Genomic DNA, 57221 nt, shown 5'->3' with positions numbered 1-57221 from the left:
CCCCAGGGCACCTGGCCGGCCGCCGCGTCGGCGACCTCCTCGGCTGCCGCGCGTACCAGCGCGGCGATGTCCACACCGGGCGGCGGGGTCGCGCCGAGCAGGTGCTCCAGGGCGTAACCGACGCGCGGCGTCAGCGCCAGCCAGGGCGCGAACACCTCGGGGTACGCGGGCGGCTCGGCCACCGCGGCCAGCGCCGGGTGGGCGGCGATCCGGCGTACGACAGCCGCCCGCAGGATGGCGTAGGCGGCCGCGTCCGTGCTGTCGGCGGTCATCCGGCGATCCCAGCGCAGCAGCCGTTCGCGCAGCGCGGCGGCGGCCGGGCCGAGCCCCGTCGACTCGGCGAGGACCGCCAGCAGCGGCCCGGCGGCGCCCAGGTACGTGTCGGTGTGCACCGTGGCCATCTCGTCGGCCGTCCACGTCGAACGGGCGTCGAGCAGTTCGGCGATGCGGTGCGCCCGGTGCCCTGCGGCGAACTCCACCCCGAACGGCGCCGCCAGCCCGCGTTCGTTGGCCATCACCGCCTGACCGGCCACCTCGGCGCGGGGCATCGGCGCGTGCCAACCCCGCCAGGCGTGCGCGGCGTCCCAGCCGGGGACCACCCGCCGGCTGTTGTCCGGGTGCCGTACCGGCACCGCCCCGGCGACCCGGTGCAGCAGCCCTCCGGCGGTGTCCGCCGCCTGCACCACGTTGACCGGCTCCACCCAGTGCCGCAGCGCGGTGTCCACGTCGGCCACGGTACGGGCGCGCAGCAGCTCCGGCAGCGTCGCGAAGCCGAGGTCACCCCGGACCCGCGGCGGGTAGCGCAGGCTGAGCGCCGTCTCGTCGCCGGGCCCACCGGCGATCACCGGACCACGGTCGGTCTCCACCACCTCGACCTCGACCGGGTCGGCCCCGGCCACCTCGATCGTCTCGACGTGCCGGTGCGCCGGACGCCAGCCGTCCGGGCCGAGCGCCTGCACCCGGGGGCCGTCGCGGCGCAGCCGTTCCGCGTACACGTCCTGGTAGTCGGCCATCGCGTTGGTGATCGCCCAGGCCACCTCGCCGGTGTGACCGAAGTGCGCGATGCCCGGCACGCCCGGCACCGCCAGCCCGATGACGTCGTACTCCGGGCAGGCCAGCCGGATCTGCTGGTAGACGCCGGGATCCTCCAGGAACCGGTGTGGGTCGCCGGCGAGCAGCGCGGCCCCGGTGCCGCTGCGTTCGGTGGCGACCAGCCACCCGTTGCTGCCGGCCACTGCCGGCCCGTCGGTGGCGAACAGGTCGACCGCTTCCGGGCCGAGCCGCTGCGCCACGTGCTCGCGCCAGAGCTTGCCGGGGAACCCGGCGAACAGGATGTGGTGGCCCAGCCAGACCGCGAGCGGTGTCCACGGCTCCCACCGCCCCGGGCGCAGCCCGGTGGCGGCGAACTCCGGCGAGCGGGCCGCCCCGGCGGCGAGACCGGCGTTGACGCCGTCCACGTAGGCGCCCACCCACTCGGCGGTCGCCGGGTCCAGTGCCGCGTGGCAGCGGCGGGCGGTGTCGTCGAGCCGGACCTGCCGGACGAACCGGTCCCAACCGAGCGCGTCGGGGCCGAGGAACGCCGCGCTGGTGCCCCGGGCCCGGTGCCGTTCCACCTCGATCTGCCAGGCCCGGTCGTACGCGGTCACCCGGCCCTGCTCCGTGGCGAGGGCGAGCGGGTCGTCCGCGCGCAGGTGCGGCACCCCCCACGGGTCGCGGAACCGCCGCGTGCTCACGCGGGCTCCGGGGCCAGCATGCTGGCGCGGCGTCGGGCCGCGGGGACGACCAGCGGGGTGCCCGTCTCCGGGTCGTCGATGACCCGGCAGGGCAGCCCGAACACCTCCGCCACCAGGTCGGCGGTGACCACCGACGCCGGATCTCCGGCGGCCACCACGCGTCCGTCGCGCATGGCGATCAGGTGGGTGGCGTAGCGGGCCGCGTGGTTCAGGTCGTGCAGCACCGCGACCAGGGTGCGGCCCTGCTCCTCGTGCAGTCGGGCGCAGAGGTCCAGGATCTCGATCTGGTGGGCGATGTCGAGGTACGTGGTCGGCTCGTCGAGCAGCAGCAGGGGCGTCTGCTGGGCCAGCGCCATGGCGATCCAGACCCGCTGCCGCTGCCCGCCGGAGAGCTCGTCCACCGCCCGGTCGGCGAGGTCGGCGACTCCGGTCGCGGCCATCGACTCGTCGACCACCCGTTCGTCCTCGCGTGACCACTGCCGCAGCAGTCCCTGGTGGGGATAGCGGCCCCGGGCGACCAGTTCGGCGACGCTGATGCCGTCCGGTGCGATCGACGACTGCGGCAGCAGGCCGAGCGTACGGGCCACCGTGCGGGCCGGCAGGTCGTGAATGTTCCGGCCGTCCAGCAGCACCGCACCGGCGCTGGGGCGCAGCATCCGGGACAGTGCGCGCAGCAGCGTCGACTTGCCGCACGCGTTCGGGCCGATGATCACCGTGAAGGATCGGTCGGGCACCGTCACGGTGAGGTTCTCGGCGATGGTGCGCTGGTCGTAGGCGAGGGTCAGCGCGGTGCCGCCGAGCCGGGAATCGCCGGGTCGCATGGGTGCTCCTTCGAGGGCGTCACGATTCTTCACAGCCGGCCCGCCCGGCGTTCCATCGCCAGCAGCCAGACCAGGTAACCGCCGCCGATCACGCCGGTCACCACGCCGACCGGGAGTTGGTGCCCGGCGAACGCGCGTTGGGCCAGTAGGTCGGCCCCGGCCAGCAGCGCTACGCCGACGGCCATCGACGGCAGCAGGTTCGGGCCCGGTGCCCGGGTCAGGCGCTTCGTCACGTGTGGGGCGACGAGCGCCACGAAGGACACCGGCCCGGCGGCGGCTGCCGCGAACGAGACCAGCAGCACGGCGGCGGCGAGCAGCACCAGGCGCAGCCGGCGGACCGGGACGCCCAGGGCGCTGGCCGCGTCGTCGCCCAACTCCATCATGCGCAGCGCGGGGGCGCAGCCGACGAGCACCACCGGCGCCAACACGACCAGGACGGCGAGCAGCGGCCCGGCGTTGGCCCAGCCCCGCCCGTCCAGACTGCCGGTGAGCCAGAGCACCGCGCGGGCGGCGTCCATCAGGGGTGCCCGGGTCAGCAGGTAGCCGTTGACGCCGGTCAGGATCGCGGCCACCCCGATGCCGACCAGGATGAGCCGGTAGCCGTGCACTCCGCGCCGCCAGGCGAGCGCGTAGATCAGCAGGCCGGTGCCGAGCCCACCGGCGACCGCCGCGCCCGCGAGGGCCAGGCTGCTGCCGCCGAGGACGACCACCACCAGCGCGCCGGTCGACGCGCCCTGGGTGAAGCCCAGGATGTCCGGGCTGCCCAGCGGGTTGCGGACCAGCGACTGGAACACCGTGCCGGCGAGAGCCAGCGCCGCACCGACCAGGAGGGCGGTGACCAGCCGGGGCAAACGCAGCTCGTACACGATGAACTGTTCCGCCACGGTGCCGCCGCCGGTCAGCGTGCGCAGCACGTCCGCCGGCCCCATCGGGTAGTCACCACTGCCCAGGGCCACCAGGCCGAACCCGGCCGCGAGCAACGCCGCGCCGGCGCCGACGCCGAGCGCGCGGGGGCGGAACCGCAGCGACACCCCGAAAGAGGTTCGGACGACCGTCACGGTTGGGCCACCCTTCGGCGGGTGACCAGCCACAGGAAGAGCGGGCCGCCCAGCACGGCGGTCACCATGCCGACCTGGAGTTCCCCGGGCCGACCCAGCACCCGGCCGAGCACGTCGGCGCCGAGCAGCAACGCGGGCGCGAGCACCGCGCAGTACGGCAGCAGCCAGCGCAGGTCCGGGCCGGTCAGGGCGCGGACCAGGTGCGGGACCAGCAGCCCGACGAAGACGATCGGGCCGCACGCGGCGGTCGCCGCACCGCAGAGCAGGGTGACCGCGACGATCACGGCGGCGCGGATCAACGCGGGTCGAGCGCCGAGGGCTCGCGCCGCGTCGTCGCCGAGCGCGAGCGCGTTCAGTGGACGGGCGGCGCCGAGCGCGACCAGCAGCCCGATGAGGATGAACGGCAGCACCCGGGTGACGGTCGCGGGGTCCGCGCTGGCCAGTGAGCCGACCGTCCAGAAGCGCAGCCGCTCCAGCGAGGCGGTGTCCAGCAGCATCACCGCGCTCACGTAGGAGTAGAGGGTGGCGTTGAGCGCAGCCCCGGCCAGCGCGAGTCGGGCCGGGGTGGCGCCCCGTCCGCCGCCGACCGCGTAGACGAGCGCGGTCACCGCCGCCGCGCCGAGCAGCGCGAACCAGACGTACCCGCCGACGGCGGTGACGCCCAGGAACGCGGCGGCGGTGGCGACGGCCGCGGAGGCGCCGGCGTTGATGCCGAGCAGCCCGGGGTCGGCGAGCGGGTTGCGGGTGAGGGCCTGCATGACCGCGCCGGCCACTCCGAGGGCGGCGCCGGCGAGCAGCCCGAGCAGGGTGCGGGGCAGGCGCATCCGGTGCACCACGGCGTACTCGGTGGCGTCGCGGTGCAGCAGCCCGGACCAGACGTCGGTGAGCGGCATGGCCTTCGCGCCGACCGCGATGCTGAGCACCACGATCACCGCGAGCAGTGCCACGGCGGCGACCAGGCCGGCGGCGCGGGTCGCCCGGCGGCCGCGCCGGCTCGGGGGTGCGGCCGTTGCCCCGATCGGCACGGACGGTGCCGGTCGGGTGACGGTGGGTGTGGCGTCCAGTGTGGGCTCCGGGGTGGTGGCGAAACGGCGAACCGCTGTTGACAATGACCGAGGTTAGGCTAACCTAACCCCGCTGCCTGGTCGACCCCGACCAACCTCTGATCGAAAGACACCACCATGCCCGATGCCCTGTCCGCCCGCCGTCTCTCCCGCCGTGGCCTGCTGGCCGCCGGTGGCGCCGCCACGCTGGCCACCCTGCTCGCTGCCTGCGGCAACGGTGACGCCCCGAAGCCCGCTGCCAGCAACGGAGGCGGCCCCTGGTCGTTCACCGATGACCGCGGCACCAAGGTCGAGGCGGCGGCCCGTCCGACCCGGGTGGTGGCCTTCACCGGCGTGGCGGCGGCCCTGATCGATTTCGGTCTCGACAAGCAGCTCGTAGGCGTGTTCGGTGAGACCAAGCGCGCCGATGGCACCGCCGACCCGCAGGCCGGCGACCTGAACATCGAGGGCGTCGAGATCCTCGGCAACGTGTGGGGCGAGTTCAGCCTGGAGAAGTACGCCGCCCTGCGCCCCGAACTGCTGGTCACCCACATGTACGACCCGGACGCGCTCTGGTATGTGCCGGACGAGAGCAAGGCCAAGATCCTCCCGCTGGCCCCCAGTGTGGCGGTCACCACCGCCCGGGTGCCGATGACCAAACCCATCGAGCGGTACGCGGCGCTTGCCGAATCGCTCGGCGCGGACCTGTCCGCGAAGAAGGTCACCGACGCGAAGGCCCGCTTCGAGGCCGCCGCCGAGGCGGTCCGGCAGGCGGTCAAGGCCAACCCCGGGATCAAGGTGATGGCCTGCTCCGGCAGCCCCGACCTCTTCTACGTCTCCAACCCGAAGGTCAGCACCGACCTGATGTACTTCGCCGAGCTGGGCGTCGACATCGTGGTCCCCACCAAGCTCGAAGCCGGCGACTACTTCGAGGCGCTGAGCTGGGAGAGCGCCGGCAAGTTCCCGGCCGACCTGATCCTGCTGGACAACCGCGGCACCGCGCTGCAGGCCAAGGACCTCACCGCCAAGCCCACCTGGCAGCAACTGCCGGCGGTCAAGGCCAACCAGGTGAGCCCGTGGGACGCGGTGCCCCGCTTCTCGTACGCCGGCTCCGCTCCACTGCTGGAGAACCTCGCCACCGCCATCCGGAACGCGAAGAAGGTCAGCTGACGGACACCGCTCCCCGAGGCGCACCGCCGCGCCTGGGGGTCGGTGTGCGGCTGCCCGTCGTCGAGAACGTGGAAGGACATTCCGTGACCGTGCCGACGTACCCCGTCGAGACCACCACGGCGCCGCCGGCGTCAGCCGCGCGGACCCAGTTGCTGCATGGCGGCTCGGTCGAGCAGTACCGCCGGAGCATCGCCGACGGCGTCGACCGGGTCGCCCGTCGGGTGGCCAGCGTGGACCGTCCCGGCACCGGAATCACGCCGGCCGAGCTGGCCCCCCTGGTCGACCGGGTCGACCTGGACCGGCCGCTGGGCGACACCGCCGCCGCACTGGACGAGCTGGAGGACGTCTACCTGCGCGACGCCGTCTGGTTCCACCACCCCCGCTACCTCGCCCACCTCAACTGCCCGGTGGCCATCCCGGCGCTGCTCGGTGAGGCGGTGCTCACCGCCGTGAACTCCTCACTGGACACCTGGGACCAGAGCGCCGGGGCCACCCTCATCGAGCGCCGGCTGATCGACTGGACCGCCGAACGGATCGGTCTCGGCCCTCGCGCCGACGGCGTCTTCACCAGCGGCGGCAGCCAGTCCAACCTCCAGGCGCTGCTGCTGGCCCGGGAGGAGGCGTGTGCCGCCGCCATCGATCCGGCGGCACGCGCCGAGCTGGTGCCCCGGCTGCGCGTGCTCACCTCCGCCGCCGGTCATTTCAGCGTCCAGAAGTCGGCCAAGCTGCTCGGCCTCGCCCCGGACGCGGTGATCGCCGTACCCACCGACGCCCGGCGGCGGATCCGGCCGACCGCCGTCCGCGCGGAGATCGCCCGGTGCCGCCAGGCGGGGCTGGTGGTGATGGCCGTCGTCGGCACCGCCGGCACCACCGACTTCGGCTCGATCGACCCGCTCACCGAACTGGCCGGGATCTGCGCGGAGACCGGCGTCTGGCTGCACGTGGACGCCGCCTACGGCTGCGGTCTGCTCGTCTCGCCGACCCGCCGGCACCTGCTCGACGGCATCGAGCGGGCCGACTCGGTGACCGTCGACTTCCACAAGTCGTTCTTCCAGCCGGTCAGCTCCAGCGCCCTGCTGGTCCGCGACCGGCTGGTGCTGCGGCACGTCACCTACCACGCCGACTACCTCAACCCGGCCCGGATGGTGCAGCAGCGCATCCCCAACCAGGTCGACAAGAGTCTGCAGACCACCCGCCGCTTCGACGCGCTGAAGCTCTGGCTCACCCTGCGGGTGATGGGCCCGGACGCGCTCGGCGCGCTCTTCGACGAGGTCGTCGACCGGGCCGCCGACGCCTGGCACCTGGTCAGCGAGGACCCGCGCTTCGAGGTGGTGACCCGCTCCGAGCTGAGCACTGTGGTGTTCCGTTACCTGCCCACCGGCCCCGGCCGGGAGCTGGCCGACGCCGCCAACCTGCACGCCCGGGAGGCGCTCGCCGCGTCCGGTCTCGCCGTGGTCGCCGGGACCCGGGTGGACGGCCGGCACTTCCTGAAGTTCACCCTGCTCAACCCGGCCACCACCGTCGACGACGTCGGGTATGTGCTCGACCTGATCGCCACCCACGCCGGGCGGTACGTGCACGACCACGTCGCCGCCGACCTGACCTGCCCCGTCGGCTGACGCCGGTGACCACGCACCCGCGCCTGGAGACCTCGATGTCCACCCACGACTTCATCGCCATCGGGTTGGGCCCGTACAACCTGGGCCTGGCCTGCCTCACCGCGCCGATCGACGAGCTCGACGGGGTGTTCCTGGAGGCCCGACCGAGCCTCGCCTGGCACCCCGGCATGCTGCTGGAGTCGGCCCGGTTGCAGACCCCGTTCATCGCCGACCTGGTCAGCCTCGCCGACCCCACGTCGCCGTACTCCTTCCTCAACTACCTCAAGGAGATCGGCCGGCTATACCCGTTCTACATCCGGGAGAGCTTCTACCCGTTGCGCACCGAATACGACGCGTACTGCCGGTGGGCGGCGGCGAAACTGCCGAACCTGCGCTTCGGTCAGACCGTCACCACCGTGGAGTACGACAGCACCGACGAGCGGTACGTGGTGCGGGCCGCCACCGGCACGGGGGAGTCGGTCGAATACCGGGCCCGGCACCTGGTGCTCGGCACCGGCACCCCACCACACCTGCCCCCGGCCGTCGCGGAACTGCCCGGTGACGCCGTGCACAACTCCCACTACCTGGAGCACCGCGCCGCGCTGCGCACCAAGCGCAGCATCACCGTGGTGGGCAGCGGGCAGAGCGCCGCCGAGATCTACCACGATCTGCTCGGCGACATCGACCGGTACGGCTACCAGCTCAACTGGGTGACCCGGTCGCCGCGGTTCTTCCCGCTCGAATACACCAAGCTGACCCTGGAAATGACCTCACCGGACTACGTGGACTACTTCCACGCGCTACCCGAGGCGACCCGCTACCGGCTGGAGTCCGCGCAGAAGGGCCTGTTCAAGGGGATCAACGCCGACCTGATCAACGACATCTTCGACCTGCTCTACGCCCACAGCGTCGACGGGCCGGTGAACACCCGTCTGCTCACCAACACGGAGCTGGTCGGCGCCGACCACCGGGACGGGGAGTACACGCTCAGGTTGCGTCAGGTGGAGCAGGAGCGCGACCTCACACTGCGTACCGAGGGCCTCGTCCTGGCCACCGGCTACCACTACCGGGTGCCGGAGTTCCTCACGCCGGTGCGGGACCGGATCCGCTGGGACGCGCACGGCCGCTTCGACGTGGCCCGCAACTACAGCATCGACCACAGCGGACGGGGCATCTTCCTGCAGAACGCCGGCACCCACACGCACAGCATCACCTCGCCGGACCTGGGCATGGGCGCCTACCGCAACTCCTGGATCATCTCCGAGCTGCTCGGCCGGGAGCATTACCCGATCGAGAAGAGCATCACCTTCCAGGAGTTCGGGGTGTCGTCGTGACCACCGTCTTCACCCGCGTCGACGACCGTCTGGGCGAGTTCGCGCTGCGCCCGCTCGATCCGGACGCCGACGCGGCGCTGCTGCACGGTTGGGTGACCCACCCGAAGGCGGCGTTCTGGCTGATGCAGGACGCCGATGTGGCCCAGGTGAGCGAGGAGTACCGGCGGATCGCCGAGCACCCGCACCACGACGCGTACCTCGGGTTGTGGCGGGGGAGCCCGGCCTTCCTCGCCGAGCGCTACGACCCGGCCCACGTCGAGCTGGTCGGGTTGTACGACCATCAGCCCGGCGACGTGGGAATGCACTTCCTCTGCGCGCCGGTCGACGTTCCCGTGCACGGCTTCACCCGGGCGGTGCTCGGCACCGTCATGGCGTGGCTCTTCGCCGACCCGACGACCCGGCGGGTGGTGGTCGAGCCGGACGTGCGCAACACCGCCGTGCACGCGCTGAACGCCGCCGTCGGCTTCACGGTCGTCGGCCCGATCGCCAAGCCCGAGAAGGACGCGCTGCTCAGCGTCTGCACCCGAGCCCAGTTCCAGGCCGCCGCCGACGGTGCTGCCGCCGACGGTGCTGCCACCGACCGTGCTGCCACCGGCCGTGCTGCCGCCACCCGAACCGAAGGAGCCCCGGCGTGACCACCACCGCCGTCCCCACCCACCCGCCCGTCGCCACCGCCTATTCCGCCTCCGGCGACCCGGTCGGGCACCTCACCCCGCAGCGGTGGGCCCGGGCCAACCGGCTGCTGGTCCGCAAGGCGCTCGCCGAGTTCACCCACGAGCGGCTGCTCACCCCGCACGCCGTGGCCGGCCCCGACGACCGGCAGTGGTACGAGGTCCACAGCGACGACGGCACGGTCACCTACCGGTTCGCGGCGCGGGTGCTCGCCCTGGCGCACTGGCAGATCGACGCGGACAGCATCACCCGACACCGCGACGGCACGTCACTGGCACCGGACGCGGTGGACCTCATCGTCGAACTGCGCGACACCCTCGGGCTCTCCGCACGGGTCCTCCCGGTCTACCTGGAGGAGATCACCTCGACGCTGGCCGGTACGGCGTACAAGCTGGCCCAGGCCGCGCCGAGCGCCGCCGAGCTGGCCGAGGCGGACTTCCAGACCATCGAGACCTCGATGACCGAGGGCCACCCCTGCTTCGTGGCGAACAACGGGAGGCTCGGCTTCGGCGTCGACGAGTACCACCGGTACGCCCCGGAGGCCGCCGCTCCGGTGCGGCTGGAGTGGCTGGCCGCGCACCGCGACCACTCGACCTTCAGCAGCGTCGCCGACCTCGACTACGACACGCTCATCGAGGGCGAGCTGGACGCCGGGACCCGGGCCCGGTTCGCGGCCACGATGGCCGACCTCGGGCTGGACCTCGCCGACTACCACCTGATCCCGGCGCACCCGTGGCAGTGGTGGAACAAGCTGGCCGTCACCTTCGCCGGGGAGTTGGCCGAGCGTCGGCTGGTGCACCTCGGCCCCGGCCCGGACGTGTACCTTGCCCAGCAGTCCATCCGCACCTTCTTCAACGTCAGCGAGCCGGGTCGGCACTACGTCAAGACCGCGCTGTCGGTGCTGAACATGGGCTTCATGCGAGGGCTCTCGGCCGCGTACATGGCGGCCACCCCGGCGATCAACGACTGGCTGGCCGACCTGATCGCCGCCGACGAGGTGCTGACCAGCACCGGCCTGACCGTCATCAGGGAACGGGCCGCGGTGGGTTACCGGCACCGGCAGTACGAGGCGGCGACCGACCGCACCTCCCCGTACCGCAAGATGTTGGCCGCCCTGTGGCGGGAGAGCCCGGTGCCCGACCTGGCGCCGGGGGAGCGGCTGTCCACCATGGCCGCGCTGCTGCACGTCGACGACGAGGGCGGCTCACTGGCGGCCGCGCTGATCGCCCGGTCCGGCCTGGCGCCCGAGGTGTGGCTGCGGCACTACCTGGACGCCTATCTGACCCCGCTGCTGCACAGCTTCTACGCCCACGACCTGGCCTTCATGCCACACGGCGAGAACGTCATCCTGGTCCTCGACGAGCAGGACACCGTCCAGCGGGTGATCTTCAAGGACATCGCCGAGGAGATCGCGGTGATGAGCGACAAGGTCGAGCTGCCGGCGGCGGTGGAGCGGATCCGCGTCGAGGTGCCCGACGACACCAAGCTGCTGGCCATCTTCACCGACGTGGTGGACTGTTTCCTGCGCCACCTCAACGCGGTCCTGGTCGAGGCCGGTGTGCTCGCCGAGGACGACTTCTGGCGTACGGTCGCGGCCTGCGCGGCCGACTACTTCGACCGGGTGCCGCACCTGGCCGAGCGGGTCCGCCACTACGACCTGTTCGCCCCGGAGTTCACGCTGTCCTGCCTCAACCGGCTGCAACTGCGCAACAACCAGCAGATGATCGACCTCGCCGACCCGTCGGCCGCCCTCCAGTTCGTCGGCACCCTCACCAATCCGCTCGCCGCCCACGCCCCGGCCCGGTGACCGCTATCGCGTTTGATCATCCTGTACGTCAACGGGTGCAATAGGCGGATGGGAGTTCTGAGTACCGCCAGCCTGTTCGCCGCCACCCTGACCACCGGCCTGACCGCCGGGCTGTTCGCCGCCTTCGCGTACGCGGTCATGCCCGGCCTGGCCCGCACCGACGACCGGACGTTGGTGCTCGCCATGCGGCGGATCAACGAGTCGATCCTCAACGGGTGGTTCGCGGTGTGCTTCGGCGGCGCGCTGATCTTCACGCTGCTGGCGGCTGCGCTGCACCTGGGGGCCGAGCGTCGGGCGGTGTTGCCGTGGGTCGTCGCCGCGCTGCTGCTGTACCTGGTGGTGCTCGGCGTCACCGCCGTGGTCAACGTGCCGCTCAACAACGTGCTGGCCCGCCCCGGCGACGTCGACGATGGCACCGACCTCGCGGCCCTGCGGGCGCGCTTCGAGGCCACCTGGGTACGCGGCAACGTGGTCCGTGCCGTCGCGTCGACCGGCGCCTTCGGGCTGCTGGCGTGGGCACTGGTGGCCGAGGGTCGGTTGCCCGGCTGAGCCGGGCGGGCGACCGACCGGGCCGGCGTCGGCTCAGTCGGTCGACTCTGCCGTGCCGGCCCGCTCGAAGGCGCGGGCCAGTTGGGCGAGGTCGAAGCCCTCGAAGTGCTGGAGGAACCGGCGGCGCACGGCGGCCAGGTGGCTCGGCCAGGACTCCTCCAGCCGGGCGAAGCCCTCGTCGGTGAGGACGGCGTTCCAGCCGCGCGCGTCCTCCTCGCACCGTTCCCGCCGAACCAGGCCCTGCGTCTCCAGCCGGATGATCGTGCGGGTCATGCCGCTGAGGGAGAGGTGGCAGAGCGCCGCGAGCTCGTTCATGCGCATCCGCCGGTCCGGTGTCTCGGAGAGGTTCATCAGCGCGGTGTACTCGGTGAGTGGTAGTTGACGGTCACCGACCATGTCGGCGTCGATCGCGCGGGGCAGCACGTGCATGACCTGGCCCAAGGCGCGGACCAGGGATTCCTCATCAGGGCCGAGAGGTTGCGGAGTCGATTCGGAGGGGTTGGGCATCCTCATATCATACTTGTTTGACTGAGCAAATGCTTACACTCCGTGTGACCACGCCCATACACCAGATATTTGCTTGACCAATCAATCACCGGTTAGCGTTCCCGTCGTCAGGCAAGGACCTCTGAAAGGCGCCACACATGACCAGGATCGGGATCATCCTCGGCAGCACCCGCCCGGGGCGTAACGGCGAGGCCGTCGCCCGCTGGGTGCTCGAGATCGCCAAGCAGCGCTCCGACGCGGAGTACGAGCTGATCGACCTGCTCGACTACCAGCTGCCGCACCTCGACGAGGCGTACCCGCCCGCGATGGGCCAGTACACCCAGCCGCACACCAAGCGGTGGGCCGAGACGATCGCGTCGTACGACGGGTTCATCATCGTGACCCCCGAGTACAACCACTCGACCTCGGGTGCCCTGAAGAACGCCATCGACTTCCTGTACGCCGAGTGGAACAACAAGGCCGTCGGTTTCGTCAGCTACGGCTCGGTGGGCGGCGCGCGCGCCGTGGAGCACCTGCGGCTGATCTCCGGCGAGCTGCAGATGGCCGACGTGCGCTCGCAGGTCGCGCTGTCGCTCTTCACCGATTTCGAGAACTTCAGCACCTTCAAGCCCGGCCCGTTCCAGCAGGACGCGTTGACCACCACCCTCGACCAGGTGGTCGCCTGGAGCGCCGCGCTCGCTCCGCTGCGCAAGGCCTGAGCGCTTCGCGCCTACCGGAAACGGCCGCAGGGGATCCTGCGGCCGTTTCCGGTACCTTCAGGCCCGCTCTGCGCCGGCGAGCAGGTCCAGCGAGAGCTGCCAGAGTCGGGCCGCCGCCACGGGGTCGATCGCGTGGTCGGCGACCCCGCGCAACGGCGTCTCCGGGCTGTAGCGCACCGCCTGTGCGCAGTCCTCGAAATACCGGCCGCCGATGCCGTCCAGCTGCGGCGAGGCGGCGAGCAGTACGGAGGTCGCCGCCCCCTGCTGCGGAGTCTTGAAGTCGAACGCCGGGAGATTCGCGTAGTCCTCCTCGGTGAGGTGCCGTGCCAGGTTGGTGTGGATCGCACCCGGGTTGGCCGCGTTGACGGTGATGCCGTCGCCGGCCCAGCGCCGGTTCGCCTCGACCGCGAACAGCGCGGTGGCGGTCTTCGACTCGCCGTAGGCGAGCAGACGGTCATAGGGGCGTTCCCGGAAGTTGACGTCCTCGAAGACCATCGGGGCCTGAGCGTGGGCGATGGAACTCAGCGACACCACCCGGGCCCGCCCGGCCCCGGCGAGAGCCGGGTGCAGCCCGGTGGCGAGTGCGAAGTGGCCGAGGTGGTTGGTGGCGAACTGCAACTCCCAACCCTCCGCGGTCCGCATCTCGGGGGTCGCGGACACCCCGGCGTTGTTGACCAGGATGTGCAGCGGCCCATCCCAGGAGGCCACGAAAGCGGCGACCGACCGCCGGTCGGACAGGTCCAACGGCATGACCCGGAGCAGCCCGTTCGCGGTCCCGTTGCCGATCTCCCGGGCGATCCGCTCGCCGGCCCGCACGTCCCGTACCGCGAGGGTCACCTCGGCACCCGCCGTGGCGAGCGCCCGGGTGGTCTCCACGCCGATGCCCGAGGAGGCGCCGGTGACGATGGCACGCTGCCCGCTCAGGTCGACACCGGCCACGACGTCGGCGGCGGTGGACCGGGCGTCGAACGGTGTGGTGGTGCGCGATTCAGCCATGATCGATTCCTTTGGTTGAGTGTCCTCACATCGCGGTACCGATCGTGCGCGGGGGTCTGCGCGGACGGCCAACACGCTCTTCCTGGCGTGGCTACAGTCTGTTCCTGTGGCCACACCTGAGCTGCGACAACTGCGGTATTTCCTGGTCCTCGCGGAGGAGCTGAGCTTCACCCGGGCCGCCGCCCGCCTGATGATCGCCCAGCAGTCGCTGTCGCAGCAGATCACCGCTCTGGAGCGCGTCCTCGGGGTGAAGCTGTTCGACCGCGACAGCCGCGGCACCACCCTCACCGACATCGGCGTCCTGTTCGTGCCCGAGGCGCGCGCCGTGACGGATCGCGCCGAGCAGGCCGTCGCCCTCGTGGGACGGGCCCTGCGGGGCGAGGTCGGCACCCTCCGCCTCGCCTTCCTGACCACCGTCGCCAACCACCTCCTGCCCCCGGTGGTTCGGGCCGTCCGCCACCACCTCCCCGACCTGCACCTGGCCACCGAGTCCACCAGCATCGCGCCTCTGGTCCAGGGCGTCCTCGGCGGGCAGTTCGACGTCGCCTTCACCCGGACCCCGCTCGTTGGCGGCCTGGAGTCCAGGAGACTGACGACCGAACCGGTCTGCGCGGTGCTGCCCGAGGGCCACCCGCTTGCCGGTCGCGCCGAGTTGACGCTCGCCGACCTGGCGAACGAACCGTGGGTCATGACGCCGCGCAGCTCCTGGGAACCCTGGCACCGGGCCTACGAGGACCAGTTCCGGGAAGCGGGTTTCACACCGAACATCGTTCAGGAGGAGGCTGGTGTGCAGAGCCTCCTCGGCCTGGTCGCTGCCGGACTCGGCGTCACCCGGCTCGCCTGCTCGGCGGCGAGTCTCCGCCGCACCGGCGTGGTGTTCGTCCCGCTGGCCGACGCCTACGCGTACACCGAGATGGTGTGGTTGGCGGGCAACACCGCACCCGCGCTGCACCGGTTCCTGGACGTGGTCACGGAGCTCGCGGCGACGACGGACCTCACCAGCACCGGTTGACGGTACCGGGGCCGGCTCAGCGCCTCCCGAGTAGCCTTGGCGCGATGAGCCGATCCGCCGTCTCCGGTCGGGCTCCACTCTGGCGGGATCGCACCTTCGGCACGTACTGGGTCGCCCAGTCGCTCTCGGCGGCCGGCGACTCGTTCGCCTACCTGGCGGTGCCACTGCTGGTGCTCCAGGCGACCGGGTCGGTGGCACAGATGGGCCTGCTCACCGCGGTCGCGGGCGCGGCGTCCGTGGTCGCGGGGATCTTCGGCGGGGTGCTGGTCGACCGGTACGACCGCCGCACCCTGATGATCGTGGCGGATCTGGCCCGCCTGGTGCTCTACGCCCTGGTGCCACTGGCGTGGCTCGCCGGCCCGCAGGTCTGGCTGCTCTTCGTCGTGCTGCCCATCTGCGAGGCGGCCGGCATGCTGTTCCAGGTCGCCGCGGTGACCGCGGTCCGCAACCTGGTCGACCGGGACCGGATCACCGAGGCCAACGGCCGGTTGCAGGCGACGTACGCGGCGGCGGCCGTCCTCGGGCCGCTGCTCGCCGGGGTGGTGGCGGCCCGGTTCGGCCCGGCGACCGCCATCGCCGTCAACGCGGCGAGCTTCGCGCTCTCGGCGGCCGGCCTGTGGTTGATCCGACTGCGCCCCGTCCAGGTGGACGAGAGGGCGACCCGGCAGCGGCCGCTGGCCGAGTTCCTGGCCGGGGCGCGGTTCCTGTGGCGACAGCCCGTGCTGCGGGCGCTGACCGTCCTGCTGTCGGTCTTCATCTTTCTTACCTACGGCTTCGTCGACGTGCTGATCTACCACGTCACGCACGACCTCGACGGCTCCGAGGGCACCGTCGGCACGGTGCTCGGCCTGGCGGCGCTGGGCACGGTCGCCGGTGCGCTGCTGGTGGCCCCGCTGCGTCGCCGTCGCGGCTTCGGTGCCACCTGGATCGGCGCGCACGCGGTCTGCGGTCTCGCGGTGGCGGGTGTCGGCGTCGCCACGACCGTGCCAGCGGTCACCGCGCTGACCGCGGTGTACCTGTGCTGCCTCAGCGTCGGTGGGATCTGTTCGATGTCCCTGCGTCAGGAGATCACCCCCGATCACCTGCTGGGCCGGGTCACGTCGGCGTTCTGGAGCACGCACTACGCCCTCGGTCCGGCCGGCGCTGTCGTGCTGACCTGGGCCGCCGGCCGGCACGGCGCCGCGGTGGTCACGCTCGCGGCCGGCGCGGGGTGCCTGCTGGTCGCGGTCGGTGGCCTCTTCACCCCGATCCGCCGCGCCGGCGCGGAGCCGGCTGCCGGGCAGCCCGGACTACGCCCGGCCCCGGCCGGCGGCACGGTTAGTTGAGACGCTTTGGAGCTGATGTCGTAAACGATTCATGCGGTGGGCACGCCCGGGGCAGTGGGCACGCCCGGGGCGGTGGGCACGCCCGGGGCGGTGGGGAGGCCCGGGGTGGTGGGGAGAATCCAGACGGTGGGGACGCTCCGGACGGTCCGGGCCAGCGGCCGATTCGTTTGCGACATCAGCTCCAAAGGCGCCGACCACCACTGTGGCCTCCCGAGCGAGCGGGGAGCGGGCGCGGTCAGAACTCCTGGTACATCACGTGCAGGCCGATCCGGCCGAGGGCGGGGTGCCGGAACGCGCCCGGCACGGTGCCGACCACCTCGAAGCCCTCCCGCCGATACAACCGCACCGCCGAACCGTTGCTCTCCGCCACCGCGTTGAACTGCATGCCGGCATACCCCTGCCGGCGGGCCCAGGCAAGGGCGTCACGGCACAGCGCGGTGCCCACGCCCCGGCCCCGCGCGCCGGCGGCGACCATGAAGCTCGCGGTTGACACGTGCGCGCCCGGCCCGGGCCGGTTGGTGCCCATCTTCGCGGTGCCAAGCACCCGCTCGCCGTCGACCGCCACCACGGTCCGCCCCGGCGCCGCCTCGACCCACATGCCGTACGACTGCTCGGCGGTCATGGCCGGGTCGTAGGTGAACGTGTCCTGTGCCCGGATCACCTCCTCGATGATCGGCCACACCTGCGACCAGTCCCGGTCGACGAACTCCCGAATCAGCACCCGGGGAGGTTAGGCCCTGGGTGGCGGCGCGGACAAACCGTTATCCGTCGGACGCCACCCGTGCCGGCCGTCAGTCCGACGCGAGCGCGGCGATCTCCTCGTCCAGCAGGGCCGTCAGTTGGGCGTACCGCCCGGGATGGCTCTGCTCGGTCATCCCGCGGCTGGGCATCTCCACAGTCATCAGCAGGTACAGGTGCAACCGGTAGAAACTGAGCCGGAGGCGTGCCGACGCGTCCAGCACCAGCGGCTGGGGCGCGGCGGCCTGGTAACCGCGCAGCAGCGGGTGCTCCGGTTCGGCCTCGACGCGCCGGAAGAGCCGCGGCGAGACCAGATCCAGCAGCGGATCGCCGTAGAGGAAGCGTTCGCCGTCCACCAGGCCAGAGAGCCGCAACCGGCCGTCCCGGTCGGGCGCGGCCAGCACATTGCCGTCCCAGCAGTCGAAGTGCAGCAGCGCCGGGCGGCGAACCTCGTCCAGCACGTCGGCGTGTCGCCCCACCAGTTCGTGCAGGCGGCCCGGGGTCACCGGCAGTCGGACGCCCCAGTCGGCCGCGTCGGCCAGCAGTTCGTCGAGCATCGCGGTGAACGCCGCCCGCCAGGTCGGCCCGGCGGCCCGGTCGCCGTCGTAGCCGAACCGGTCCCCGGTCACCTGGTGCAACGCGGCGAGGGCCACGCCCAGGTCGTAGCGTGCCGGGCCGTCGTCGACCGCGCCATCGGCCTCGGCCAGGTCGGACAGCGACCGGCCGGGCAACAACTCGGTGACCAACCACTCGCCGTACGCCGGGTCGGTGCCGTGCCACAGCACCGCGGGGACGGGCACCTGCGGCGCCCGCTCCGCGACGAGCCGGAAGTATCGTTCCTCGGCGGCGCAGAGCCCGCGCTCGTAGCGCAGCAGCGGCGTGCCGGCCGACGGGGCCAGCTTCAGCACCACCCGCCGGCCGTCGTCGAGCACCGCCCACCAGACCGTCGCGAACCCACCACCGGCCAGCGGACCGGCGTCGCGGACCCGGATGTGCGGCCCGAACGACGCACCGATCAGGTGTGCCACATCGGCGCTGGCGAGGGACTGTTGGGTCGGGCTGATGGCGGTCACGACGAGGCGTCACCTCGCCGTGCGCGTGGCGCGGAACCCGCGGTGGCGCGGGTGGCCCGTGGGACGGGGCCGGCGGTGTCGCGGCGGACCAACTCGGCGGGGAGCACCTCGACCCGGGGCGTCGGGGCTCCGACGCCGAGCACCAGAGACATGGCCCGGACTCCCATGTGGACCAAGGGTAGCCGCACGGTGGTCAACGCGGGGGTCACGTCCCGGGCGATCGGCATGTCGTCGAACCCCAACACCGAGATCTGCTGCGGCACCGACAGCCCACGGGCGCGCAGGGTGGCGAGCGCGCCGATGGCCATCGAGTCGTTGAGCGCCACGATCGCGGTCAGCTCCGGGTCGGCGTCGAGCAGTCGGGCAGCGGCCTCGGCGCCACCGTCACGGTCGAACTCCGCGTACCGGATGCGCCGTTCGGGCAGCTCGCGGCCCTGCTCGGTGAGGGCCTGCCGGAGGCCGGCCAGTCGGTCGGTGGTGGTGGTCAGGATGCGTGGGCCGGCGATCACGCCGATCGCCCGGTGCCCCAGACCGCACAGCTCCCGCCCGGCGAGGTAGCCACCGGCCCGGTTGTCCGGCATCACCGCGTCGCCGGAGTGCTCGTGCCGGCCGATCACCGCCACCCGCCCGCCGGTGGCCTCGTACGCGGCGAGCTTCTCGTTGAGCTGCCGGGTGAACGCCTCGTCGTGGTAACCCGAGCCGGCCAGGATCAGCGCCGCCACCTGGTGGCCGCGCAGCAACTCCACGTATTCCAACTCGCGGTCCGGGTCCCGGTAACTGTTGCAGATCATCAGCAGCCGGCCCTGGTCGGTGGCGACCCGTTGCAGACCTCGGGTGATCTCGGCGAAGTACGGGTCGGAGACGTCGTGCACGATCACCCCGACCGCACTGCGGTGTGAGCGGGCCAGCAGTTGGGCGTGCGCGTTCGGCACGTACTGCAACTCGGCGACGGCGGCGAGCACCCGCTCGCGCAGTTCGTCGGTTACCGGTTTGCTGCTGCCGTTGATGACGCGGGAAGCGGTGGCGGGCGAGACGCCCGCCCGGCGGGCCACATCGGACAGGGTCGCCATGGCCCGCCCCCTCGATCTGTTGACGGCGTTTCGTCGTGCCGGCTAGCGTCACCGTACCGCAGAGAAAGCCCTTTCCCGCAGGGAGGCCCGGCCGTGTCCGATCGCTTCGCCGCCCCACTGCCCGGTGGGATCGGGGTGTCCCGGCTGCGCGTCTACGACACGGTGGCCCCGGACGGTCTGGTCGGCGGCACTCCGCACGTGCACCTGTGCTGCACCGAGGGGTACGTGGTGACCGACGGCGAGGGCGCGGTGCAGACCCTGACCACGGCCGGGTTCCGGGAGACGCCGCTGCGGCCGGGGGCGGTGGTCTGGTTCGAACCGGGCACCGTGCACCGCCTGGTGAACGGCGGTGGGCTGAGCATCGTGGTGCTCATGCAGAACAGCGGCCTGCCCGAGGCCGGTGACGCGGTGCTGACCTTCCCACCCGAGGTGCTGGCCGACCCGGCCGCGTACGCCGCGGCGGCGGCGTTGCCCGACGGGGGAGCGCCGGGCGCGGATGTGCACGCCGCGTACCGCAGACGGGACCTGGCGGTGACCGGCTTCCAGGCGCTGCGGTCGGGCGGGCCGGCGGCGCTGGTTGCCTTCCACGCCGCCGCGGTGGCGCTGCGCCAGCCGTTGTTGACGCGCTGGCGGCAGCGGTGGGAAATCGGCGCGGGCCGTGCCGCCGCCGACACCGCCGGGCAGCTCGACGCCCTGGAACAGGGGGATCCCGGGTACCTGGGCGACGCTGGCGTGTACACGGTGGACCAGCCGACCGAGCGCGGCCGGCTGGGCATGTGTGGGCTCCTCGACACCTACCCGGCGACCGGCTGACGGCCCGGCATCGGCCGGGCACGGCAATCGACGAATAGATCGAGGAAAGGCCTTGCCCGGCGTGAGGGTGCCGCCTACGCTCCAGGAAAGCGTTTGCCTGATCCGCCGACCGGCCCGCTCCCCGGGGTGCCGTGCCCGGCCCCGAGGAGGTTCCGCGTGACCGAGAACTCTCTGGACACGGCGGGCCGGCAGGCCGCCGCCGACAAGGCGGGCGGTGCGCGGGCAGCCGCTCCCGGGCCTGCGAGCGCCGGTGCGTCGGAAGCCGTCGACGGCTCGGTTTCGTCCACCCTGGAGCCGCAGTCATTCGGTGGCGGCCGTCCACCACGCCCGACGCTCGGCCGGCGGGCGGTGGCCTTCGCCGACTCGCTCTGGCGCCCGGCGCTGGTGCTCGCGGTCTTCTTCGCCGCCTGGTGGTTCGTGGCGGCCCGGGAGTACGTCCCGAACTACCTGGTGCCCACACCCGGTCAGGTCTGGGAGACGATGACCACCCAGTGGTCCGAGCTGGCCCGGCACACAGTGGTCACCCTCTACGAGACGGTGCTCGGGTTCGTGCTGGCCGCCGCGTTGGGCCTGGTCACCGCGGTCGCCATCGCCTACTCCCGCACCCTGGACAAGGCGCTCTACCCGATCGTCCTGTTCGCACAGGTCATCCCGAAGATCGCCATCGCGCCGCTGTTGGTGGTCTGGTTCGGCCTCGGCCTCACCCCGAAGATCATCCTGGCGGTGCTCATCGCGTTCTTCCCGGTGGTCATCTCCGGAGTGGCCGGGCTGCGCTCCACCGACCCGGAGCTGCTCGACCTCTCCGCGACGATGGGCGCGGGGCCGTGGCGCACCTTCCGCAAGATCCGCTTCCCGAACGCGTTGCCGCACCTGATGGCCGGACTGAAGGTGGCCGTCACCCTCGCCGTGGTCGGTGCCGTGGTCGGTGAGTTCGTCGGCGCCAGCGAGGGGCTCGGCTATGTCCTGTTGCTGGCCAACGGCAATCTCGACGCCCCGCTGCTGTTCGCCGACCTGATCCTGATGTCCGCCATCGGCATCGTCCTGTTCGTCCTGGTCGAGATCGCCGAGGCACTGCTCATTCCGTGGCACGCCAGCCGTCGGGCCGGCGTGTCCCTCACCACCTCCTGACCGACCCCATCACGGAGGCACCGATGAAACGCACCGCCACCACCATCCTGGCCACCGCCGCCCTGCTCCTCGCCGCGACCGGCTGCGGTGGGGACGACCCCGCCGGCAGCACCAACGCCGACGGCAGCAAGCAGGTCACCCTCACCCTCAACTGGGTGCCCTACGGCGAGCACGCGCCCTTCTACTACGGCCTGCAGAAGGGCTACTACTCCGCCGAGGGCATCGACCTGAAGATCCTGCCCGGCAACGGCTCGGGCAACACGGTCAAGCAGGTCGCCCAGAAGCAGACCGACTTCGGCTGGGCGGACAGCCCGGTGCTGCTCAAGTCGGTGGCCAGCGGCATGCCGGTGCGCAGCCTCGGCGCGTACCTGGAGAAGGGCCCCTCCTCGGTGGAGTTCTTCACCGAGGAGAACATCAAGACCCCGGCCGACCTCAAGGGCAAGACCGTCGGCGGCACCCCCGGCGACGCCCTCTACGCGACCTTCCCGGCCTGGCTGGAGAAGAACGGCGTCAAGAAGGACGACGTCAAGGTCGTCAACGTCGATGCCGCCGGCAAGATCGCCGCCCTGGCCGAGGGCAAGGTCGACGCCATCATGGGCTTCTTCCACGACCAGGCGCCCACCATCGAGAGCAAGACCGGCAAGAAGGTCGACGTGCTGCTCTTCGCCGACTACGGGATGAACCTGCTCGGCACCGGCCTGATCGCCAACACCCAGACCCTGCAGAAGGACCCGGAGCTGGTTCGCAAGTTCGTCCGGGCCACTCAGAAGTCCTGGGCCGACGCCGCCCGGGACCCGGCCGGCGCGGTGAGCGCGATGACGGCTCTGGCAGAGAACGAGCCGGCGCCCGAGGTGCTCACCAAGCAGCTCACGCTCAACCTGCCGCTGATCGGCGCGGACGGCGCGCCCGGGGTGAACACCGAGGCCCAGTGGACCGAGACCATCGAGCTGATGGCCCGCTACGCCGAGCTGAAGGACCCGGGAGCGCCCAGCGCGTACTGGGACTCCTCGTACGCGGCGCAGGGGTGACCCGGTGACCGCCGCGAAGTCAGCCACCGGCACCGCCATCGGGATGTCCGGGCTGACCGTCCGGTTCACCACCAGACGGACGCAGACCACCGCGTTGGACGACGTGTCGCTGGACATCGAGCCGGGCGAGTTCGTGACGATCGTCGGCCCGTCCGGCTGCGGCAAGTCCACCCTCCTGAAGATCGTCGCGGGGCTGGTCAGGCCGACCAGCGGCGAGGTGTCGCTGCTGGAGCGCCCGGTGCGCGGCCCACAGAAGGAGATCGGCTTCGTCTTCCAGAAGGCCGCCCTGCTGGAGTGGCGCGGCGCCCGAGCCAACATCCTGCTCCAGGCCGAGATGCGCGGCATGGACCGGGCGCAGGCGGCCCGCCGTGCCGACGAGCTGATCGAGATGACCGGCCTGACCGGCTTCGAGAAGGCGTTGCCACACGAGCTGTCCGGCGGTATGCAGCAGCGGGTGGCGCTCTGCCGCGCGCTGCTGCACTCCCCGCCGGTGCTGCTCATGGACGAGCCGTTCGGCGCCCTGGACGCGCTGACCCGGGAGCAGATGAACGCCGAGCTGCATCGGATCTGGCGGGAGACCGGGACCACAGTGGTGCTGGTCACCCACTCCATCGCCGAGGCGGTCTTCCTCGGCACCCGGGTCGTGGTGATGAGCCCCCGGCCCGGCCGGATCATCCGCACCTTCCCGGTCGAGCTGCCGGCGCACCGCGACTACGCGTCTGTGATGTCGGACCCCCGCTTCGACCGGCTCGCCACCGACCTGCGTGGGTTGCTCGGCAGCGCGGCCGCCAACCACTGAGCGCGAATCGGCACGACCAGCACGACGGAAGGAACACCATGACCCGCAGGTCGATCGGCATCATCGTCAATGGCGTGACCGGACGGATGGGCTACCGGCAGCACCTCGTCCGGTCGTTGCTGGCCATCCGGGAATCCGGTGGTGTGGCGTTGGCCGACGGCACCACCATCTGGCCGGAACCGGTCCTGGTCGGGCGCAACGAGACGAAGCTCCGCGAGCTCGCCGAGCGGCACGGGCTGACCGACTGGACCACGGACCTGACCTCGGCGCTGGCCCGCGACGACGTCGAGATCTACTTCGACGCGCAGGTCACCCAGCAACGGGAGAAGGCGATCCGGCGGGCCATCGAGGCCGGCAAGCACATCTACACGGAGAAGCCGCTGGCCGAGGACACCGCGGCAGCCCTCGACCTGGCCCGGGCGGCGGACGCGGCCGGCGTACGGACGGGTGTGGTGCAGGACAAGCTCTTCCTGCCCGGTCTGCGCAAGCTCAAGCGCCTCATCGACGGCGGCTTCTTCGGCAAGATCCTCTCGGTGCGCGGCGAGTTCGGGTACTGGGTCTTCGAGGGCGACTGGCAGCCCGCTCAGCGGCCGTCGTGGAACTACCGGGTCGAGGACGGCGGCGGCATCGTGGTCGACATGTTCCCGCACTGGCACTACCTGCTGGAGGAGCTGTTCGGCCGGGTCACAGCCGTCTCCTGCGTGATCGCCACGCACGTGCCCGAGCGGGTCGACGAGGCCGGTCAGGCGTACCCGGCCACCGCCGACGACGCCGCGTACGCCATCTTCGAACTGGACGGTGGCGTGATCGCGCAGATCAACTCGTCGTGGGCCGTGCGGGTGTACCGCGACGAACTGGTGGAGTTCCAGGTCGACGGCACCGAGGGCAGCGCGATCGCCGGTCTGCGCAACTGCCGGGTGCAGCACCGGGCGGTCACCCCGAAGCCGGTGTGGAACCCGGACCTGCCGGCCACCGAGGACTTCCGCGCCCAGTGGGCCGAGGTGCCGGACAACGAGGAGTTCGACAACGGCTTCAAGGTGCAGTGGGAGGCGTACCTGCGGCACGTCGTGGCCGGCGAGCCGTTCCAGTGGGACTTCCTGGCCGGTGCGCGTGGGGTGCAGCTCGCCGAGTTGGGGCTGCGCGCGGCCCGCGAGGGCGGTCGGGTCGAGGTGCCGGAGCTGCGCTCATGACCGCCGAGGTGGTGCTGCCCGGTGGTCGGCGTCACCGGCTCGCCGGGGGCGGCGGCTTCGCCCGGCCGGACGCGCCGGCGACCAGTCGGATCGCGTACGCCGCCGCGCACGTGGTCGCCGACCCGGGCGCGGAGAACGTGCCGGGTGCCCCGGCGAGGGTGGACTGGGACACCACCCTCGCCTTCCGGCGGCACCTCTGGTCGTACGGGCTGGGGGTCGCCGAGGCGATGGACACCGCCCAGCGGGGGATGGGGCTGGACTATCCGGCGACCCGGGAGCTGATCCGGCGTAGCGCCACCGAGGCCCGCGCGGTGGGCGGGCGGATCGTCGCCGGGGTCAACACCGACCAACTGCCGGTCGGTCCGGCCACCCTGGCAGCGGTCACCGCCGCGTACGCCGAGCAGCTCGACGACGTGCGCGCGGCCGGTGCCCGGCCGGTGCTGATGTGCAGCCGGCACCTGGCCGCCGCCGCGCGTGGCCCGGAGGACTACCTACGGGTGTACGACGAGCTGCTGGGCGCCGCCGACGAGCCGGTGGTGCTGCACTGGCTGGGCCCGATGTTCGACCCGGCGTTGACCGGCTACTGGGGTGCGGTCGACCTCGACCTGGCCGCCGACACCGTCATCGAGCTGATCAAGGCCCACCAGTCCAGGGTGGACGGCATCAAGGTGTCACTGCTGGACGCCGACCGGGAGATCGCGTTGCGCCGCCGCCTGCCGGCCGGGGTGCGCCTCTACACCGGTGACGACTTCCACTACCCGGAACTGATCCGGGGCGACGAGGTGGGTCACTCCGACGCGCTGCTCGGGGTGTTCGCGGCGATCGCGCCGGCCGCCGCCGCCGCGCTCGCCGCCCTGGACCGGGGGGACCTGACGGCGTACGACGAGATCTTCGCGCCCACCGTGCCGCTGGCCCGGCACCTGTTCGCGGCGCCGACCTGGCACTACAAGACGGGGATCGTGTTCCTGGCCTGGTTGGCCGGGCACCAGGACCACTTCACCATGGTCGGCGGTGCGCAGTCCGGCCGGTCTCCGGCGCACCTGGCCACCCTGCTCACCCTGGCCGACGCGGCCGGGCTGCTGCCCGACGCCGACCTGGCCGCCTCCCGCGCCCGGGCCTTCTTCACAGTGGCGGGGGTAAACCAGTGAGCGCGAGGAGTGAGCCGGTTTTGCGAGCCCCGCAGTCGCGAGCGGAGACCAGCCCAGTGAGCCTGACCCGCTTCTCGTTCAATCAGGCCACCGCGCAACGGTGGGCGTTGCCGGAGGTGGTGGCCGGGTGCGTGGCGGCTGGCGTACCGGGCATCGGCCTGTGGCGGGAGCCGGTGGCCGAGTACGGATTGGCCCGTTCGGCGAAACTGGTCCGCGAGGCTGGCCTGGCCGTCACGTCGCTGTGCCGGGGCGGGTTCTTCTCTGCCGACGACTGGCGGGCGGAGAATCTGCGGGCCATCGACGAGGCCGCCGCCCTCGGGGCCCCGGAGCTGGTCCTGGTGTCGGGTGGGTTGCCGGCCGGTAGCCGGGACATCGACGGCGCCCGGCGTCGGGTCGCCGATGCGATCGGCGAGCTGGCTCCACACGCCGAGGCCGCCGGGGTGCGGCTGGCCATCGAACCGCTGCACCCGATGTTCGCCGCCGACCGGTGCGTGATCGCCACCCTGGGTCAGGCGCTGGACATCGCCGAGCGGTTCGACCCGGCGGTGGTCGGCGTGGTCGTGGACGCGTACCACGTCTGGTGGGACGACACGGTGTACGCGCAGATCGCACGGGCGGGCGAGTGGATCGCGGCGTTCCAGGTCTGCGACTGGGTGACCCCGCTGCCCGAGGGGGTGCTGCTCGGCCGGGCGCTGCCCGGCGACGGCTGCATCGAGCTGCGCCGGCTGCGCGAGGCGGTCGACGCGGCCGGTTACGTCGGCCCGATCGAGGTGGAGGTCTTCTCCGCCGAGGTGTGGGCGCGTCCGGGCGCGGAGGTGCTCGACGCGGCGATCGCCGGCTACCTGCGCCACGTTGTCTGACCGGCTCCCCGACGGCACGCCGGGCGGCGTGCGTCCATCCACGGTGGGCGAACCGGCCAGCGGTCGGCGCTGGCCGGCGGCGGTCGGCGCGTGGTTGGGCATCGGCACCGCCCCCGCCACGCTGGTGCTCGGCGCGGCGATGGCCGCCCGGCACGGCGGCGCGGTGCCGGTGGCCGGGCTGCTGGTCGGCGGGGTGGTGATGGCGGTCCTGCTTTGGGGGCAGGGTCGCATCGGTCTGCGCCGGCCGCTCGGCGACGGCGGAACGTTGACCGCGGTCCTGCCCGCGTACCTGGGGGACACCTCGCGGCTGCTGCTGGCGGCGGTGCTGGCCCTGTCGATGGTCGGTTGGAACGGGTTCAACGTCGGGCTCGGTGGGGCGTCGCTGGCCGCGCTGACCCACCTGCCGGGCTGGGCCGGGCCGGTGTTGCTGGAGGTGGCGGTCCTCGCCGTCTCCTGGGCGCCGGCCCGGCTCGGCAACCGGGTCGCGGTGGTCACCACGCTCAGCGCGGTGGTGTTGGTCGGCTGGTGCCTGACGGTGCTGCCACCGCCCGGTGCGCCGGTCCGCCTGGCCGGCGGTGGGCTCGCCGACGCCGCCGCGCTGATCGGGTACGCGGCCGTTTTCGCGCTGCGCGCGCCGGACTTCAGCGTCGGCCTTGCCCGGCGGCGGGACCTCGCCTGGTGCGTGGGGTTGTTGGTCGGGCCGGCGCTGCTCGGGGTGCTCGCCGGTGCCGGCCTGTGGCTGCGAACCGGCTCGGCCGACGTGGTCGCGTTGCTCGCCGCCGGTTCGGGGCTGGCCGCGTACGCGAATCTGTTCGTCGCGGTGGCGGTCTTCGCGGCGGCGCTGACCACCACGTACTCCGGTTCGCTGGCGTTGCGTGGCCTGGCTCCCCGGATGCCGGCGCGGGCCGCGATGCTGGCCGTCGCGGTGCTCGGCGGGGTGTTGGCGGTGGCGCGGTTCGACCGCCTGGTGCTGCCGTGGTTGACCCTGCTGGCCGCCGCGCTGCCGGTGCTGGTGGTGCCGATGGCCGTGGAAGCCGCGGCCCGCCGTCGCGGTCGTGTCCCGCGTACCGTGCCCGCCTGGTGCTGGGTGCCGCCGGCGCTGCTCGCGGTGGCCTGCACGCTCGCCGGGGTGGGCGTCGCGCCGTTGCTGGGGCTGGCCCTCGCCGGGGCGTGCACTGTGCTGTGGCGGCATCGCAGAAAGTTGATCTAGTCGCGGCCGGCGGATCGTGATCTTATACGCACCAGCGATCCGTAACACTCTCCGAATCCTCGATTAACCGTCGGCGGCTTAGGTGGGGGAGCGCTCCCAGGTGCGGGTCGCGATCGGATAAATGCTCCATAAAGGAACCATTGAAAGGAGCCTCGTGGCTACCAGCACGAGCAGAGACAGGGTGCGAAGACTAGCGATACCGACGCTGGTCTTCGCCCTGATCGCCGGCACCACCGGCATCGCGGGACCGGCGTCGGCGGCACCCGCCGGGCCGTCGGGTAACGGCAACGGCGCCGGTTACTTCACCCCCGGGTCCGACAAGAAGGTCATTCTGACCGACGGCGTCGACCGCCGGCCGGGCGGCAGAAACGCGGCCGAGCAGCAGGCCACGGCGGACGAGACCCGCCCCGGCATGTACATCGTCGAGTTGGCGGAGGAACCGCTGACCTCGTACGCCGGCGGGTCGTCCGGGCTGGCGCGAACCCGCCCGGAGGCGGGCGACCGGCTGGACGTGACCTCGGCGCCGGCACGGGCCTACCGCGGCCACCTCGACGCGCAGCGCAGCGCCGTCGCCGCCGCCGCGAAGGTCCAGGTCACCGCCGCCTTCACCACTGCCTTCAACGGGTTCTCGGCGAAGCTGACCACCCAGCAGGTGACCGCGTTGCGGGCGGACAAGCGGGTCCGCGCCGTCACCGCCTCGCGGGCGCTCGGTACCCCGACGCCCCCGCCGACCGCGCCGATCCCCAGCACCCCGGCCACCGCCACCCCTGACCAGTCAGCGGGAGCGGATCACGCCGGCAAGCCGGACAAGCCCGGCAAGCCTGGCAAGCCTGGCCCCGGTACCGGCGCGGGCATGGTGATCGGTGTTCTGGACACCGGCATCTGGCCGGAGAGCGCGTCGTTCGCCAAGAAGATGCCCGCCCCGGCGAACTGGCGCGGGACCTGCCAGACCGGTGTCGCCTTCGTGGCCGAGCACTGCAACGGCAAGATCGTCGGTGCCCGCTACTTCGCCGACTCCTGGCTCGCCTACGGCGGCTCGATTCCCTCGGCTGAGATCCTGTCCCCCCGCGACGTGTCCGGGCACGGCACGCACACCGCGTCCACCGCTGCCGGTCTGCCGCTGCCGAACGTCACGATCGACGGTCGCGGCTTCGGTCCCGTCTCCGGGGTGGCCCCGGACGCCCAGATCGCCGTCTACAAGGTGCTCTGGGGTGGCATGGGCTACGACGCCGACATCATCGCCGGCATCGACGCGGCCGTCGCCGACGGCGTGCAGGTCATCAACTTCTCGATCGGCTCCCAGCTCGGTGACTGGGAGGCCAACACCCCCATCGGCGTCGCGTTCCTCAACGCCACGCTGGCCGGGGTCTTCGTGGCGGCGTCCGCCGGCAACACCGGCATCGTGAGCGGGGCGATCAGCAACGCGGCGCCGTGGGTGACCACGGTCGGCGCGGCGGTGACCAAACTCGACGAGGCCACGATCAAGCTGGGCGACGGCACGAAGCTCGTCGGCGGTTCGCTGGACACCATGCCCGGTGGCGACTCGCGGCCGATGGTCTTCGGCGAACAGGCCGGCTCGCCCGATCTGGGCGCGGTCTACTGTGAGCCCGGCAGCCTCGACGCTGCGAAGATCAAGGGCAAGGTCGTCGCCTGCGCGCTGTCCGACCTGTTCGGCTCCGCCGCCGAGATCAAGGCCAAGGGCGGGGCGGCGATGGTGGTGTTCGACCCGGTCGGCAACTACCGGATCAACTCCATCTTCAACTTCCCGGTGGTCTACCTGCCGACCGAGAAGCAGGCCGGCGCGCTCTTCAACTACCTGATGCGCCACCCCACCGACGCGAAGGCTTCCCTGCGCAGCGGCGGTGACGGCTCCAGCGTCCCCGGCCTGCCCAGCGTGGCGGACTTCTCCTCCACCGGCCCGGACAAGGTGACCCTCGGCGTCTTCAAGCCGGACCTGGTCGCGCCGGGGTCGAACATCATCGCCGCGGTCTCGCCGGCGGGCAACTTCGGGCGGAACTACGACGCGTACTCCGGCACCTCGATGGCCTCGCCGTACGTGGCCGGCGCGGCGGCAATCCTGCGCGCCACCCACCCGGACTGGTCACCCGGCGCGGTAGCCTCCGCGCTGCGCACCACCGCCACCGACACCGTCGGCACCAGCGACCCCCTGGAGCAGGGCAGCGGGTTCATCAACCTGGCCAAGGCCACCGACCCCGGCCTGGTCATCCAGCCGACGGCGAAGGAACTGGTCACGTTCAGCGAGACGGCACAGCCCGACGGCAAGGAACTCAACCTGCCGGCCATCTCGTTGCGCGAGTACGACGGCACCCGCCCGGTGACCGTCACCCGCACCCTGACCAACGTCGGTAAGGCGAAGGAGACCTACCGTTCGTCGGTGTCCGGCCTGCCCGGCATGAAGGTCACCGTGTCCCCGGCATCGGTGACGCTGGCGCCCGGCACGTCCGCGACGGTGACCATCACCGTCCGTCGGGGCAGCGCGCCCTGGGACCGCTACGTGACCGGCTCGATCACCTGGCAGGGCAAGGCACACAGCGCCCGGATCCCGGTCGCCGCCCGCCCGTGGGGCATCACCCCCCGGCCGTACGCCGACGACGGCGAGGAGTTCGGTCGGATGACCAACGGTGCGTTCGGCTCGCTCCAGCCCGGCTTCACCGGATCGTTCGCCGGCCGCAGCACCGGTTACACGCCGATGCAGCGGACGTCGTACTCGATGCCGGCCGGCGTCTACGGTGGCGTGTTCGACCCGAAGGCCACCGGAGTGAAGAAGGTCGACTTCACGGTGCCGGCCAACACCGCAGGCATCGTGGTCGAGACCACCACCGACGACCCGAACACGAACCTCGACCTGTACCTGTACAAGGGCGACAAGCTGATCTACAGCAGTGACAGGTACTGGACCAGCGCGGAGCAGGCCTACAAGTTCCTGCCCGAGCCGGGGCGCTACACGGCGTACGTGTTCGCGCAGTACCCCGGTGGTCCGGTCGTCGACTTCCAACTCAAGCACGCCATCATCGGCCGAAACGCCACGTACGCGGGTGCCACGCTGGAGACGCCCTCCACCGTGGAACGCGGGCTGACGTACGGGTTCACGCTCAAGCCGAATAAGCCGCTGGCCGACGGCGACTTCTGGGCGTACACCGAGTGGAACACCAACGGCACTGTCATCCCCGGCAACCTCGTCTACACCCAACAGAGTTCCTGGCAGTAAACCCTTCTGAACCGTGGGGCGGTGCCGTAGCGCACCGCCCCACGGCCTGCCACAAGATCAGACGGCCATTCGCTCGACGAATGCGCGGCGAGTGGCGACGTCCCCGAGTGGCAGGGCACTCAGCTCGTACCCGAGTTGGGTGTAGGCGGTGACCATGGCGTCATGGGTGCGCACCGCCTCGGTGAAGTCCTGGTTTCGCTCGCTGTCGTTGGTGTATATCTGCGGCCAGGGCGGGGCGACGAAGACGCGCCGGTGATAGCGGAACTGACGTGCTGCGGCCGCCAGGTGGTCCGGCACCGGCCAGCCGAGCAGCAGGTGGTAGCCGACCAGGTCCGGAATGCCGCGGCTTCACCCACGCCACAGCGTAGATCTTGGACAGTTTTCGTTCTGGCGTAACGGAAACTGTCCAAGATCTACGCTTTCGGCTCGCTGATTGGCGTCACCGGCGCGGTCGCGCGACGCGACGCGACGCGAGGAGCCGCGACGCGACGCGACGCGAGGAGCCGCGCCGCGCACGCCGCCGGCCGGCCGGCCGATCAGCGGGACCACCGACATCTGCGCCCCGGGCACGGCCGGTGGAGTAGATCGTCTGGGCGCGCACCGTTCGGTGAGCAACACCGTCGTGCCGACCGGTGGTGGGCGGAGATCGACCCCGCCCACCACCGGTCGACGGTCAGGTGACCGTGATGGTCAGGTTGATCGAGCGGGTCTCCCCGGTGCTGTAGGTGGTCGTCACCCGGGCGGTGAAGGTCCCCCTGCGGGGATAGCTGTGGGCGATCGACCGCAGCGTCGCCCCGTGGGCGATGGCGCTGTTGTCACCGAAGTCCCACGCGTAGTCGGTGATGCTCTGCCCGGACGGCGCGGTGGCGGTGGCGGTCAACGTGGTGTTCAGCGTTCCGGTGCCGCTCGCCGGGTTCGCGGCCAGCGACAGCGTCCCGCCCGGTTCCTGTTTGACCCCAGCGCCGTTGAACCGTAGCCAGTCGAGTGCGAGCAGGTCCGGGGTGCCGCCGACCTGGGCGGCGTTGAGGAACTTCGCGTACAGGGTGGTGGTGCCGGTGGGTTTGTTGGTCAGCGTGACGGTGGGGGAGACCAGGTTGTCCCACCCGCCGGTCGAGGCGACGGCGGCCGTGCCGATCAGCGTGCCGGTCGGCGAGCCGGTGCGCAGCTCGATGGTGCCACCGAGACCGCCGTTGGTCAGCCCGAGCGTCACCGAGCCGACGTTGCGCAGGTCCACCGGCCCGTACGCGACCCAGTCGTTGTGGTCGACGTCGCCGAGCCGCTTGCCGGCGCGGGCGGTGGCCCGGTCGTTGACGGTGACGCCGAACTGGGCGGTGAAGTGCTCGGCCTCCTTGCTCTTGGGCTGCAACTGGACGCGGGTGGAGCCGGTCAGCGCCGGTACGCCGCCGGCCGCGCCGCCGTCGGTGTACTGCGCGGTGATCAGGGTGTAGAGGTTCTGCCCCGGCCCGTGCCCGTCACCGGCGTCGGCCTCGGTGGCGAGCAGCCCCGAGCAGCCGGTGTACACGTCCAACGGGTGGGCGTGCTGGTCGTGCCCGAGTTGCGTCTGCACCGTCACCTTGGCGCAGTCGATGGTGGTGTCCTCCGGGTCGGTGACCGTCACCGTGTACGGGATCTTGTCGCCGAAGTCGAAGAAGCCGCCGTCGGGCACGGTGATTGTCACAGTGGGTCGGGTGTTGCCGACCACCACCTCGGTGACCGCGGTGGCGGTCAACCCGTTGCCGCTGTTGCGGACGGTCAGCCGGGCGGTGTGCCTCCCGGCCGTCGAGTAGGTGAAGCTCGGGTTGGCGGCGGTGGAGTCGGTGCTGCCGTCGTTGGTGAAGTCCCAGGCGTAGCTGAGCGCCGACCCGTCACCGGCGGTCGACCCGGCCGAGGAGAACGTCACCGCGAGCGGCGTACGTCCGCTGTCCGGGGTGGCGGCGATCTTCGCGGTCGGTGGCCGCCCGTTGGCGACGTAGTCGATCCGGTAGATGCCCGCGCCGGCGTTACTGCCGCCGCGTCCGCTGCCGGTGCCCTCGCCGAAGTCGATGACGTAGAGCGAGCCGTCCGGGCCGAACTCCGCCTCGAAGGGCTGGATCCAGCTCATGTTTTCGAAGATCCCGTTGATCGACTGGAGGTCACCGACGGCGGTCGGGCCGAAGCGCGGGTTGCTGAAGGTCTGCGCCGTCTTGTGGATCGACAGCGTCTTGAACCACCTGCGGGTCAGCTCATAGGTGATCCACTTGCCCTCGAAGTACTCGGGGAACTTCGTGGTGCGGGTGTTGGCCGGGTCGTAGTCGTAGACCGGGCCACTCATCGGCCCGCCGCCGCCGGTGCCCAACTCGGGGAACTGGGTGGAGGCGGAATACGCGTACCAGACCAGCGCGGACTTCGCCGCCGGCAGGGTGGTCAGGCCGGTGTTGTTGGGCGAGTTGTTCACCGGTGCGGCGCAGTTGAACTTCGCCCCGGAAGTGTTGGTGGCGAAGTTGTAGTCGTTGAACGGGATGTTGTTGCCCACGCAGTACGGCCAACCGAAGTTGCCGGCGCTGGTGATCCGGTTGAACTCGACAGTCCCCTCCGGGCCTCGGTTGGGGTCGGCGGCGCGGGCGTCCGGGCCGTAGTCGGCCACCAGCACCGCGTTTGTCTGCGGCTCGATGGTGATCCGGAACGGGTTGCGCATGCCCATCGCGTAGATCTCCGGTCGGGTCCTCGCGGTGCCGGCCGGGAAGAGGTTGCCGCTCGGCACTGTGTACGTACCGTCGGCCTGTGGGGTGATCCGCAGGATCTTGCCGCGCAGGTCGTTGGTGTTGCCGGCGGTGCCCTGGGCGTCCCAGGCGGCGCGGCCGGCGCGCTCGTCGACCGGGGTGTAGCCGCTGGAGGCGAACGGGTCGGTGTTGTCGCCGATCGCCGCGTAGAGGCGCCCGGCAGCGTCCATGGCCAGCGACCCGCCCATGTGCGAGTTGGCCCGGCCCTCACCCCGGTAGGTGGGGACGGCCAGCAGCCGCTTCTCCGAGGAGAGCGCGACGCTGTTGTTGGCGACGGTGAAGCGGGACAGGTTGAGCTGTTTGAGGGTCTTGTCCGACCAGAGCAGGTAGATCCAGCCGTTGCTGGCGAAGTTGCGGTCCAGCGTCATGCCGAGCAGCCCGTCGGACTGGTCGGTCATCGCGGAGGTGTACGCGAAGTCCAGCAGCGTGGTGACCTGGAGGGTGTCGGAGTTGACCACCTTCAGCGCGCCGGTGCGCTGGATGTAGTAGACCTTCCGGTCCGGGCCGACTGCCAACTCGAAGGGGTCGGCCAGGTTCTCGGTGACCAGCCCCACCCGTTCGAAGTTGCTGGTCTTGGTGGCTGAGCAGTCACCGGCGACCGCGCCGGCCGCCCACTCGATGCCGTAGCGCAGGTGCTCCAGGAACGTCGGGGTGCTGAACTGGGAGCTGGCGTGCCCGCCGGCGGTGAACCAGGACCGGCCGCCGTCGTAGCGCTGACACCAGGAGTACGCGTGGTCGACGCCCTCGTCCAGGCCGTTGATGCCGTCGCGCACCTTGATCTGCGCGAGGGTGTGCACGTTGCCGGTCGGGTTGGTCCGCCAGTTGTACCACTCCTCGCTCTGCTCCCAGAGCTCCGGCAGGTTGCGTGTCGAGGGGTGCGCCCGGTCGAGCACCTTGACGCGGCCGGGGAAGGTGCCGCCGGTGGACGAGAAGTCGGGGTGGTAGTCGAAGATCGTGCCGACCAGCCCCTCGTACCACGGCCAGTCGCGTTCGCTGGCCGAGGCGGCGTGCAGGCCGGCCCAGCCGCCGCCGTTGCGGATGAACGTCTGCAACGCGGCCCGCTGGCTGGCGTTGAGCAGGTCACCCGAGGTGGGGAGCGAGTTGGTGTTGTTGAAGACCAGGGCGTCGAAGGTGGCGAGGTTGGCGTTGGTGAACGCGCCGGCGTCGGTGGTGGCGACGACCTCGAAGTTGTGGGCGGCGCCCAGTTGTTGGATCGCGGCGATGCCGGCCGGGATCGAGTCGTGGTAGAAGTTGGTGATCTTGGAAAAGACCAGCACCCGGAAGCGCGGGGCGGCCTCGGCGGGCAGGGCGGTGGTGGTGCTCACCACGGTGGCGATGGCGAGCAGGATCAGGCAGAACGCGCGGAGGTGTCGGGGCATGGGGGCGCTCCCTGTCGGACGGTGAGGGTCGGAAAGCGCTTTCTCGCTGCCCGCATCACGGTACTGACAGCCAGTGACGACCGTCAATAGCCGACTGGTAAGCGGTTTCCCGCCGTGCCGGCGTCCACGTCTCGGCGGGCCCCACGGCCGATGGGTACGGCTTACGATGTCCCCTTGATACGCGCCGTGACCCTGCGGATGCGGCGTGTCTCGTCGACCTGGGGAGGTCTCGTGACGGTGCCGTCCACGTCGGAAATGCCCGAGGGTCGGGGTGCCGACCCGATCGACACCACGACGGTGCATCCGGCGCGCCGCTACAACTACTGGCTCGGCGGCAAGGACAACTTCGCCGTGGACCGGGAGTCCGGCGACCAGATCGCGGCCGTCTATCCAGGGGTGCGCACGCTCGCCCGGGAAAACCGGGCCTTCCTCGGCCGGGCGGTCCGGTTCCTCGCCGAGGAGGTCGGCGTCCGGCAGTTCCTCGACATCGGCACCGGCATCCCGAGCGCCGCCAACACCCACGAGGTGGCCCAGTCCGTCGCCCCCGATTCCCGGGTGGTCTACGTCGACAACGACCCGATGGTGCTGGTCCACGCCCGAGCGCTGCTGACCAGCGACCCGGCCGGGGCCACCGCCTACCTGGACGCCGACCTACGCGACCCGGAAAAGATCCTCGCCGACCCGCAGTTGCACGCCACAGTGGACCTGTCCCAACCGGTGGCCCTGGTGCTGATCGCCGTGACGCACTTCCTCACCGATGACGACCGCCCCCACGAGCGGGTCGCCCAGCTGCTCGACGCGCTGCCGTCGGGCAGCTGGCTGGCGTTGACCCACTTCACCACCGACCACATCCCCGCCGAGATCGTCACGCGGATGGAGGCCGAGTTCGCCGCCGGCCGGATGAAGCAGGACGCCGTGCCCCGCGACCGCGCCGAGTTCGCCCGCTTCTTCACCGGCCTGGAGCTGGCCGAGCCGGGCATCGTCCCGGTCACCGAGTGGCGACCGCAGGTGCCGCCGCAGCAACGCCCACCCCTGGCCGACGCCTCCATCTACGGCGCGGTGGCCCGCAAGCCCTGACATCGCCTCGGTGGCGTGGATCGGGGGCCTTCGTCACACTGACCGTCCACCATCGCGCCCGGCCTTCGAACGGGCGGGTCTCGCCGCCACCGGGGTGGGCGTCGAGGCGCGAGCCGGTTCCGCCGGCCGGGTGAAGAAGCGGACGATGTCCGCCGCCGCGGTGGGGGAGAGCATCATCGCCTGGACTCGTGCGGACATCGCCGCGATGGGGTGGATCCGGTCGAACATCAACTCTTCGTACGCCCGAATCGCCGCATCCGGGTCGGCGGGATTGGCGGCGAGTTGGCCGGCGAGTTCCGCGGCGTCGAGCATGGCCTGGTTCGCGCCCTCACCGACCGGTGGCATGAGGTGCGCGGCGTCGCCGATGAGGGTGACGCTCGGCCGGCTGGTCCAGCGCGTACCGGTGGGCATCGCCTCGATCAGGCGTGGCGTCGGCGGGCTGTCGGCGGCCTCGATGAGTGCGGTGAGGCGAGGGTCCCAGCCAGCGAACATGGCCAGCAGGGCTTGCTTGCCACGGTACGTGTCGAGGGGCTGGTCCTCGGCACGCAGCGAGATCCCGACCCGGAGGCTGCCGTCGCCGAGACGTTGTGCGGCCAGGATCTGGTTCACGCCGACACACCACAGGTTCCCGGGGCCGACCAACTCGGCGAGGTCCGGATGACGCCTGTCGACGTCGTCGACGCTCAGCTCCACGAGGGTCGCCACGTAGGACAGCTCGACCTCGACCAGCAGTGACCGGACGACGGAACGCGCGCCGTCCGCGCCGATGAGGAGGTCGCAGCTGGTGCGGCGACCGTCGTGGAACGTCAGGTCCCAGCCCTCGTCTGGTCGCGCGGTCGCCGCGACGAGCCGATGCCCCCAGGCCACCGTGTCGCCGGGGAGGGAGTCGAGCAGGAGATCACGCAGCGCGCTCCGGTCGATCTCGGGACGTCCGGAGAACGAGCCGGGTTGCGGCACATGGTGTATCAGGGTGCGTCCGGTCGGGTCGAGGATGCGATGTTCCTCGCCCTCGGGCCGCGCCTCCGACCGGAACCGGCCGGCGAGACCCGCCTCGGCCAGGGCTCGTTGCCCGGACTCCGGGTGCAGATCGAGGGCGCCGCCCTGGGGGCGCGCGGACCGGCTTGCTTCCCGGTCGTACACCACCGCGTCGATGCCGTGCTGGTGCAGGATCCGTGCCAGTGTCAATCCGCCGAGGCCACCACCGGCGATCGCGATTCGCGTTCTCACGTCGCTACCGTACACTGTATATATGGATACACCGTACGGTAATGAGCCGCTCCCCGTGTGGGAGCGGCCCGAACCTCAGCCGAGGGCGGTGCCGGTGCCGTTGAGCCGCCAGAAGATCGCCGCCACGGCGATCCGGCTTGCCGACGCGCACGGCCTCGACGGGCTGTCATTGCGCAAGATCGCCAAAGAGCTCGGTGTTGGTCCGATGCGGCTCTACGACTATGTGATCAACAAATCCGAGCTGCTCGATCTGATGGTCGACGTCGTCTATGCCCGGATCGCCGAGGTGGGCCAACGCTCCGGGTGGCGCGACACGGTGCTGGCCATCGCCCACGCGACCCGCGATGCCGCCCTTGACCATGAGTGGTTCTCCGACCTGCTCGGCGGACGGCCGCACCTGGGACCGCACGCGCTCGCCGTGGGCGAAGCGACCGCAGCGGCGCTCAGCGAGGCCCTTGGCGTGCCCGACATCGACGACCTCCAGCGAGCCGTGGGCGCCCTCAACGCCTTCATCATCGGAGCGGTCCGCCGAGAGGTCACCGAGCGCCGCACCACACGTTTCACCGGCACCGACGAAGCCGCCTTCCAGGCCAGCCTCGGCCCCTACCTCACGCGCATGTTGAACACCGGCAGGTACCCCACCGTGGCCCGGCTCGTCATCGACGGCGCCCACCTCAATGCCGAGGAAACCTTCGACCACAACCTGACCACCGTCCTGGACGGCATCACCAGCCGACCCCGAACGTGACCCACTGCTCTGCGGGCAGCGCCCCGACGGCTCGCCGGAGCGAGGTCACTGATCACCCAGACAGGAGCCGACGAGTGCAGGTCAGTATGGCGACGAGCGCTGGCAGGGCCGATCGGCCGAACGAGGACTTCGTCGGCGCGGTTCCCGGCGCTGTCGTCCTGCTCGACGGCGCCGGCATTCCGGGAGCCGAGTCGCTCTGTTTCCACGGCGTCGCCTGGTACACGCACCGCCTCGGCGGTGCGCTGCTCGGGCACCTGTCGCGCGGCGACGGGCGGGACCTCGCCGCGATCCTCGCCACCGCCATCGGCGAGATTGCCGGCGAGCACGGCGACACCTGCGACATCGCGGACCCGAGCAGCCCGCAGGCCACGGTCGCGATGGTCCGCGCCCACCAGGGCCGCCTCGACTGGCTCCTGCTCGCGGACTGCTTTCTCGTCCTCGATCGAGCCGACGCCGGCCCGCAGGTGGTCACCGATGAGCGTGAGATGACTGCTCGCCGCGAATGTTCAGCGCCGCTGGCCGGTGTTGTGCGGGGAACAGCGGAGTACGACCGGGTGCGCGCCTCCTGCGTCACCGCGCTGCGTGCCCGCCGCAACCAGCCGGGCGGCTACTGGATCGCCAAGGATGACCCGCGCGCCGCCCGGGAGGCGGTGACCGGCAGTCAGCCCCTCGCCAGCGTGAACGGTGTCGCGCTGCTGAGCAACGGCGTCAGCCGCATCGTCAGCCCGTACGGCCGGACCGACTGGCCGGGTCTGCTGGACCTGCTCCACACCCCCGGGCCGGCCGGCGTCATCGCTCGGGTCCGGCAGGCCGAGGCGCAAACCGCCGCTGACGCCGATGCGCCGGCACCGGACGACGCCACAGTGGCTTACGCGAAGTTCCAGTCCGCCACCGACCTGTCCGCCGGCGCGTTGCGGTGAGGTCGTGCTCGGCTCACGCGGGGGGAGCTGCGGCAGGCGCTCGGTCGTCCGACCCTTCCGGCGCGGTGATCGAGGCCGCGATGATCCGGCTGGGCACCACCGGCGCGTCCCGGCCCGTGCCCCGCCGGCTGTCGCCGCCGCCGGATTCCTCGTGATAGTCCTGCTCCACGTTCACCGACCAGACGTCATGCGTACTCCCGGTGGCGATGTTCTCGGCGGTGAGCATCGCGGTCAGCATCGAGTGGTCCTGGTTGTTGTAGCGGTGCATGCCGTTGCGGCCCACCGGATGCACGTTCGGCACCGCCTCGGTCAGCCAGGCCCGGATCACGTCCACGTTGTGCTGGTAGCGCTCGTCGTACACCGGGTAGGCCTTGGGCATGCGCACGACGTAGCCGGCCTCCACCACACCGGGCCGAACCAACCCCAACCGCTCCAGCTCCGCGGTGGCGAGGGCCACCAGATCGGCATCCGGGGTACGCCACATCTCGTCGTCCTCGAACACGAAGTACTCCAGGCCCAGGCAGGTGCGGCCGTCCTTCACCAGGTACGGCGACCAGGAGCCGAAGTTCTGGATCCGGCCCACCCGCACGGCCGGGTCATGCACGTAGATCCAGTTGTCCGGAAACGAGAATTCCGCCGGCACGACCAGGGCGACCGTGAGGAAGTCGCGGTAGCGCAGGTCAGCCGCGCAGGCCAGCACCTTCGGCGGCGCCGGTGGGTGCAGCGCGGCCACCAGCTCCGAGATCGGCATGGACGAGATCACATGGTCGGCTGCCTGGGTACGCTGCCCGCCCGCGCCGTTGACCGTCACGCTGATCGCCCGCAGGCGGGCCGGGTCGCGGTGCACGGCGGTGACCCAACTGCCGGTGGACAGCTGCCCGCCGCGCTCCCGGACCTGCTCGGCGCAGCGCTCCCACATCATCCCGGGCCCGTACTTCGGGTACTGGAACTGCTCGATCAGGCTGGTCACGTCGGTGCGCCGACGCCGGGGCAGCAGCGCGTTGCGGATCGCCGTGGCCAGCGACAGGTTCTTGATCCGTTGCGCCGCCCAGTCGGCCTGCAACCGGTCCGCCGGCATACCCCACACCTTCTCGGTGTACGTCTTGAAGAAGATCGAGTACAGCCGCCAGCCGAACCGGGCCGACACCCAGCCCTCGAAGTGTGACTGGTCGCGTGGTGGCCGTAGTCGGGCGCGGGCGTACGAGCCGAGACAGCGGGCGGCCTCCGGCAGACCCAGGTTCCGCAGGGCGTTCATGGCGCTCAGCGGGTAGTCGAACAGGGCTCCCCGGTAGAAGATGCGGCTCATCCGGGGCCGGGTCAGGAAGTCCTCGTCCGGCAGGATCTCGTGCCAGAACGCCTGCACCCGCGGCACCTTCGTGAAGAACCGGTGCCCGCCGATGTCGAACCGCCACCCGTCGCGCTCCACGGTCCGGCTGATCCCGCCGACCACCTCGTCGGCCTCGAACACATGGACCGACCGGCCGTGCCGGAGCAGTTCGTACGCCGCGGTCAGCCCGGCTGGCCCCGCACCGATGACCACCGTGCCGCTCTGCTCGCTCATGCTGACGCGCTCCCCCTGCTCACCGCCATGGTTGAGATGCGGCGTCTACCCGTTCTGCGCAGAATGTCACACTTGGTGATGGCTGGCCCTCGCTTCGGCGGGGCGCGCCGCGGGCGTACCACGAGATAGAGCGACTCTCCGCGCGGCCGGCGGAGCGGGGGAGCGGGCGGATGGACAGGTGGCGCAGCGGCGCGGCGGCGCTGGCCGCCCGGGCGGTCGTCGCAGGCCGCGGCGGGGCGCGCCTGGCCCGTCGGGTGCCGGCGCCCTGGCCGTACGTCATCAGTTTGTTCCTCGGCGCGAAGCTGCTGCTCACCGTGCTCGGGCTCCTGGTCCTGCACGCCTGGGACGGCGTCCCCGGGGCCCCGCCGCCGGACGAGGCGTTGATGTGGACCCAACAGGGGGAGATCTCCGGGCACCGGTGGATATCCTTCTGGTTCGCCTGGGACTCCCTGCTCTACCTGCGGCTGAGCACCCTGCCGCTGACCGGACCGTGGGTGGACTTCGGCTTTCCCCTGCTGTACCCGTTCCTGGCCCGGCCGGTCGGTGTGCTGTTCGGCGGCGACACCGCCCTCGCCCTGTTGCTGATCAGCAACGTCGCGTTCCTGCTGTCGCTCTGGTACGGCTACCGGCTGGCGGAGCTGCTGCTCGGCGACGCGCACGTGGCCCGCCGGTTCACCCGGTACCTGGTGCTGCTGCCGACCGCGTTCCTGTTCCAGGCCGCGCTGACCGAGTCGCTCTTCGTCTGCCTCGCGTTGGCTGCCTTCTACTACGCCGAGCGACGTCGGTGGCTGCTGGTCGGTGTGATCGGCTACTTCCTGGCGATGAGCCGCTCCGTCGGCCTGCTCGTGGTGCTGCCGCTGGCCCTGGTGCTGCTCCGGCAGCACGACTGGCGGCTCGGCCCGCGCGCCCTGCTCGGTTACCTGCGGATCGGTTGGCCGTTGCTGCTGCTGCCCCTCGGGTGGTTCACCTTCATGGCGTACTGCCGGTGGCGGGGTGGGGACTGGTTCGCCTATCAGCACGCGCAGCAGACCGGGTGGGGGATCAAGGTGCAGAACCCGGTGCCGGTGCTGCTGAACGGGTTGACCGGAGAGCCGCGCGACGCCGCCCGGGTGTGGTTCGCCGTGGCAGTCCTCGCAGTGCTGGTCGCCGGGTTCCGCCGCCGCGAGCTGGCCTACCTGGTGTACGGCGTCCTCATGGTGCTGGTGCCGCTGTCGATGGGTCCGCCGGTGTACAAGAGCCTGTTGCGCTATCTGCTCGCCGCCTTCCCGGTGGCACTGGTGCTGGCCCGCTGGGCCCGGCACGCCAGCGTCGACGTGTGGCTGACGGCGACGCTCGCCGTGGTGCAGGGCGTGCTGTTCGTGCTCTGGCTCAGCTACTGGACCCACACGATCATCTGATCGGGCCCTTGCCCCCGGGTCGATCACCGGCTCGGCGCCTGTGCGAGCCTGCTACCCGTCGTTGGAAGCGCACCTCTGCTGGAGGCCCGGTGTTCGCCCTACCGCTGACCGAGGATGTCGAGCTGCGCCCGCTGGAGCCGTGGCGGGCCGAGGAGTTCCTCGCCAACCTCGATCGGGCCCGCGAGCACATCCAGCCGTGGGTGTCGCCGACCTTCGTGGCCACCGACCTGTCGTCGGCCCGAGCGGTGCTGCAGCGGTACGCCGACCGGTGGGCCAGCGACAGCGGCGGCATCTGGGGGCTGTGGTGGCGCGGCACGCTGGTCGGCGGGGTCCTGCTCGTGTCGTTCGACGTGACCCGGGGTGTCTGCGAGGTCGGCTGCTGGGTGGAGCCGGCAGCCGAGGGGAAGGGCATGGTCGCGCCGGCGGTCCGCCGGATCGTCGACTGGGCGGTGCGCGAGCGCGGCATCCAGCGGGTGGAGTGGCGGACCAACGCCGACAACACCCGCAGCAAGGCCCTCGCGCGTCGGCTCGGCCTGCGCCTGGACGGCACGTTGCGCCAGGTCAGCCCCGGTCCGCACGGTCGCATCGACCTTGAGGTCTGGTCGGTGCTGGCCGACGAGTGGGCCGCCCCGCCACGCACCGTCCACTGACGACAGCGAATAGTTGTCGTACCCGGGCGGCACCATGCATCCATGGCCGTCCCCGCGCTCACCCCTCATTCCGACCCGCCGCGTTCCGTGCCGCTGCGTGAGGCGCGCACCCGGTTCAGCCAGCTCGTCGCGCTGGCCGAGCTGACCGACGCCGTCACCGTCGTCACCCGCGACGGCGACCCTCGCCCGGTCGCCGCGATCGTCCCCGCCGCGGCGGCCCGCAGCGGCGCGCAGGCCCGCGCCGACGCCGACCGGCTCGCCACGGTCACCGCCGGCTGGGCCCGGCGTCTCGACGAGCAGCACCGACGCAGCAGCCAGCGGCACGCCGCCGAGCTGAGTGCGGTCCGCGCGGCGCTGGCCGAGGTGTGGGCCGAGCTGGATCGCCGGGTCGTCCCGGGCAGCGACCCGACGCTGGCCCGGCTGCGCGCCGCGCACAACGACCTGCTCGCCGGCTGACCCGTGTCCGCGCCGGCCCGGGCTGGTCAGCGGCCCGGGGTCAGCCGGTGGCCGGGTACGCGTGGGTCTCGGCCGCCTTGACCGCCACCCACACCAGTTGGCCCGGGATCAGCCGCAGCTGGGCGGCGGCGGCCGGCGTGACGTCGGCGGCCACCCCGATCGGCCCGTCCAGTTGCACCCGCACGTTGTCACCGTGTCGCTGGACGCCAGACACCGTGCCCGCCCAGGTGTTGCGCGCGCTGCCCTCCGGCCGGGCCGGGTGCAGCGCCACCGCGGCCGGGCGGAACGCCACGAACGCTTCGCCGTCCAACCGGTCGGCGACCGTGAGGGTCAGCTCCGGTGAAACCCGCACCCCGTGCCCATCGGCGCGTCCCCGGTACAGATTCAACCCGACCAGCCGGGCGACATAGTCGGTGCGCGGGCGGGCGGTGACGCTCGGCCCGTCGCCCTCCTGCACCACCCGACCACCCTCGACGATGACCAGCCGGTCGGCCAGCGCCAGCGCGTCCAGCGGGTCGTGGGTGACCAGCACCGTTGCGCCCGGGTGCGCGGACAGGTGCCGGTGCAGCTCCGCGCGGGTGTCCAGCCGGGTGCGGGCGTCCAGCGCGGCGAGTGGCTCGTCCAGCAGCAGCAGCGACGGTGTCACGGCCAGCGCGCGGGCCAGCGCCACCCGCTGCGCCTGACCGCCGGAGAGCTGCCGGGGCCGGCGTTGCGCCTGCGCGTCGAGCCCCACCCGAGTCAGCCACTCCCGGGCCGTGGCGCGGGCGGCCCGCCGCTCGACGCCGTGCCGGCGCGGCCCGAAGGCCACATTGTCCAACGCGCTGAGGTGCGGAAAGAGCAGGTAGTCCTGGAAGACCACGCCGATCGGCCGGCGCTCGGTGGGCACCCAGGCGCGCGTCGCCGGGCGGTCCAGGTCGACGGCGTCGAGGGTGACGTGACCGGCGGTGAGCGGATGCAGCCCGGCCAGCGCGCGCAGCGCGGTGGTCTTGCCGGCCCCGTTCGGGCCGAGCAGCGCCACCACCTCGCCGGGCGCGACCCGCAACGGCACGTCGAGTCGGAAGGCGCCCCGGTCGACGACGAGCCGGGCGTCCAGCAGCGCCTCGCTCATGCGCTGCTCATCCAGCGCTCGCGCAACGCGACCAGGATGCCCACCGACACGACGAGCAGCACCAGGCTGAGCACGATCGCGGACTCCAGGTCGGTCTCCAACGCGAGGTAGACGGCGAGCGGCATGGTCTGCGTACGGCCGGGATAGTTGCCGGCGAAGGTGATGGTGGCACCGAACTCGCCGAGCGCCCGCGCCCAGCAGAGCACCGCCCCGGCGGCCAACCCGGGCGCCACCAACGGCAGCGTGACGTGGGTGAAGGCGGTCCACCGGCTGGCGCCCAACGTCGCGGCGGCCTCCTCGTAGCGGTGGTCGGCGGCGCGCAGCGCACCCTCGACGGCAATCACCAGGAACGGCATGGCCACGAACGACTCGGCCAGCACGACACCCGCGGTGGTGAACGGCAGGGTGACGCCGAAGGTGGCGTCGAGCCAGCCGCCGAGCAGCCCACGCCGGCCGAAGACCAGCAACAGCGCCACCCCGCCGACCACCGGCGGCAGCACCAGCGGCACGGTGACCAGCGCGCGCACCAGCCGGCGGCCGGGGAACTCGACCCGGGCCAGCACCCAGGCGAGCGGCACCCCGAGCAGCAGGCAGAGCGCGGTGGCCAGGGTGGCGGTCTGCACCGACAGCCGCAGGGCGGTCAACGCGCCCGGCTCGGTGAGCCGCTGGGGCAGGGTGGTCCACGGTGCCCGGATCACCAGCCCGGCCAACGGCAGGACGAGGAAGAGCAGCCCCAACCCGGCGGGGATCAGCAGCGCCGCCGGCACCCGCCCCCGCCGTCGCGGCGTGGCCCGGCGCTCGCGTGCCGCGTCGTCACGCTCGCGTGCGGTGTCGTCGCGGACCTGCCTCACGGGGCCTGGAACCCCGCCTCGGCGAGGACCGTCTGCGCCGGCGCCGAGCGGACGTACGCGACGAAGGCCCGTGCGCCGGCCGGGTTCGGAGCGTCCTTCAGCGCGACGATCGGGTAGTCGTTGACCGCCCGCGCCGACTCGGGGAACTCCACAGCGGTCACGTCGGCGTTCGCCGCTCGCACGTCGGTCCGGTAGACCAGAGCAGCGTCGACCTCGCCGAGCTTCACCTTCGCGAGCGCGCCCCTGACGTCCTGCTCCAGAGTGACCGGCGTCAGCGCGACACCGGCCGCGTCCAGGGCGGTGCGGGCCGCCGCGCCGCAGGGCACCTGGTCGGCGCAGAGCGCCACCTTCACGCCAGGCCCGCTCACGTCGGCCAGCCCCCTCACGCCTGCCGGGTTGCCCCGGGGCACCGCGATGACCAACTGGTTGCGGGCGAAGGTGCTCGGTGTGCCGTCGGCATTGCCCGCCTCGGTGACCGTGGTCATGTTCGCCAGCGCGGCCGAGGCGAACACGTCCGCCGGCGCGCCCTGGTTGATCTGGTTGGCCAGTGCTGAGCTGCCGGCGAAGTTCAGGGTTACCCTGCTGCCCGGGTTGGCGGCCTCGAAGTCCTTCCCGAGGCGGGTGAACGACTCGGTCAGCGAGGCCGCCGCGAACACGGTCACCGCGCCGGAAACCTGGCCGTCCCCGCTGCCGCCGGCCGCCCCGTCGTCGCCCGCGCCGCACCCGGCCAGCGCCAGGCCGGCCGACACCAGTACGGCCACCGCTGTGCGCCTTCTGCGCGGATCGCCCGGTTGATCCAGGAGCGCTCCCGGGAGCGCGTTCATCCGCCCGACCTCCCCCTTGTGGTGGCGGGTGCGGCCCGCTCCACCACCACCGTGGTTGACTTGATCACCGCGACGGCCACCGACCCGACCCGCAGGTCGAGCTCGTCGACGGCCTCCCGGCTCATCAGCGACACAACCCGGAACGGGCCGGCCTGGATGTCGACCTGGGCCATCACCGTGTCCTTCCGGACATCGACGACGATGCCGCGCAGCCTGTTGCGGGCTGAGGAGAGTTCGGTGCCCGCGTCCGGGTCGGCGGCCTGAGCGCGGGCGAACGCGGCAAGGTCGACGCCGTCGATCACCCGGTGACCGTGCTCGTCACGCCCGGCTGTCAGTCGCCCGGTGTCCACCCAGCGGCGAATCGTGTCACTGCTGACACCGAGCAGGTCGGCCGCCTCACCGATCCGGTACGTCGTCACCCGCTCACCTTAACGTTCGCACCTACCAGGGTGAAGGCCTCAAATGGACGGTAGTTGCATAGGCGATGGGGTGATCGCGCCAGCACTTGCGTCTGCGCTCGATGCCTTGACGCGCCTGTGGATCCCTTGGGTCACGTCCACAAGATCGTGCTCGAACCAGGAAGTAGTGGTGTCGGCGTATCGATGAGGCCACTACATCCTGGTTCGAGCACGATCTTGCCGTGGCCGTGGCCGTGGCCGTGGCGGTGGCCGTGGGCGTGGGCGTGGCCGTGGGTGGGGCGGGGGCGGGATTGGGGCGGGGCGTACGACGACGGGCGGGCTCGTGGGAGCCCGCCCGTCGGGAGGGTCAGCAGTTGCGCAGCTCCGGCGACTGGTTGAGCAGTTGGCCACGGGTCGACACGAAACGGCGGTAGCGCTCCCCGTCGACGGCCGACGGGCGGAACGCGGCGACGCGGTGGCAGTTCTGGAAGGCCAGGCGTACGCCGAAGTGCCGTTCCAGGCCGGCGCGGATGGCGTCGCTGGCCAGCGCCCGGAGCAGTTGCCCCCGGTCGGCGTCGGTGGGCGGCGGGACGACGTTGTCGGCCAGGTCGTCGTCACCGGCCTCCAGTTCGGCGACCACCCGGCTGACGGTGGCCCAGGCGTACGGCAGCGAGTCGCGGACGCAGGCGATGAACGCGTCGTCGTCGATGGGGCCGCGTTCGGCGGCGTCGAGCAGGGCGGGCGGGACGGTGAGCGACATGGTTCTCCTCCGTATCAGTTAATGATTACCGTTTTCAACAACGGCGTCGACTGAGCAGATCACGTCTCTCGGATGACGTCAACGATGTCCCGGCGCGCCACGCCGCGACCCACAGGCACCGCAGATACGAGCGCGCCCACGACGAAGATCGACGGCGCCCCGCCAAGAGCGCGTGCGGACCCAACCGCGTTGGCGTCAGGGCCGGCGGGGGTGGCCCTTGAGGTGCCGGCCCAGCTCGCGGGCGATCTCCCGGTTGGCGTCCCGCTCGGCCATCGTCTGCCGCTTGTCGTAGGAGCGCTTGCCCTTGGCCAGGGCCAACTCGACCTTGGCAAAGCCGTTCTCGAAGTACATCGACAGCGGGACCAGGGTCACCCCGCCCTCGCGGACCTTGTCCAGGATCCGGTCGATCTCGGCCCGGTGCAGCAGCAGCTTGCGGTTGCGGCGTGGAGCGTGGTTGGTCCACGTGCCGTAGGCGTACTCGGCGATGTGCAGGCCGTACAGCACGATCTCACCGTCGCGCTCGTGTGCGAACGCGTCCACCAGTGAAGCCCGCCCCTCGCGCAGCGACTTCACCTCGGTGCCGACGAGCACGATGCCCGCCTCGTACGTGCGCAGCACCTCGTACTCGTGCCGGGCCTTCTTGTTCGAGGCGATCAACCGGCGGGCGGGCGGCGTGGACGGGCTCACCCCGCGACGATATCCGGCCGCCGCCTCAGCCGGTCGTCCGGTGTTCGGGGCGCAGACGCCCGGTCAGCTCCCGTACCGCCTCGTCGAACGCCTCCTGCGACTCACACGGCCAGTGGCCCAGGATCGGCGGGGGAACGCTGTCACTGGGTGCCGGCACCACGTCCTGCGGGTCGACCAACCGGCGATCCACGGTCGCCGCCGGCCCGGTCAGCGTCTCGGCCTTTCCGGGCCGGTGGGCGGCGAAGATCCAGCCGCCGATCGGGTCGGTGTCGCGCCACAGGTTGATCCAGCGCCAGCCGACCCGCTCACCGATCTCCCGCAGCGCCGGCTCGTCGGCGTACGCCGGGAACAGCCGGGAGTACAGCCGGCCCAGCGGCGACCCGTAGGTCAGCAGGGCGACCCGTTCGGTGATCCGGGTGGGTAGTTGCAGCACCGTGGCGGCGAGCAGCACCGAGCCGTGGCTGTGCCCGGCCAGCAGCACACCCTGCCCCTGCTCCACCAGGTAGGAGATCCGCTTGGCCAGCTCCGGCACGGCCCGCTCGGCATAGCAGGGCGGGGCGAACGGGTGCGCCGCCCGGGGCCAGAAGGTGCCCAGATCCCAGAGCACACCCACGTACCGACGGAACTGCGCTGTCCGGTACGCGAAGATGCCGCCCACCACCAGGCCGAGAAGGATCGCGGCGATGACATAGCTACCCGACCCGATCAGGAAGTTGACCATGCCCTCCGGCACTCCGACGTAGTGCTGCGCCACGTCACCCGGTGGGAGCTGGAGCAGGCCGAGCACGCTGGTGGCCAGGCCGAGCGCCGCCAGGCCGGCGTACACCACGGAGAGCGGTTCCAGATTCTCGGTGAAACGGGCCCGGGCCACCGTCTGCTCGACCCGCCGCAGCCGGTCCGCCGCCTGCGGCGGGGCGTGCGGAAAGTCGGCGGCCACGATCGCCCGCGCGGCCCGCCGCCGCCGACCCCGGGTCATCCTGGTGACCAGAGCGGCCACCAGCAGAGCGGTCACCACGGCCAGGAAAAACCCGAAGATCGCCCACTTGTACGCCAGCGGGGGGCTGGTCGCCAGGTGGTCCGCCGTCGTTCCGTCGCGGTCGAGCAGATCCGCCACCCGGTAGACCAGCTCGGCGGAGAACGCCACGGCCAGCCCGGCCGAGATCGTCATGAAGACCGGCGACCCCAACGCGCGCAGAGGTGACCGGCGCTGCCCACCACCCCGCCGCCAGATCACCAGGGCGGCGAGCGCGACCACCAGCACGGTCTGGCTGACGAACAGCCAGGCCACGATCGCGCCGTAACCGGGCAGCGCACCGCCCTGCGGCCACGGCGCCGGGCTGATGACGACGTGCACGATCACCAGCATCGTCACGCCGCCGGCGATCGTGCGCAGCCCGCGACAGACGCCGTCCACCCGGGGCGACGGATCGGTGTGGTCGATGCTCGCCACCACGGTGACCAGGACCAGGCACGCCAGCAGCACCGCCCCGGTGGCCGCCAGCAGGACCACCATCGCCCACGAGCGGTGCTGGCTGGCGCGTGCGGCCAACAGGCTGCCGCTCAGGGTGGCGAACGCCGCCGCGACGTGGACCGAGCGCAGTCGACCCACCAGCGGTTCGCCGTCCCACTGGCCGACGGCGCTCAACTGGTGCTTCGACGTCGGGGTCGCCGGCGTCCGGAACGCGTCGAACGAATGGCTCGGGCGAGCGCCCAGCCACCAGACGACCCCGATGGCGGTGACCGGCACGAGCGCCAGCACACCCAGGCGCAGCCCGGGCGGGCGTCCGCCGAGCCAGGACAGCCAGCTCCGGCCGGCCAGGCACGACGGGGTGTCCATGCAGCGCCACGCGATCAGATCCAGCGCCACCCCGACGATGGAGAGCACGTAGAGCGCGGTGAGGGTGAGCGCGAGCACCCGGCACAGCGCCATGAAGCCGCGCTTCGAAGCGGTCTCCGCCGGGCGCATCCAGAGCGCCACGTTGCAGAGCATGAACGGCAGCAGGAAGACCAGCGACAACGTCCGCACGGCCGTGCCGGACGGCAGGTCACTCCAGCGGTACGCCTCCAGCGTCACCCCGTCGGTCCCGGTGGAGTCCGGATAGCCGGGACGCGGTCGGAAGAACCCTCCGCTGCGGTCCCCGGCGACCTGGTGCACGTACGGCCGGTTCAACACCTGGTCCGCGCCCGCGCCGGAGACACCGTGCACCCGCAGCTCCACGATCCCGGCCGACGTCGCCGGTCCGGTCGGTGTCGCGTCCGCCATGGGCCCCCCGAGGTGTGCGCGGCAACCGGGCGGGTCGTCGATGTCTGGCCACCCGCGCGGCTCCCCGGCTTACCCCTCTGCGAGGCGATCAACCGTGGACCGGGCCCGGCCGATGGTGCGGTCGACCCTTGACAGGTGATTTCATGGCGCCATGGCGAACCCGGTGATCCTGACCGTCGACGACGACCCCGTGGTGTCCCGGGCGGTCGCCCGCGACATCCGGCGCCGCTACGGCGACCGCTATCGGGTGTTGCGAGCCTCCTCCGGCCCGGAGGCGCTGGACGCGCTGCGCGAGGTCAAGCTGCGCGGCGAACAGGTGGCGCTGCTGCTGGCCGACCACCGGATGCCGGAGATGACAGGCGTCGAGTTCCTCGAAGCGGCGATGGACATCTTCCCGGCCGCCCGTCGGGTGCTGCTCACCGCGTACGCGGACACCGACGCCGCGATCGAGGCCATCAACGTGGTCGACCTGGACCACTACCTGCTCAAGCCCTGGCACCCGCCGGAGGAGAAGCTGTACCCGGTGGTCGACGGGCTGCTGGAGGCGTGGGCGGTCAGCCCGGACGCGGCGACCGTCGAGATCCGGGTCGTCGGGCACCGCTGGTCCGCGCCGTCGTTCAAGGTCCGGGACTTCCTGGCCCGCAATCTGGTGCCGTACCGGTGGCTGTTGTCCGACGACCCGGAGGGTGTCCGGTTGCTCGACGCGGCCGGGGCCACCGAGGCGGACGTCCCGCTGGTGGTGACGCCCGAGGGTAAGGCGTTGGTCGCCCCGAGTGAGGCCGAGTTGGCCGCCCTGGCCGGGTTGACCGTGGTGCCGGCGTGTGACTTCTACGACCTGGTGGTGATCGGTGGTGGCCCCGCCGGTCTCGGCTCGGCGGTGTACGGCGCGTCGGAGGGGCTGCGCACCGTGCTCGTGGAGCGACGAGCCACCGGCGGTCAGGCCGGGCAGAGCAGCCGGATCGAGAACTACCTGGGCTTCCCGGACGGTGTGTCCGGCGCACAGTTGACCGACCGGGCCCGGCGGCAGGCGGTCAAGTTCGGTGCCGAGCTGCTCAGCGCCCGCGAGGTGGTCGGTCTCAGCGAGGCCGGCGGCGCCCGGCTGCTGCGCTTCGGCGACGGCACCGAGATCGCCGCGCACACCGTGGTGCTGGCCACCGGCGTGTCGTACCGGGTGCTCGATGCCCCGGGGCTGGCCGACTTCACCGGGCGGGGCGTGTTCTACGGTGCCGCCGCCACCGAGGCGCCGAGCTGCGTCGAGCAGGACGTCTACATCGTCGGCGGGGCCAACTCCGCCGGTCAGGCGGCGGTCCACTTCTCCCGGTACGCGGCCAGGGTGCACCTGCTCATCCGGGGTGCGGACCTGACCGCCTCGATGTCGCGTTACCTGATCGACCAGCTGGAACGGATCGACAAGATCACCGTGCACCCGCACACCGCCGTGGTCGGCGCGGCGGGGGAGGACCACCTGGAACGACTCATCCTCTGCGACACCCGCACCGGGGAGGCCCGCTCGGTCGACACCTCGTGGCTGTTCATCTTCATCGGTGCGGAGCCCCGCACCGACTGGCTGGACGGGGTGCTGGTCCGCGACGAGCGTGGCTTCATCGTGACCGGCCCGGACCTCCTCGCCGGGGGGCGGCGACCGGCCGGCTGGTCGCTGTCGCGCGACCCGTACCACCTGGAGACCAGCGTTCCGGGCGTGTTCGCCGCCGGGGACGTGCGGGCCGAGTCGGTCAAGCGGGTCGCCTCAGCCGTCGGCGAGGGCGCGATGGCGGTGTCGTTGGTGCACCGCTACCTGGAGGCCCAGTGAGCGCGAGGAGTGAGCCGGTTTTGCGAGCGAAGGAGTCCCAGTGACCACCGAGTCTGACCGGCTGACCCCGGCGCAGTTGCGCACCCTGTTCCTCTTTGAGGCGCTCGACGACGGGCAGCTCGACTGGCTGGCAGAGCACGGCCGGGTCGAGCAGCGCGCCGGCGGCACCCTCGTGTACGGCGAGGGCGAGCCCGCGACCTGCTTCTTCGTGCTGGTGCGCGGGGCGGTGGCGTTGAGTCGTGTGGTGCGCGGCGACGACGTCGAGGTCAGCCGGACCGATCAGCGCGGGGTGTACGGCGGGGCCACCCAGGCGTACCTGGGTGAGCAGGTCGAGCAGATCTACCGCAACAGCCTGCGGGCGGTGACCGACTCGGATTTCTTCGTGCTGCCGGCGGAGGATTTCGCGTACGCCCTGCGGTCCTGGTTCCCGATGCCCATGCACCTGTTGGAGGGGCTGTTCTTTGGGATGCGGGACAGTCAGGCCATCGTCGGTGAGCGGGAGCGGCTGTTGGCCCTCGGTTCGCTCTCGGCGGGGCTGACGCACGAGCTGAACAACCCGGCCGCGGCGGCGGTACGGGCCACGTCGGTGCTGCGGGACCGGGTCGCCGGGATGCGGCACAAGCTCGCCATGATCGCCGACGGGCGGCTCGACGGCAGCGCCCTGCACGGCCTGGTCTCGTTGCAGGAGGAAGCGGTCGCCCGGGTGGCCACCGCGCCGAAGTTGACGCCGATGGCGACGGCCGACGCGGAGGACACCCTCACCGACTGGCTGGAGGAGCACGGGGTCGGCGGGGCCTGGGATCTGGCGCCGATCCTGGTCGGCGGCGGGCTCGACGCGGCCTGGTTGGCGCAGGTGAAGGCCGCGGTCGGGGCCGCCGATCTGGAGGCGGCGGTGCGCTGGCTCACCTACACCGTCGACACCGAGCTGCTGATGCGCGAGATCGGCGACGCGGTCACCCGGATCTCCGGGCTGGTGGGCGCCGCCAAGCAGTACTCACAGCTGGACCGCGCGCCGCACCGGGTGGTGGACGTGCACGACCTGCTCGACGCCACGCTGGTGATGTTCAAGGGCAAGATTCCCGCCGAGGTCAAGCTGGTCCGCGAGTACGACCGGTCCCTCCCACCGGTCCCGGCGTACGCGGCCGAGCTGAACCAGGTGTGGACCAACCTGATCGACAACGCGTTGGGCGCGATGGGGGAGAAGGGTGTGCTGACCGTCCGCACCGGTCGGGTCGGCGACCTGTTGGCGGTGGAGATCACCGACACCGGGCCGGGCATCCCGCCGGAGGTGCGCCCGCGCATCTTCGAACCGTTCTTCACCACGAAGCCGGTCGGCGCGGGCACCGGTCTGGGGCTGGACATCTCGTACCGGATCGTGGTGCACAAACACCACGGTGACATCCGGGTGGAGACCGAGCCGGGGCGGACCACCTTCCGGGTCCTGCTGCCGATCAGCGAGAGCCCGACGGACGACGTCCCGACCACCTAGGGACAGTGGGCGATCGCCGGCGTTCATGATCCCCGCCGCCACGCGGGCGGGTCGGCCTCGTGGCGCGCCTCAAGGTCATGCTGGATCCTTGTTGTAGTGGTCTCGACGGTTGTTGATGCCACTACAACAAGGATCGAGCGCGATCTTGGACGGTCGGCCGGGCGGGTGTCGGGGTCAGGCCTGGCGACCGGGGGTGAGGAAGTCGGCGAGCACCCGGGTGTGGGTGGAGAACGCCAACTCGACCGGGTCGGTGAGCACCAACCACTCGGTCGCCTCCTCGGTCGGCGCCGACGGTGGCAGCTCCTCGGCCGCACGCTCGGGCAACACTCCGAAGATCATCATCGTGCCGCCCGCGGGTGCGCCGTGCACCGCGAACAGGCGGGCGTCCTCGGCCGCCGCGATCAGGCCGGTCTCCTCCCGCAGCTCACGGACGAGCGCGTCGGACCACTCCTCGCCGTACTCGATGAAGCCGCCGGGCAGCGCGAGCAGGCCGCGGGCCGGCTCGATGTCCCGGCGGACCACCACCACACCCAGGCCCTCGGCCGTGCGGACCGGCAGCACCGCGACCGCCACGGGCAGCGGGTTGCGCCAGACGGTCTCGCCGCAGACCGCGCAGACCCGTGGCCATCCGGCGGTCGCCGGGTAGGCGGCGCCGCAGTAGGAACAGTGCGAGTACGGCGTGCCGGTCATGCCGCAGCACGTTACTCCGATCGCCGCCCCGGCCGCCGCGCCGCCGCCCTCGTCCCGGATCAGGCCGCCGCGCCCCCGTTCCGGATCAGGCCGCCGCGCCCCCGCGCGGAATCAGGCCGCCGGGGCGCCGGTGTAGAAGGCGGTGGTGCGTTCGGCGGCGGCCTTGGCCTCGTCGGCGTCGGTGCCGGCGGCGATGCTCGCCTCGCACCACAGGTGGCTGCTCAGCTCCATGGCCCGCCGTCCCTCGTCGGAGGCGGTCCACTCGGCACCCTGCTCCGGGGTGATCCCGCTGCCGTCGGCGGCCAGGTGTGAGGCGAGGCCGAGCAGCCCGAGATCCCACCCGACACCGACCGCGCCCGGGCCGAACTGGGCCCACCGGTCCTGGTCGACGTGCGCGATGTGGTCCAGGTCGAGGCGGGATCGCTCGCCGTCGACCGGGGTGACGCTCACCTCGATCCAGCTCACCTCGTCGCCGAACTCCCAGGTGGCGGTGAAGCGGTGGGGCGGCTCGCAGCTTTCAATGGTGCCGTGGGCGTTGCCCTCAAGGTGGTACGTGCCGCCCAGCCGCAGGTCGCCCGAGATCGGCAGGAACCAGCGCGGGATGCGCTCCGCGTTGGTGCAGGCGTCCCACAGGTCCTCGGCCGTCGCCTGGTAGGTCTGACTGATCGTGGTGACCCGCGCCTCGCCGGCTTCCAGGGTGCGGCTGCCGACCTTCCGCTGGACGGCGTTGATCTGCTCGGTGGCGTCGAACATCAGGTGTTCCTCTCGTCGGATGGGTCGGCGGGCCCGCGCAGTCGACGCTCACGTCGACCCCGGGCCAGCTCGGTGGCGAGTGCCGCCAGGGGTGGGGTCCAGAACCGCCGGAAGTGCTCCAGCCAGCCGTCGACCTCACGCAGTGGGCGTGGGTCGACCGCGTAGAGCCGCCGGGCGCCCTCCGGTCGTACGGTGGCGAAGCCGTTGTCGCGCAACACCTTGAGGTGCTGGGACACGGCGGGCTGGGAGATGCCGAACTCCTCGCGAATGACCGCGTTGAGCGCACCGGCGGTCTGCTCGCCGTCGGCGAGCAGCTCCAGGATGCGGCGCCGGACGGGATCGCCCAGCACGTCGAAGGCGTGCACGCGACAGTTGTATCACTGACGGCTTATTTAAGCCAGTTCCGATACTCCGATGAGCTTGTCCAACCGGATGGGCAGCTCCCGGATCCGTACGCCGGTCGCGTGGTGCACCGCGTTGGCGACCGCCGCCGCGGCTCCGACGATGCCGACCTCGCCGATGCCCTTCACCCCGGCCGGGTTCAGCTCGTCGTCGCGCTCATCCAGCCAGTACGCCTCGATCGACTCCACGTCCGCGCAACCGGTGATGTGGTAGGTGGCCAGGTCGTGGTTGACCCAGTCGCCGTACCGCTCGTCGAGCAGACCCTCCTCGTGCAGCGCCATCGACAGCCCCATCGTCATGCCGCCGATGAGCTGGCTGCGCGCCGTCGTCGGGTTCACCACGCGCCCCGCCGCGAACACGCCGAGCATCCGGTTCAACCGCACCTCGCCGGTGTCCGCGTCAACCCGCACCTCGACGAACTGCGCGCCGTACGCGTACCGGGGCAGTGCCGGCTGCCCGCCCACCTCCTCGGTGGTGTCCGCCTCGGCGGTCACCTCGCCGGTCGGCGGCACGCCGTCGCGTAGCTTCTCGCGCAGCGCCTGAGCGGCCCGCATCACCGCCCAGCTCCAGCTGGCGGTCCCCATCGAGCCCCCGGCCACCGGTGCGGTCGGCAGGGCGCTGTCGCCGATGTGGATCTCCACCCGTTCGGGCGGCACCCCGAGTGCGTCGGCGGCCACCTGCCAGATGGCTGTCCGCGCGCCGGTGCCGATGTCGGTGGCGTTGACCTGCACCAGGAAGCTTCCGTCGGGCCGGGCGGTGGCCGTCGCCGACGACGGCCGGGCCCGGGCCGGATAGCTGGACGCGGCCACCCCCGTGCCGATCAGCCAACGCCCGTCGCGCCGGGACCGGGGCGACGGGTCACGGCCGGCCCAGCCGAACCGTTGTGCGCCCTCGCGCAGGCAGGCCACCAGGTTGCGGCTGGTGAACGGTCGCGCCTGGTCGGGGTCGACAGCGGTGTCGTTGCGGATGCGCAACTCCACCGGGTCGATGCCGACGGCGACGGCCAGCTCGTCCATCGCCGACTCCAGGGCGTACGCGCCGGGGCACTCGCCCGGGGCGCGCATCCAGAACGGCGTGGGCACGTCGAGGCGGACCAGCCGGTGCGTGGTGCGGCGGTGGGGCGCGGCGTACATGCTGCGGGTGTAGACGGCGGTCTGCTCGGCGAACTCCTGGATGGTCGAGGTCTGGCTGATCGCGTCGTGGCAGATGGCGGTGAGCCGGCCGTCGGTGTCGGCGGCGAGGCGGACCCGCTGGATGGTCGGGGTGCGGTAACCGACCGGGCCGAACAGTTGCTGGCGGGTCAGCGCCAGCTTCACCGGGCGGTCCACGTGTCGGGCGGCGAGGGCGGCCAGCACCACGGCGGCCTTGGCGTACCCCTTGCTGCCGAAACCGCCGCCGACGTGCTGCGCGACGACCCGGACCGACTCCGGCGGCAGCGCGAACAGCTCCGCGAGGGTGGCCTGTACCGACGACGCGCCCTGGTTGGAGTCGTGCACCAGGAGTCGTCCGTCGTGCCACTGTGCCGTCGTGGCGTGCGGTTCCATCGGGTTGTTGTGGTACGCCGGAGTGCGGTACGTGGCGTCCACCCGTACCGGGGCGGCCGCGTACCCGGCGTCGAAGTCGCCCTCGGCGGTGTCCGTCGGATAACTGGGGTTGACGTGGTCCGGCTTGTACAGGCCCGGGTGGTCATCGGTGAGCACCGTGCTGTGCGGGCCGGTGTCGTAGTCGATCCGGACCAGTCGGGCGCCCTCGCGGGCGGCCTCCAGGCTGGTGGCTACGACGACGGCGATGTACTGCCCCCGGTAGTGCACCGTCGGCTCCTGCAACAGCCACAGTTCCGTCTGCTGGCTGGGCGCGATCCGCGGCGCGTTTCCGTGGTGCAGCACGGCCAGCACACCGGGCGACGCGAGCGCCATCGTCGTGTCGATCCGGGTGATCCGGCCCCGCACCACGGCCGACGGCACCGCCCAGCCGTAGGTGACCCCGTCCACGGGGTATTCCACCGCGTACCGGGCTGTGCCGGTGACCTTCTCGCGTCCCTCCAATCGGGGGTACGCGCGGCCGACCGCGTCGGCGCTCACGACGACGCCAGCTCGGTGAGTGCCCGCACGGTGATGGCCCGGGTGAGCGGCAGTTTGAACCCGTTGTGCCGCAGCGGGCGCGCCTCGGCCAGCTCCGCGTCGGCGGCACGCGCCGCCAGGTCCGGGCTGAACGGACGGCCGCGCAGTTCCTCCTCGGCCCGGTACGCCCGCCACGGCCGGTGTGCCACCGCCCCGTACGCCAGACGGACATCGCGGACCACGTCCCCGTCGAGGTCCAACACCGCGGCCACCGACCCTGCGGCGAAGGCGAACGAGGCCCGGTCGCGCACCTTGAGGTACGTGGAGCGGCGCGCGGCCGGCA

The 57221-nt window shown here is 71.9% G+C and carries 51 protein-coding genes (2 of these 51 only partly in view); 26 read left to right on the top strand and 25 right to left on the bottom strand.

The features are described from left to right. The 4 genes in view from V6U86_RS11000 to V6U86_RS10985 are tightly spaced (at most 29 nt apart) and all read right to left on the bottom strand, a layout consistent with a single transcriptional unit that may run on beyond the window. Positions 1 to 1733, bottom strand: partial view of a penicillin acylase family protein gene (locus V6U86_RS11000; RefSeq protein WP_334501554.1) — the 5' portion only. Its footprint begins 316 nt before the window's first position; the window shows 1733 of its 2049 coding nt (coding positions 1-1733); the start codon lies at positions 1731 to 1733; its stop codon lies off the left edge, out of view. Beyond that, the gene (locus V6U86_RS10995) at positions 1730 to 2554 is read right to left on the bottom strand and encodes an ABC transporter ATP-binding protein (RefSeq protein ID WP_334501552.1); all 825 of its coding nucleotides are present in this window, start codon (positions 2552 to 2554) and stop codon (positions 1730 to 1732) included. The genes V6U86_RS11000 and V6U86_RS10995 overlap by 4 nt, the downstream gene beginning before the upstream one ends. A 29-nt stretch (positions 2555 to 2583) precedes the next feature. Beyond that, on the bottom strand, positions 2584 to 3612 hold the full coding sequence (locus V6U86_RS10990; RefSeq protein ID WP_334501549.1) for a FecCD family ABC transporter permease: 1029 nt from the start codon (positions 3610 to 3612) through the stop codon (positions 2584 to 2586). Continuing rightward, positions 3609 to 4721: a FecCD family ABC transporter permease gene (locus V6U86_RS10985; protein ID WP_442934917.1), complete on the bottom strand. Its 1113-nt coding sequence runs from the start codon at positions 4719 to 4721 to the stop codon at positions 3609 to 3611. The genes V6U86_RS10990 and V6U86_RS10985 overlap by 4 nt, the downstream gene beginning before the upstream one ends. A 72-nt stretch (positions 4722 to 4793) precedes the next feature. On the opposite strand from V6U86_RS10985, the gene V6U86_RS10980 reads away from it, so the two are divergent. The 6 genes from V6U86_RS10980 to V6U86_RS10955 all read left to right on the top strand — a co-directional run bounded on the left by V6U86_RS10980 (position 4794) and on the right by V6U86_RS10955 (position 11785). Further along, positions 4794 to 5825, top strand: coding sequence for an ABC transporter substrate-binding protein (locus V6U86_RS10980; RefSeq protein WP_334501547.1), 1032 nt, complete (start codon positions 4794 to 4796; stop codon positions 5823 to 5825). Between the two features lie 89 nt (positions 5826 to 5914). After that, positions 5915 to 7444 carry a pyridoxal phosphate-dependent decarboxylase family protein gene (locus tag V6U86_RS10975; RefSeq protein WP_442934921.1) on the top strand — a complete coding sequence of 510 codons (1530 nt, stop codon included), beginning with the start codon at positions 5915 to 5917 and terminating at the stop codon, positions 7442 to 7444. 35 nt (positions 7445 to 7479) lie between these two features. Further along, the gene (locus tag V6U86_RS10970) at positions 7480 to 8757 is read left to right on the top strand and encodes a lysine N(6)-hydroxylase/L-ornithine N(5)-oxygenase family protein (protein WP_334501650.1); all 1278 of its coding nucleotides are present in this window, start codon (positions 7480 to 7482) and stop codon (positions 8755 to 8757) included. Then, positions 8754 to 9392: a GNAT family N-acetyltransferase gene (locus V6U86_RS10965; protein WP_334501541.1), complete on the top strand. Its 639-nt coding sequence runs from the start codon at positions 8754 to 8756 to the stop codon at positions 9390 to 9392. The genes V6U86_RS10970 and V6U86_RS10965 overlap by 4 nt, the downstream gene beginning before the upstream one ends. Next, positions 9389 to 11236, top strand: a complete 1848-nt coding sequence (locus tag V6U86_RS10960; RefSeq protein ID WP_334501538.1) for an IucA/IucC family protein — start codon at positions 9389 to 9391, stop codon at positions 11234 to 11236. The genes V6U86_RS10965 and V6U86_RS10960 overlap by 4 nt, the downstream gene beginning before the upstream one ends. A gap of 48 nt (positions 11237 to 11284) precedes the next feature. Beyond that, a complete protein-coding gene (locus V6U86_RS10955) occupies positions 11285 to 11785 on the top strand; it encodes an anthrone oxygenase family protein (protein ID WP_334501535.1) in 501 nt (166 codons plus the stop codon). A 33-nt stretch (positions 11786 to 11818) separates the two neighbouring features. On the opposite strand, the gene V6U86_RS10950 is transcribed toward V6U86_RS10955, so the two are convergent. Further along, positions 11819 to 12292: a MarR family winged helix-turn-helix transcriptional regulator gene (locus V6U86_RS10950; protein ID WP_334501533.1), complete on the bottom strand. Its 474-nt coding sequence runs from the start codon at positions 12290 to 12292 to the stop codon at positions 11819 to 11821. A 137-nt stretch (positions 12293 to 12429) separates the two neighbouring features. Here V6U86_RS10950 and V6U86_RS10945 point away from each other — a divergent pair, with 137 nt between their 5' ends. Continuing rightward, on the top strand, positions 12430 to 12990 hold the full coding sequence (locus V6U86_RS10945; protein WP_334501531.1) for an NADPH-dependent FMN reductase: 561 nt from the start codon (positions 12430 to 12432) through the stop codon (positions 12988 to 12990). Positions 12991 to 13047: 57 nt separating this feature from the next. On the opposite strand, the gene V6U86_RS10940 is transcribed toward V6U86_RS10945, so the two are convergent. Beyond that, positions 13048 to 13986 carry an SDR family NAD(P)-dependent oxidoreductase gene (locus V6U86_RS10940; RefSeq protein WP_334501529.1) on the bottom strand — a complete coding sequence of 313 codons (939 nt, stop codon included), beginning with the start codon at positions 13984 to 13986 and terminating at the stop codon, positions 13048 to 13050. 106 nt (positions 13987 to 14092) lie between these two features. On the opposite strand from V6U86_RS10940, the gene V6U86_RS10935 reads away from it, so the two are divergent. Then, positions 14093 to 14998 (top strand): LysR family transcriptional regulator, encoded by a 906-nt coding sequence (locus tag V6U86_RS10935; protein ID WP_334501527.1) that lies wholly within the window; start codon positions 14093 to 14095, stop codon positions 14996 to 14998. A 44-nt stretch (positions 14999 to 15042) separates the two neighbouring features. Then, positions 15043 to 16323 carry an MFS transporter gene (locus V6U86_RS10930; protein WP_334501525.1) on the top strand — a complete coding sequence of 427 codons (1281 nt, stop codon included), beginning with the start codon at positions 15043 to 15045 and terminating at the stop codon, positions 16321 to 16323. A gap of 235 nt (positions 16324 to 16558) precedes the next feature. Here V6U86_RS10930 and V6U86_RS10925 read toward each other — a convergent pair whose 3' ends face one another. The 3 genes from V6U86_RS10925 to V6U86_RS10915 all read right to left on the bottom strand — a co-directional run bounded on the left by V6U86_RS10925 (position 16559) and on the right by V6U86_RS10915 (position 19204). Beyond that, a complete protein-coding gene (locus V6U86_RS10925; RefSeq protein ID WP_334501523.1) occupies positions 16559 to 17044 on the bottom strand; it encodes a GNAT family N-acetyltransferase in 486 nt (161 codons plus the stop codon). Positions 17045 to 17114: 70 nt separating this feature from the next. Beyond that, positions 17115 to 18134, bottom strand: a complete 1020-nt coding sequence (locus V6U86_RS10920) for a phosphotransferase (RefSeq protein ID WP_334501521.1) — start codon at positions 18132 to 18134, stop codon at positions 17115 to 17117. After that, entirely contained in the window at positions 18131 to 19204 is a 1074-nt protein-coding gene (locus V6U86_RS10915) for a LacI family DNA-binding transcriptional regulator (RefSeq protein ID WP_334501519.1), read from the bottom strand. Before V6U86_RS10915 ends, V6U86_RS10920 begins: the two co-directional genes overlap by 4 nt. Positions 19205 to 19297: 93 nt before the next feature. Here V6U86_RS10915 and V6U86_RS10910 point away from each other — a divergent pair, with 93 nt between their 5' ends. From V6U86_RS10910 to V6U86_RS10870, 9 genes are all read left to right on the top strand, one after another. After that, a complete protein-coding gene (locus V6U86_RS10910; RefSeq protein ID WP_334501516.1) occupies positions 19298 to 20017 on the top strand; it encodes a cupin domain-containing protein in 720 nt (239 codons plus the stop codon). Positions 20018 to 20173: 156 nt separating this feature from the next. Then, the gene (locus V6U86_RS10905) at positions 20174 to 21145 is read left to right on the top strand and encodes an ABC transporter permease (RefSeq protein ID WP_334501514.1); all 972 of its coding nucleotides are present in this window, start codon (positions 20174 to 20176) and stop codon (positions 21143 to 21145) included. A gap of 23 nt (positions 21146 to 21168) precedes the next feature. Continuing rightward, complete coding sequence (locus V6U86_RS10900; RefSeq protein WP_334501512.1) at positions 21169 to 22173, top strand: ABC transporter substrate-binding protein; 1005 nt, start codon at positions 21169 to 21171, stop codon at positions 22171 to 22173. A 43-nt stretch (positions 22174 to 22216) separates the two neighbouring features. Then, positions 22217 to 22972, top strand: coding sequence for an ABC transporter ATP-binding protein (locus V6U86_RS10895; RefSeq protein WP_442934920.1), 756 nt, complete (start codon positions 22217 to 22219; stop codon positions 22970 to 22972). Between the two features lie 38 nt (positions 22973 to 23010). Beyond that, positions 23011 to 24162: a Gfo/Idh/MocA family protein gene (locus V6U86_RS10890; protein WP_334501508.1), complete on the top strand. Its 1152-nt coding sequence runs from the start codon at positions 23011 to 23013 to the stop codon at positions 24160 to 24162. Then, complete coding sequence (locus tag V6U86_RS10885) at positions 24159 to 25310, top strand: dihydrodipicolinate synthase family protein (protein WP_334501506.1); 1152 nt, start codon at positions 24159 to 24161, stop codon at positions 25308 to 25310. Before V6U86_RS10890 ends, V6U86_RS10885 begins: the two co-directional genes overlap by 4 nt. 62 nt (positions 25311 to 25372) lie before the next feature. After that, the gene (locus tag V6U86_RS10880) at positions 25373 to 26170 is read left to right on the top strand and encodes a sugar phosphate isomerase/epimerase family protein (RefSeq protein WP_334501647.1); all 798 of its coding nucleotides are present in this window, start codon (positions 25373 to 25375) and stop codon (positions 26168 to 26170) included. Then, positions 26163 to 27380: a hypothetical protein gene (locus tag V6U86_RS10875; RefSeq protein WP_334501504.1), complete on the top strand. Its 1218-nt coding sequence runs from the start codon at positions 26163 to 26165 to the stop codon at positions 27378 to 27380. Before V6U86_RS10880 ends, V6U86_RS10875 begins: the two co-directional genes overlap by 8 nt. Positions 27381 to 27561: 181 nt before the next feature. Continuing rightward, entirely contained in the window at positions 27562 to 30609 is a 3048-nt protein-coding gene (locus tag V6U86_RS10870) for a S8 family serine peptidase (protein WP_334501502.1), read from the top strand. Between the two features lie 57 nt (positions 30610 to 30666). Here the strand turns inward: V6U86_RS10870 and V6U86_RS10865 are convergent, their stop codons facing one another. Then, on the bottom strand, positions 30667 to 30948 hold the full coding sequence (locus V6U86_RS10865) for an AAA family ATPase (protein WP_334501645.1): 282 nt from the start codon (positions 30946 to 30948) through the stop codon (positions 30667 to 30669). A 334-nt stretch (positions 30949 to 31282) separates the two neighbouring features. Next, positions 31283 to 34747 carry a ThuA domain-containing protein gene (locus V6U86_RS10860; RefSeq protein ID WP_334501500.1) on the bottom strand — a complete coding sequence of 1155 codons (3465 nt, stop codon included), beginning with the start codon at positions 34745 to 34747 and terminating at the stop codon, positions 31283 to 31285. Between the two features lie 255 nt (positions 34748 to 35002). Here V6U86_RS10860 and V6U86_RS10855 point away from each other — a divergent pair, with 255 nt between their 5' ends. Continuing rightward, complete coding sequence (locus V6U86_RS10855; protein WP_334501643.1) at positions 35003 to 35824, top strand: SAM-dependent methyltransferase; 822 nt, start codon at positions 35003 to 35005, stop codon at positions 35822 to 35824. A gap of 33 nt (positions 35825 to 35857) precedes the next feature. Here the strand turns inward: V6U86_RS10855 and V6U86_RS10850 are convergent, their stop codons facing one another. Next, positions 35858 to 37051 carry an FAD-dependent oxidoreductase gene (locus V6U86_RS10850; RefSeq protein ID WP_334501497.1) on the bottom strand — a complete coding sequence of 398 codons (1194 nt, stop codon included), beginning with the start codon at positions 37049 to 37051 and terminating at the stop codon, positions 35858 to 35860. Positions 37052 to 37073: 22 nt separating this feature from the next. On the opposite strand from V6U86_RS10850, the gene V6U86_RS10845 reads away from it, so the two are divergent. Next, complete coding sequence (locus V6U86_RS10845; protein ID WP_334501494.1) at positions 37074 to 37799, top strand: TetR/AcrR family transcriptional regulator; 726 nt, start codon at positions 37074 to 37076, stop codon at positions 37797 to 37799. 74 nt (positions 37800 to 37873) lie between these two features. After that, positions 37874 to 38719 (top strand): hypothetical protein, encoded by an 846-nt coding sequence (locus V6U86_RS10840; protein ID WP_334501492.1) that lies wholly within the window; start codon positions 37874 to 37876, stop codon positions 38717 to 38719. 13 nt (positions 38720 to 38732) lie between these two features. Here the strand turns inward: V6U86_RS10840 and V6U86_RS10835 are convergent, their stop codons facing one another. Further along, positions 38733 to 40280: an NAD(P)/FAD-dependent oxidoreductase gene (locus V6U86_RS10835; protein WP_334501490.1), complete on the bottom strand. Its 1548-nt coding sequence runs from the start codon at positions 40278 to 40280 to the stop codon at positions 38733 to 38735. 170 nt (positions 40281 to 40450) lie between these two features. On the opposite strand from V6U86_RS10835, the gene V6U86_RS10830 reads away from it, so the two are divergent. The 3 genes from V6U86_RS10830 to V6U86_RS10820 all read left to right on the top strand — a co-directional run bounded on the left by V6U86_RS10830 (position 40451) and on the right by V6U86_RS10820 (position 42783). Next, a complete protein-coding gene (locus V6U86_RS10830; protein WP_334501488.1) occupies positions 40451 to 41677 on the top strand; it encodes a hypothetical protein in 1227 nt (408 codons plus the stop codon). An 89-nt stretch (positions 41678 to 41766) separates the two neighbouring features. Then, entirely contained in the window at positions 41767 to 42327 is a 561-nt protein-coding gene (locus V6U86_RS10825) for a GNAT family N-acetyltransferase (RefSeq protein WP_334501486.1), read from the top strand. Positions 42328 to 42369: 42 nt separating this feature from the next. Continuing rightward, a complete protein-coding gene (locus V6U86_RS10820) occupies positions 42370 to 42783 on the top strand; it encodes a type II toxin-antitoxin system Phd/YefM family antitoxin (protein ID WP_334501484.1) in 414 nt (137 codons plus the stop codon). 40 nt (positions 42784 to 42823) lie between these two features. Here V6U86_RS10820 and V6U86_RS10815 read toward each other — a convergent pair whose 3' ends face one another. The 7 genes from V6U86_RS10815 to V6U86_RS10785 form a co-directional block, all read right to left on the bottom strand. Beyond that, positions 42824 to 43891, bottom strand: a complete 1068-nt coding sequence (locus V6U86_RS10815; protein WP_334501482.1) for an ABC transporter ATP-binding protein — start codon at positions 43889 to 43891, stop codon at positions 42824 to 42826. Then, on the bottom strand, positions 43888 to 44658 hold the full coding sequence (locus V6U86_RS10810) for an ABC transporter permease (protein WP_334501641.1): 771 nt from the start codon (positions 44656 to 44658) through the stop codon (positions 43888 to 43890). Before V6U86_RS10810 ends, V6U86_RS10815 begins: the two co-directional genes overlap by 4 nt. A gap of 80 nt (positions 44659 to 44738) precedes the next feature. After that, on the bottom strand, positions 44739 to 45566 hold the full coding sequence (gene modA / locus V6U86_RS10805; protein ID WP_334501480.1) for a molybdate ABC transporter substrate-binding protein: 828 nt from the start codon (positions 45564 to 45566) through the stop codon (positions 44739 to 44741). After that, the gene (locus V6U86_RS10800; protein ID WP_334501478.1) at positions 45563 to 45985 is read right to left on the bottom strand and encodes a TOBE domain-containing protein; all 423 of its coding nucleotides are present in this window, start codon (positions 45983 to 45985) and stop codon (positions 45563 to 45565) included. The genes modA and V6U86_RS10800 overlap by 4 nt, the downstream gene beginning before the upstream one ends. Before the next feature lie 346 nt (positions 45986 to 46331). Next, entirely contained in the window at positions 46332 to 46724 is a 393-nt protein-coding gene (locus V6U86_RS10795; protein ID WP_334501475.1) for an SCO5389 family protein, read from the bottom strand. A gap of 195 nt (positions 46725 to 46919) precedes the next feature. Further along, a complete protein-coding gene (gene smpB, locus V6U86_RS10790) occupies positions 46920 to 47411 on the bottom strand; it encodes an SsrA-binding protein SmpB (RefSeq protein ID WP_334501472.1) in 492 nt (163 codons plus the stop codon). A gap of 25 nt (positions 47412 to 47436) precedes the next feature. Then, positions 47437 to 49674, bottom strand: coding sequence for a hypothetical protein (locus tag V6U86_RS10785; RefSeq protein WP_334501469.1), 2238 nt, complete (start codon positions 49672 to 49674; stop codon positions 47437 to 47439). Between the two features lie 151 nt (positions 49675 to 49825). Between V6U86_RS10785 and V6U86_RS10780 the strand changes: the two genes are divergently transcribed. Beyond that, positions 49826 to 51484 carry an FAD-dependent oxidoreductase gene (locus tag V6U86_RS10780; protein ID WP_334501467.1) on the top strand — a complete coding sequence of 553 codons (1659 nt, stop codon included), beginning with the start codon at positions 49826 to 49828 and terminating at the stop codon, positions 51482 to 51484. Between the two features lie 40 nt (positions 51485 to 51524). Beyond that, on the top strand, positions 51525 to 52973 hold the full coding sequence (locus V6U86_RS10775) for an ATP-binding protein (protein WP_334501465.1): 1449 nt from the start codon (positions 51525 to 51527) through the stop codon (positions 52971 to 52973). 174 nt (positions 52974 to 53147) lie between these two features. Here the strand turns inward: V6U86_RS10775 and V6U86_RS10770 are convergent, their stop codons facing one another. The 5 genes from V6U86_RS10770 to V6U86_RS10750 all read right to left on the bottom strand — a co-directional run. Further along, positions 53148 to 53663, bottom strand: coding sequence for an NUDIX domain-containing protein (locus V6U86_RS10770; RefSeq protein ID WP_334501462.1), 516 nt, complete (start codon positions 53661 to 53663; stop codon positions 53148 to 53150). Positions 53664 to 53774: 111 nt separating this feature from the next. Then, a complete protein-coding gene (locus tag V6U86_RS10765; protein WP_334501460.1) occupies positions 53775 to 54416 on the bottom strand; it encodes an SRPBCC family protein in 642 nt (213 codons plus the stop codon). Then, positions 54416 to 54781, bottom strand: a complete 366-nt coding sequence (locus tag V6U86_RS10760; RefSeq protein WP_334501457.1) for an ArsR/SmtB family transcription factor — start codon at positions 54779 to 54781, stop codon at positions 54416 to 54418. The genes V6U86_RS10765 and V6U86_RS10760 overlap by 1 nt, the downstream gene beginning before the upstream one ends. A gap of 27 nt (positions 54782 to 54808) precedes the next feature. Next, the gene (locus tag V6U86_RS10755) at positions 54809 to 56899 is read right to left on the bottom strand and encodes a xanthine dehydrogenase family protein molybdopterin-binding subunit (RefSeq protein ID WP_334501455.1); all 2091 of its coding nucleotides are present in this window, start codon (positions 56897 to 56899) and stop codon (positions 54809 to 54811) included. Then, positions 56896 to 57221, bottom strand: the 3' portion of a protein-coding gene (locus V6U86_RS10750) for an FAD binding domain-containing protein (protein ID WP_334501453.1). 658 nt of this gene lie beyond the right edge of the window; the window shows 326 of its 984 coding nt (coding positions 659-984); the start codon falls outside the window, past its right edge; the stop codon is at positions 56896 to 56898. Before V6U86_RS10750 ends, V6U86_RS10755 begins: the two co-directional genes overlap by 4 nt.

It is taken from the genome of Micromonospora sp. CPCC 205558, from assembly GCF_036902955.1.
GTDB lineage: Bacteria > Actinomycetota > Actinomycetes > Mycobacteriales > Micromonosporaceae > Micromonospora.
The sequence above is the reverse complement of the archived record's forward strand: the minus strand, read 5'-3'. Positions and strand labels throughout refer to the sequence as shown.

Coding starts and splice junctions, on each gene's coding strand:
- V6U86_RS10830 (WP_334501488.1), top strand. CDS start 40,451: ATGGACAGGTGGCGCAGCGGCGCGGCGGCGCTGGCCGCCCGGGCGGTC.
- V6U86_RS10995 (WP_334501552.1), bottom strand. CDS start 2,554: ATGCGACCCGGCGATTCCCGGCTCGGCGGCACCGCGCTGACCCTCGCC.
- modA (WP_334501480.1), bottom strand. CDS start 45,566: ATGAACGCGCTCCCGGGAGCGCTCCTGGATCAACCGGGCGATCCGCGC.
- V6U86_RS10820 (WP_334501484.1), top strand. CDS start 42,370: ATGGCCGTCCCCGCGCTCACCCCTCATTCCGACCCGCCGCGTTCCGTG.
- V6U86_RS10900 (WP_334501512.1), top strand. CDS start 21,169: ATGAAACGCACCGCCACCACCATCCTGGCCACCGCCGCCCTGCTCCTC.
- V6U86_RS10945 (WP_334501531.1), top strand. CDS start 12,430: ATGACCAGGATCGGGATCATCCTCGGCAGCACCCGCCCGGGGCGTAAC.
- V6U86_RS10955 (WP_334501535.1), top strand. CDS start 11,285: ATGGGAGTTCTGAGTACCGCCAGCCTGTTCGCCGCCACCCTGACCACC.
- V6U86_RS10785 (WP_334501469.1), bottom strand. CDS start 49,674: ATGGCGGACGCGACACCGACCGGACCGGCGACGTCGGCCGGGATCGTG.
- V6U86_RS10860 (WP_334501500.1), bottom strand. CDS start 34,747: ATGCCCCGACACCTCCGCGCGTTCTGCCTGATCCTGCTCGCCATCGCC.
- V6U86_RS10980 (WP_334501547.1), top strand. CDS start 4,794: ATGCCCGATGCCCTGTCCGCCCGCCGTCTCTCCCGCCGTGGCCTGCTG.
- V6U86_RS10835 (WP_334501490.1), bottom strand. CDS start 40,280: ATGAGCGAGCAGAGCGGCACGGTGGTCATCGGTGCGGGGCCAGCCGGG.
- V6U86_RS10855 (WP_334501643.1), top strand. CDS start 35,003: ATGCCCGAGGGTCGGGGTGCCGACCCGATCGACACCACGACGGTGCAT.
- V6U86_RS10795 (WP_334501475.1), bottom strand. CDS start 46,724: ATGTCGCTCACCGTCCCGCCCGCCCTGCTCGACGCCGCCGAACGCGGC.
- V6U86_RS10885 (WP_334501506.1), top strand. CDS start 24,159: ATGACCGCCGAGGTGGTGCTGCCCGGTGGTCGGCGTCACCGGCTCGCC.
- V6U86_RS10970 (WP_334501650.1), top strand. CDS start 7,480: ATGTCCACCCACGACTTCATCGCCATCGGGTTGGGCCCGTACAACCTG.
- V6U86_RS10930 (WP_334501525.1), top strand. CDS start 15,043: ATGAGCCGATCCGCCGTCTCCGGTCGGGCTCCACTCTGGCGGGATCGC.
- V6U86_RS10845 (WP_334501494.1), top strand. CDS start 37,074: ATGGATACACCGTACGGTAATGAGCCGCTCCCCGTGTGGGAGCGGCCC.
- V6U86_RS10895 (WP_442934920.1), top strand. CDS start 22,217: ATGTCCGGGCTGACCGTCCGGTTCACCACCAGACGGACGCAGACCACC.
- V6U86_RS10950 (WP_334501533.1), bottom strand. CDS start 12,292: ATGCCCAACCCCTCCGAATCGACTCCGCAACCTCTCGGCCCTGATGAG.
- V6U86_RS10815 (WP_334501482.1), bottom strand. CDS start 43,891: ATGAGCGAGGCGCTGCTGGACGCCCGGCTCGTCGTCGACCGGGGCGCC.
- V6U86_RS10770 (WP_334501462.1), bottom strand. CDS start 53,663: ATGACCGGCACGCCGTACTCGCACTGTTCCTACTGCGGCGCCGCCTAC.
- V6U86_RS10780 (WP_334501467.1), top strand. CDS start 49,826: ATGGCGAACCCGGTGATCCTGACCGTCGACGACGACCCCGTGGTGTCC.
- V6U86_RS10765 (WP_334501460.1), bottom strand. CDS start 54,416: ATGTTCGACGCCACCGAGCAGATCAACGCCGTCCAGCGGAAGGTCGGC.
- V6U86_RS10915 (WP_334501519.1), bottom strand. CDS start 19,204: ATGGCGACCCTGTCCGATGTGGCCCGCCGGGCGGGCGTCTCGCCCGCC.
- V6U86_RS10940 (WP_334501529.1), bottom strand. CDS start 13,986: ATGGCTGAATCGCGCACCACCACACCGTTCGACGCCCGGTCCACCGCC.
- V6U86_RS10890 (WP_334501508.1), top strand. CDS start 23,011: ATGACCCGCAGGTCGATCGGCATCATCGTCAATGGCGTGACCGGACGG.